This window comes from Caballeronia sp. LZ033 (assembly GCF_031451265.1).
Classification (GTDB): domain Bacteria; phylum Pseudomonadota; class Gammaproteobacteria; order Burkholderiales; family Burkholderiaceae; genus Caballeronia.
Genome location: NZ_JARUXQ010000002.1, coordinates 637,375 through 693,533, shown reverse-complemented (window position 1 = coordinate 693,533; position 56,159 = coordinate 637,375). Strand labels below are relative to the sequence as shown.

General features: G+C 64.1%; 57 protein-coding genes (1 of these 57 running past the window's edge). 42 read left to right on the top strand and 15 right to left on the bottom strand.

The genetic code is table 11. From position 1 onward, the window contains the following. The first annotated feature begins 100 nt into the window (after positions 1-100). Complete coding sequence (locus QCE62_RS18670) at positions 101-592, top strand: Lrp/AsnC family transcriptional regulator (protein ID WP_309921510.1); 492 nt, start codon at positions 101-103, stop codon at positions 590-592. Between the two features lie 27 nt (positions 593-619). Then, entirely contained in the window at positions 620-1,360 is a 741-nt protein-coding gene (locus QCE62_RS18665; protein WP_309921508.1) for a dienelactone hydrolase family protein, read from the top strand. Between the two features lie 7 nt (positions 1,361-1,367). On the opposite strand, the gene QCE62_RS18660 is transcribed toward QCE62_RS18665, so the two are convergent. Further along, the gene (locus tag QCE62_RS18660) at positions 1,368-2,849 is read right to left on the bottom strand and encodes an HD domain-containing phosphohydrolase (protein ID WP_309921505.1); all 1,482 of its coding nucleotides are present in this window, start codon (positions 2,847-2,849) and stop codon (positions 1,368-1,370) included. Positions 2,850-2,988: 139 nt separating this feature from the next. On the opposite strand from QCE62_RS18660, the gene QCE62_RS18655 reads away from it, so the two are divergent. The 4 genes from QCE62_RS18655 (at position 2,989) to QCE62_RS18640 (ending at position 5,307) form a co-directional block, all read left to right on the top strand. Beyond that, positions 2,989-3,576, top strand: a complete 588-nt coding sequence (locus QCE62_RS18655; protein WP_309921501.1) for a DUF308 domain-containing protein — start codon at positions 2,989-2,991, stop codon at positions 3,574-3,576. A 34-nt stretch (positions 3,577-3,610) separates the two neighbouring features. Continuing rightward, on the top strand, positions 3,611-4,393 hold the full coding sequence (locus QCE62_RS18650) for an N-acyl homoserine lactonase family protein (RefSeq protein WP_309921498.1): 783 nt from the start codon (positions 3,611-3,613) through the stop codon (positions 4,391-4,393). 152 nt (positions 4,394-4,545) lie between these two features. Then, positions 4,546-4,863, top strand: coding sequence for a hypothetical protein (locus QCE62_RS18645; RefSeq protein ID WP_309921494.1), 318 nt, complete (start codon positions 4,546-4,548; stop codon positions 4,861-4,863). Between the two features lie 63 nt (positions 4,864-4,926). Beyond that, positions 4,927-5,307 carry a hypothetical protein gene (locus tag QCE62_RS18640; protein ID WP_309813942.1) on the top strand — a complete coding sequence of 127 codons (381 nt, stop codon included), beginning with the start codon at positions 4,927-4,929 and terminating at the stop codon, positions 5,305-5,307. Positions 5,308-5,340: 33 nt separating this feature from the next. On the opposite strand, the gene QCE62_RS18635 is transcribed toward QCE62_RS18640, so the two are convergent. Both QCE62_RS18635 and QCE62_RS18630 read right to left on the bottom strand, forming a co-directional pair. Next, positions 5,341-5,733, bottom strand: coding sequence for a hypothetical protein (locus QCE62_RS18635; protein ID WP_309921491.1), 393 nt, complete (start codon positions 5,731-5,733; stop codon positions 5,341-5,343). Positions 5,734-5,819: 86 nt separating this feature from the next. Beyond that, positions 5,820-6,704 (bottom strand): LysR family transcriptional regulator, encoded by an 885-nt coding sequence (locus tag QCE62_RS18630; RefSeq protein ID WP_309921488.1) that lies wholly within the window; start codon positions 6,702-6,704, stop codon positions 5,820-5,822. Positions 6,705-6,827: 123 nt separating this feature from the next. On the opposite strand from QCE62_RS18630, the gene argC reads away from it, so the two are divergent. The 5 genes from argC (at position 6,828) to QCE62_RS18605 (ending at position 10,432) form a co-directional block, all read left to right on the top strand. After that, positions 6,828-7,757: an N-acetyl-gamma-glutamyl-phosphate reductase gene (gene argC, locus QCE62_RS18625; protein ID WP_309921485.1), complete on the top strand. Its 930-nt coding sequence runs from the start codon at positions 6,828-6,830 to the stop codon at positions 7,755-7,757. A gap of 288 nt (positions 7,758-8,045) precedes the next feature. Next, entirely contained in the window at positions 8,046-8,606 is a 561-nt protein-coding gene (locus tag QCE62_RS18620; protein WP_309921483.1) for a hypothetical protein, read from the top strand. A gap of 34 nt (positions 8,607-8,640) precedes the next feature. Next, positions 8,641-9,183 (top strand): hypothetical protein, encoded by a 543-nt coding sequence (locus QCE62_RS18615; RefSeq protein WP_309921480.1) that lies wholly within the window; start codon positions 8,641-8,643, stop codon positions 9,181-9,183. Positions 9,184-9,242: 59 nt separating this feature from the next. Continuing rightward, positions 9,243-9,800, top strand: coding sequence for a hypothetical protein (locus QCE62_RS18610; protein ID WP_309921477.1), 558 nt, complete (start codon positions 9,243-9,245; stop codon positions 9,798-9,800). Positions 9,801-9,868: 68 nt separating this feature from the next. Then, positions 9,869-10,432 carry a hypothetical protein gene (locus QCE62_RS18605; protein ID WP_309921474.1) on the top strand — a complete coding sequence of 188 codons (564 nt, stop codon included), beginning with the start codon at positions 9,869-9,871 and terminating at the stop codon, positions 10,430-10,432. Here QCE62_RS18605 and QCE62_RS18600 read toward each other — a convergent pair. Then, the gene (locus QCE62_RS18600) at positions 10,419-10,703 is read right to left on the bottom strand and encodes a hypothetical protein (RefSeq protein WP_309921471.1); all 285 of its coding nucleotides are present in this window, start codon (positions 10,701-10,703) and stop codon (positions 10,419-10,421) included. The two genes, QCE62_RS18605 and QCE62_RS18600, sit on opposite strands and share 14 nt — an antisense overlap. Positions 10,704-10,724: 21 nt before the next feature. Here QCE62_RS18600 and QCE62_RS18595 point away from each other — a divergent pair, with 21 nt between their 5' ends. From QCE62_RS18595 to QCE62_RS18585, 3 genes are read left to right on the top strand one after another with little or no spacing between them, the layout of a single operon-like run. Further along, positions 10,725-12,305 (top strand): CHASE2 domain-containing protein, encoded by a 1,581-nt coding sequence (locus QCE62_RS18595; protein WP_309921469.1) that lies wholly within the window; start codon positions 10,725-10,727, stop codon positions 12,303-12,305. Between the two features lie 5 nt (positions 12,306-12,310). After that, a complete protein-coding gene (locus QCE62_RS18590; protein WP_309921467.1) occupies positions 12,311-12,691 on the top strand; it encodes a hypothetical protein in 381 nt (126 codons plus the stop codon). Then, a complete protein-coding gene (locus QCE62_RS18585) occupies positions 12,691-14,412 on the top strand; it encodes a M48 family metalloprotease (RefSeq protein ID WP_309921464.1) in 1,722 nt (573 codons plus the stop codon). The genes QCE62_RS18590 and QCE62_RS18585 overlap by 1 nt, the downstream gene beginning before the upstream one ends. A gap of 31 nt (positions 14,413-14,443) precedes the next feature. On the opposite strand, the gene QCE62_RS18580 is transcribed toward QCE62_RS18585, so the two are convergent. From QCE62_RS18580 to QCE62_RS18565, 4 genes are all read right to left on the bottom strand, one after another. Next, complete coding sequence (locus tag QCE62_RS18580; protein WP_309921461.1) at positions 14,444-15,373, bottom strand: ornithine cyclodeaminase; 930 nt, start codon at positions 15,371-15,373, stop codon at positions 14,444-14,446. 2 nt (positions 15,374-15,375) lie between these two features. Continuing rightward, positions 15,376-16,443, bottom strand: a complete 1,068-nt coding sequence (locus QCE62_RS18575; protein WP_309921459.1) for a proline racemase family protein — start codon at positions 16,441-16,443, stop codon at positions 15,376-15,378. A 99-nt stretch (positions 16,444-16,542) separates the two neighbouring features. Then, positions 16,543-17,535, bottom strand: coding sequence for a LysR substrate-binding domain-containing protein (locus tag QCE62_RS18570; protein WP_309921456.1), 993 nt, complete (start codon positions 17,533-17,535; stop codon positions 16,543-16,545). A gap of 14 nt (positions 17,536-17,549) precedes the next feature. Beyond that, positions 17,550-19,586, bottom strand: a complete 2,037-nt coding sequence (locus QCE62_RS18565; protein WP_309921453.1) for an NADH:flavin oxidoreductase — start codon at positions 19,584-19,586, stop codon at positions 17,550-17,552. Positions 19,587-19,726: 140 nt separating this feature from the next. Here QCE62_RS18565 and QCE62_RS18560 point away from each other — a divergent pair, with 140 nt between their 5' ends. The 3 genes from QCE62_RS18560 (at position 19,727) to QCE62_RS18550 (ending at position 22,338) form a co-directional block, all read left to right on the top strand. Then, positions 19,727-20,347 (top strand): TetR/AcrR family transcriptional regulator, encoded by a 621-nt coding sequence (locus tag QCE62_RS18560; protein ID WP_309814004.1) that lies wholly within the window; start codon positions 19,727-19,729, stop codon positions 20,345-20,347. Between the two features lie 196 nt (positions 20,348-20,543). Then, positions 20,544-21,419 carry a glycine betaine ABC transporter substrate-binding protein gene (locus QCE62_RS18555; RefSeq protein ID WP_309921450.1) on the top strand — a complete coding sequence of 292 codons (876 nt, stop codon included), beginning with the start codon at positions 20,544-20,546 and terminating at the stop codon, positions 21,417-21,419. Between the two features lie 22 nt (positions 21,420-21,441). Continuing rightward, positions 21,442-22,338, top strand: coding sequence for a DMT family transporter (locus tag QCE62_RS18550; protein WP_309921446.1), 897 nt, complete (start codon positions 21,442-21,444; stop codon positions 22,336-22,338). On the opposite strand, the gene QCE62_RS18545 is transcribed toward QCE62_RS18550, so the two are convergent. The 3 genes from QCE62_RS18545 to QCE62_RS18535 form a co-directional block, all read right to left on the bottom strand. Continuing rightward, complete coding sequence (locus tag QCE62_RS18545; protein WP_309921443.1) at positions 22,320-23,549, bottom strand: alpha-hydroxy acid oxidase; 1,230 nt, start codon at positions 23,547-23,549, stop codon at positions 22,320-22,322. The two genes, QCE62_RS18550 and QCE62_RS18545, sit on opposite strands and share 19 nt — an antisense overlap. Positions 23,550-23,639: 90 nt before the next feature. Then, the gene (locus QCE62_RS18540) at positions 23,640-25,004 is read right to left on the bottom strand and encodes an MFS transporter (protein WP_309921441.1); all 1,365 of its coding nucleotides are present in this window, start codon (positions 25,002-25,004) and stop codon (positions 23,640-23,642) included. A gap of 66 nt (positions 25,005-25,070) precedes the next feature. After that, the gene (locus QCE62_RS18535) at positions 25,071-25,721 is read right to left on the bottom strand and encodes a 4-carboxy-4-hydroxy-2-oxoadipate aldolase/oxaloacetate decarboxylase (protein ID WP_309921438.1); all 651 of its coding nucleotides are present in this window, start codon (positions 25,719-25,721) and stop codon (positions 25,071-25,073) included. Positions 25,722-25,820: 99 nt separating this feature from the next. Here QCE62_RS18535 and QCE62_RS18530 point away from each other — a divergent pair, with 99 nt between their 5' ends. Further along, on the top strand, positions 25,821-26,717 hold the full coding sequence (locus tag QCE62_RS18530) for a LysR family transcriptional regulator (protein WP_309921436.1): 897 nt from the start codon (positions 25,821-25,823) through the stop codon (positions 26,715-26,717). 106 nt (positions 26,718-26,823) lie between these two features. Then, a complete protein-coding gene (locus QCE62_RS18525; RefSeq protein ID WP_309921433.1) occupies positions 26,824-27,951 on the top strand; it encodes an aminotransferase class V-fold PLP-dependent enzyme in 1,128 nt (375 codons plus the stop codon). 40 nt (positions 27,952-27,991) lie between these two features. Here QCE62_RS18525 and QCE62_RS18520 read toward each other — a convergent pair whose 3' ends face one another. Beyond that, the gene (locus QCE62_RS18520; RefSeq protein WP_309921431.1) at positions 27,992-28,708 is read right to left on the bottom strand and encodes a GntR family transcriptional regulator; all 717 of its coding nucleotides are present in this window, start codon (positions 28,706-28,708) and stop codon (positions 27,992-27,994) included. 449 nt (positions 28,709-29,157) lie between these two features. Here QCE62_RS18520 and QCE62_RS18515 point away from each other — a divergent pair, with 449 nt between their 5' ends. Genes QCE62_RS18515 through QCE62_RS18495 form a run of 5 tightly spaced genes read left to right on the top strand, consistent with a single transcriptional unit; the run spans position 29,158 to position 35,054 of the window. After that, positions 29,158-30,525, top strand: a complete 1,368-nt coding sequence (locus tag QCE62_RS18515) for a homoserine dehydrogenase (protein ID WP_309921428.1) — start codon at positions 29,158-29,160, stop codon at positions 30,523-30,525. 39 nt (positions 30,526-30,564) lie between these two features. Then, positions 30,565-31,866 (top strand): MFS transporter, encoded by a 1,302-nt coding sequence (locus QCE62_RS18510; protein ID WP_309921425.1) that lies wholly within the window; start codon positions 30,565-30,567, stop codon positions 31,864-31,866. Continuing rightward, entirely contained in the window at positions 31,863-32,768 is a 906-nt protein-coding gene (locus tag QCE62_RS18505) for an amidohydrolase family protein (RefSeq protein WP_309921421.1), read from the top strand. The genes QCE62_RS18510 and QCE62_RS18505 overlap by 4 nt, the downstream gene beginning before the upstream one ends. A gap of 19 nt (positions 32,769-32,787) precedes the next feature. Next, positions 32,788-33,717 (top strand): amidohydrolase family protein, encoded by a 930-nt coding sequence (locus tag QCE62_RS18500; RefSeq protein WP_309921419.1) that lies wholly within the window; start codon positions 32,788-32,790, stop codon positions 33,715-33,717. 38 nt (positions 33,718-33,755) lie between these two features. Beyond that, positions 33,756-35,054 carry an MFS transporter gene (locus tag QCE62_RS18495; protein ID WP_309921416.1) on the top strand — a complete coding sequence of 433 codons (1,299 nt, stop codon included), beginning with the start codon at positions 33,756-33,758 and terminating at the stop codon, positions 35,052-35,054. A gap of 39 nt (positions 35,055-35,093) precedes the next feature. On the opposite strand, the gene QCE62_RS18490 is transcribed toward QCE62_RS18495, so the two are convergent. After that, positions 35,094-35,774: a GntR family transcriptional regulator gene (locus QCE62_RS18490; protein ID WP_309921413.1), complete on the bottom strand. Its 681-nt coding sequence runs from the start codon at positions 35,772-35,774 to the stop codon at positions 35,094-35,096. Positions 35,775-35,981: 207 nt separating this feature from the next. Between QCE62_RS18490 and QCE62_RS18485 the strand changes: the two genes are divergently transcribed. From QCE62_RS18485 to QCE62_RS18420, 14 genes are all read left to right on the top strand, one after another. Further along, a complete protein-coding gene (locus QCE62_RS18485; protein WP_309921410.1) occupies positions 35,982-36,734 on the top strand; it encodes an ABC transporter substrate-binding protein in 753 nt (250 codons plus the stop codon). 90 nt (positions 36,735-36,824) lie between these two features. Further along, on the top strand, positions 36,825-37,484 hold the full coding sequence (locus tag QCE62_RS18480; RefSeq protein WP_309814048.1) for an amino acid ABC transporter permease: 660 nt from the start codon (positions 36,825-36,827) through the stop codon (positions 37,482-37,484). Then, complete coding sequence (locus QCE62_RS18475; RefSeq protein ID WP_309921407.1) at positions 37,481-38,212, top strand: amino acid ABC transporter ATP-binding protein; 732 nt, start codon at positions 37,481-37,483, stop codon at positions 38,210-38,212. The genes QCE62_RS18480 and QCE62_RS18475 overlap by 4 nt, the downstream gene beginning before the upstream one ends. Further along, on the top strand, positions 38,205-39,545 hold the full coding sequence (locus QCE62_RS18470) for an FAD-binding oxidoreductase (protein WP_309921404.1): 1,341 nt from the start codon (positions 38,205-38,207) through the stop codon (positions 39,543-39,545). The genes QCE62_RS18475 and QCE62_RS18470 overlap by 8 nt, the downstream gene beginning before the upstream one ends. 58 nt (positions 39,546-39,603) lie before the next feature. Then, entirely contained in the window at positions 39,604-39,957 is a 354-nt protein-coding gene (locus tag QCE62_RS18465) for a cupin domain-containing protein (RefSeq protein ID WP_309921401.1), read from the top strand. Positions 39,958-40,122: 165 nt separating this feature from the next. Further along, on the top strand, positions 40,123-41,469 hold the full coding sequence (locus QCE62_RS18460) for an LLM class flavin-dependent oxidoreductase (protein WP_309921398.1): 1,347 nt from the start codon (positions 40,123-40,125) through the stop codon (positions 41,467-41,469). Next, positions 41,466-42,008 carry a flavin reductase family protein gene (locus tag QCE62_RS18455; protein WP_309921395.1) on the top strand — a complete coding sequence of 181 codons (543 nt, stop codon included), beginning with the start codon at positions 41,466-41,468 and terminating at the stop codon, positions 42,006-42,008. Before QCE62_RS18460 ends, QCE62_RS18455 begins: the two co-directional genes overlap by 4 nt. Before the next feature lie 73 nt (positions 42,009-42,081). After that, the gene (locus QCE62_RS18450; RefSeq protein WP_309814068.1) at positions 42,082-43,377 is read left to right on the top strand and encodes an MFS transporter; all 1,296 of its coding nucleotides are present in this window, start codon (positions 42,082-42,084) and stop codon (positions 43,375-43,377) included. 41 nt (positions 43,378-43,418) lie between these two features. Next, positions 43,419-44,684 carry an FAD-binding oxidoreductase gene (locus QCE62_RS18445; protein ID WP_309921392.1) on the top strand — a complete coding sequence of 422 codons (1,266 nt, stop codon included), beginning with the start codon at positions 43,419-43,421 and terminating at the stop codon, positions 44,682-44,684. A gap of 42 nt (positions 44,685-44,726) precedes the next feature. Next, positions 44,727-45,644: a LysR substrate-binding domain-containing protein gene (locus QCE62_RS18440; RefSeq protein WP_309814076.1), complete on the top strand. Its 918-nt coding sequence runs from the start codon at positions 44,727-44,729 to the stop codon at positions 45,642-45,644. Between the two features lie 52 nt (positions 45,645-45,696). After that, entirely contained in the window at positions 45,697-46,635 is a 939-nt protein-coding gene (locus QCE62_RS18435) for a glyoxylate/hydroxypyruvate reductase A (RefSeq protein WP_309921389.1), read from the top strand. A gap of 296 nt (positions 46,636-46,931) precedes the next feature. Continuing rightward, positions 46,932-49,724 (top strand): molybdopterin cofactor-binding domain-containing protein, encoded by a 2,793-nt coding sequence (locus QCE62_RS18430; RefSeq protein WP_309921387.1) that lies wholly within the window; start codon positions 46,932-46,934, stop codon positions 49,722-49,724. Next, complete coding sequence (locus QCE62_RS18425) at positions 49,721-50,248, top strand: 2Fe-2S iron-sulfur cluster-binding protein (protein WP_309921385.1); 528 nt, start codon at positions 49,721-49,723, stop codon at positions 50,246-50,248. Before QCE62_RS18430 ends, QCE62_RS18425 begins: the two co-directional genes overlap by 4 nt. Further along, the gene (locus tag QCE62_RS18420; RefSeq protein WP_309921383.1) at positions 50,245-51,210 is read left to right on the top strand and encodes a hypothetical protein; all 966 of its coding nucleotides are present in this window, start codon (positions 50,245-50,247) and stop codon (positions 51,208-51,210) included. Before QCE62_RS18425 ends, QCE62_RS18420 begins: the two co-directional genes overlap by 4 nt. An 18-nt stretch (positions 51,211-51,228) precedes the next feature. Here QCE62_RS18420 and QCE62_RS18415 read toward each other — a convergent pair whose 3' ends face one another. Next, positions 51,229-52,386, bottom strand: coding sequence for an epoxide hydrolase (locus tag QCE62_RS18415; protein ID WP_309921379.1), 1,158 nt, complete (start codon positions 52,384-52,386; stop codon positions 51,229-51,231). 194 nt (positions 52,387-52,580) lie between these two features. Here QCE62_RS18415 and QCE62_RS18410 point away from each other — a divergent pair, with 194 nt between their 5' ends. Further along, the gene (locus QCE62_RS18410; protein WP_309921376.1) at positions 52,581-53,390 is read left to right on the top strand and encodes a class II aldolase/adducin family protein; all 810 of its coding nucleotides are present in this window, start codon (positions 52,581-52,583) and stop codon (positions 53,388-53,390) included. A gap of 98 nt (positions 53,391-53,488) precedes the next feature. Then, entirely contained in the window at positions 53,489-54,793 is a 1,305-nt protein-coding gene (locus QCE62_RS18405) for an MFS transporter (RefSeq protein WP_309921372.1), read from the top strand. Positions 54,794-54,813: 20 nt separating this feature from the next. Here QCE62_RS18405 and QCE62_RS18400 read toward each other — a convergent pair whose 3' ends face one another. Continuing rightward, the gene (locus tag QCE62_RS18400; RefSeq protein WP_309905350.1) at positions 54,814-55,725 is read right to left on the bottom strand and encodes a LysR family transcriptional regulator; all 912 of its coding nucleotides are present in this window, start codon (positions 55,723-55,725) and stop codon (positions 54,814-54,816) included. A gap of 129 nt (positions 55,726-55,854) precedes the next feature. On the opposite strand from QCE62_RS18400, the gene QCE62_RS18395 reads away from it, so the two are divergent. After that, positions 55,855-56,076: a ParD-like family protein gene (locus QCE62_RS18395; protein WP_309921370.1), complete on the top strand. Its 222-nt coding sequence runs from the start codon at positions 55,855-55,857 to the stop codon at positions 56,074-56,076. Then, positions 56,073-56,159: the start of a type I methionyl aminopeptidase gene (gene map, locus QCE62_RS18390; RefSeq protein WP_309921367.1), read on the top strand. The gene runs 681 nt beyond the window's last position; 87 of the gene's 768 nt are visible here — the first part of the coding sequence; the start codon lies at positions 56,073-56,075; the stop codon falls past the right edge of the window. Before QCE62_RS18395 ends, map begins: the two co-directional genes overlap by 4 nt.

The window sequence follows — 56,159 nt, the reverse complement described above, 5'->3', positions numbered from 1 at the left end:
TGAGACTGCCTTAAGTCTAGTCACGCGTGGACGCACTCATTTTGCTTTTGGATGCGCGAAAGCCTACACTATTAGAACGTTTGTCTACGGATCGGGCCCAATGAGCACAAACCGTTCAAGACCTGTCATGGATCCGGTCGACCGGTCCATGCTGCGCCTCCTTCAGAATGACGGCACGCTTTCCAATGCCGCGCTTGGCGAACAGCTTTCCTTGAGCGTCACGCCATGCTGGCGGCGACGCAAGCACCTCGAAGACCAGGGGGTGATCACAGGCTATCAGGCCAATCTCAATCGACGCGCCATTGGCCTGGACCTGCTGGCCTTCGTGCATATCCGCATCGACATCCATTCCGACAAGACCGCCGATAACTTCGAGGCCGTCATGCGCGGCCGGCCGGAAGTGCTGTCTTGCCACAAGATCACCGGCGACGCGGACTACATTCTTCAGGTGGTGACACCCGATCTCGACGCATACGGCGACTTCATCGAGCGTGTGTTGCGCAAGCAGGCGGGCATTGCCTCCATTCAGTCGAGCGTCGCGCTGCGTGAAGTCAAGTCGTCGTGGAAATACCCGATACCCGACGAGTCGTGACGGCTCGTTCATCGCAGGAGAAACAGCTTGCCCACGGAACAAGTCATCATCCCGACCGCTGACGGAATGTGCCCCGCGTATGTCATGTCGCCGGACGGCGTCGGACCCTGGCCTGCCGCGATCTTCTACGGCGATGCCGGCGGCATCCGGCCGGCCATGCTGGACATGGCCACGAAGCTCGCGGACGCGGGCCATGTCGTCTTGCTGCCGGACCTTTACTATCGGTTTGGTCCTTATGAGCCGCTTGTGCCCAAGGAAGTTTTCAAGGGCGACGTGAAGGCCATCCTCGGCCCGCTCATGGCGACGACAGGAATCGACAAGGCCTCCAGCGATACCAGCGGCTTCCTGGCCTGGCTCGACACGCGCAAGGACATTGCGCACGGCAAGCTGGGCGCAGTGGGTTTCTGCATGGGCGGCGGCATGGCCATCGCTGCGGCGGCCACGTTCCCCGAGCGCTTCGCGGCGGTCGCCAGCTTTCACGGCGGCAATCTGGCAACCGACGCGCCAACGAGCCCGCACTTGCTCGCAAGCAGTCTGGACGCGCAGGTGTACATCGCGAGTGCCGACAACGACGACAGCTACCCACCGGCGATGGCTGCCCGTCTAGAAGAGTCGTTGATCCATGCAGGCGTCCACTACCGCGCCGAAACCTACCCTGGCGCCTTGCACGGCTGGATGGTCCCAGACTTTCCCGTGTATGACCCGAACGCGGCTGAGCGAGGCTGGCACGCGCTGCTCGACTTGTTCAAGCAGACGCTCCGAGCTTGAACCGGCGTCAAAGCCAGCCCATCGCCGATGCCTTCAGCGTCGCGGCCGCACGGGTCGAACATTCGAGCTTGCGAAAGATATTCTCGATATGCGTTCGCACCGTGCTCGGACTCAACGCGAGCTCGCGCGCGGCTTCCTTGTTGCTCGCGCCGCGCGAGATGGATCGCAGGACTTCGATCTCCCGTACCGAGAGCAGCACGCGCGTGTGCGCTTCGTTGACGGGCCGTCTGATGGGGCTGTCGGCATCGGCGAGGAGCGCATCGACTGCTTCGCCATCCAGACGGCCGCCGGCCACGTCTTCGAGCAACTGCCGCGCGGCCTCGTCGGACGATAACGCGGGACGCCAGGGACGCGGCAAGCGCAGTGCAACCCAGGCCACCGACGCCGCCAGAACGCGTGCTTCCATGCTGATCGCACGGTCGCGCACGCCGCGAAAATAGCCGGAGCCATCGAGCCTCTCATAGGCATACGATGCGAGCTCGGCCGCTTCGCCGATCGCGCCAGCCAGGCGTCCCGCACGCGACGTCCAGTACGGCACCAGACGCACCTTCTCCCAGGCGCTTTCAGTGAGGCGCTCGCGCTGATTCCATACGGCATTGGGCACCGATGCCCGGCCAATGCCATGGATCAATCCGGCGTGATACACGCGCGCATGCACCTCCGTGTCCGGCGTAAGGCGCACACACGCCGCTGCCGCAGTCGCCGCAACCGTGCGCGAGAAGCCGGTCATCCACGGCAGTTTCAGATCGATGACATCCGCGACCAAGGCCGGCGACGTGCTGTGCTGCATGTGCCGGGTCAGCAGCGCGGCATCGACCTCGGCGGATGACAGTTCGTTCAGTTGCTTCAGCCATGGCCGAGCATGCGTGATCGCGTGCTTCACGAGATCGGCGGGATAGCGCATGTCCGAACGCTGCGCCAGTCGGGCCAGCGCGCCTTCCACGCCGAACACGCGGCTATAGATCTCGAGATCGCCGGCCAGCGCGACGATGAAGACCGCTGCGGGCACGGCGTCGCCCGCGAGATGCGCAGGCAGGCCGCGGCCATCCCACGTCTCGAAGACATGGCGCAACGCGGTCTCCGTGGATGCACTCAATCCGAGCATGCGCGCCACTTCGCCCGCGACCTCGCAGTGAATCACGGCGAGCGGCGTCAGGGCCGCGCCCGCGTCACCGAGCGCTTCGAGCGGCTCCGCCCAGTCCGGATGCTCTTCGAGCATGGCCTGGCGAAACGCCACGTCGTCACCGAAAACCTGCGCGAAGCCTGCCGCGTTCGCCGTACAGCCCGACCAGCGCAGCAAGGCTGCTTCACGAACCGCGTCGCGATCCGCCGCAGACAGTCCGGCCGCATCGGCGAGACGCGCGGCGAGCCATGCCGTGCGGGGCGAATGGTCGGTGGGCTGTCCCATGCTCAGGTCGCCGATGAAGGCGAGCGCCTTCACGCAATCGAACACGAGCAAGGGGAGACGGCTGGCTTCCGGAGGGGTCATGGATGTCAGCGAAGAGAGGGGCATCGGAAAGGCCCCACTATACGCGACAACGGTTTCAGGCCGCCTCGGTCATTTGACCGATGTCCGCGCGACGCCATAACTGAGAATCTCTCGATCATCATCTTCAAGGGAGTTTCACATGGCAGAGCATCGAGTCACACAGGGACTGCAAGCCGCGGCTGAGCAATGGCTCAAACACTATTACTTCACTCGCGCGGCGGTTTCGATCATATGGGTGGCACTGGCCTTCGCGGTCGGCATGCATTCCACCGTCGGCGCGGCCATCCTGCTGGTCCTCTATCCCGCGTGGGATGCACTCGCCAACTATCTCGACCTTTCGCGCAGCGGCGGCAAGACGGATAACCGCACGCAGGCCATCAACGTAGCGATCAGCGCGGCCACCACCGCCGCCGTGATCATTGCATTGAAGACCGATCCGGCCTGGGTGCTCGGCGTCTTCGGCGTCTGGGCCATCCTGTCCGGTCTGCTGCAACTGGGTACAGCGCTGCGTCGCTGGAAGCAATCGGGTGCGCAATGGGCGATGATCCTGAGCGGCGCGCAATCCGCAGTCGCCGGGTGCTTGTTCCTCACGCTCGCGCCCACACCCCTTCTTGCGGCCATTGCGAGAATCGCCGGCTATGCGGGCGTGGGAGCGGCGTACTTCCTCATCTCGGCGGTATGGCTCTCGGTCGGGCAGTTTCGACGCAGCCGGGCAAGGGTCTCGTGAGCGAGCGGTCCAACTCCATACCGGAAGCATCGCCATGCATGAGCACGCCACCGTCGAGAAGATCTGCATTCTGGATGGCGGGATAGCGCGCGTCGAAGACGGCTCGATCTATTCGCCGGGCGTGAATGTCGACGTGCCCATGACGCTGAGTTGCAATGCCTACCTCATCCGCCACAGGAACAAGTGGCTGATGTGGGATACGGGCACGCCGGACCGCATCTACGCCGAGCCCGGCGGCGTGATCATGGCGCATGGCATCCGCGGCATCGTGACCCGGACAATCGCCTCGCAGTTCGACGCGATAGGCGTCTCTCCCGACGACGTCGACATCATTCTGTTCTCGCATGCGCACTATGATCACGTGGGCAATGCGAAGCTGTTCAGGAATGCCCGATGGATCGTCCAGCGCGCGGAACACGATGCCATGTTCGGACCGCATCCCGAAGCATGGGGCTATCTTCCGGAGCTATACGATACGATGCGCCAGAACGACATCGAGATCGTGGAAGGCGATTGCGATGTGTTCGACGACGGCGCCATCCGCCTGCTTCATACGCCCGGACACACGCCGGGCCATGGCTCCTTGCTGATACGTCTTCCGCAAACCGGCCCGGTCATCCTGAGCGGCGACGTCGCGCATAGCTGTTGCAACCTGAAGCATCGCAGGGTTCCGCAATTCAATGCCGCGCTACACGCCTCGCTCGAGTCGATGAGAAGAATCGAGGAAATCGCTGCGAAGGAAGGCGCCCGCATCTGGATCAATCACGATATTGCGCAGAGCGCCACGCTGCCCCACGCACCCGCGTGGATCGTTTGATCGCGCGTCCATTCGCTTCAAGATATGACAGCATTTTTTCAACCCTCCTTGAGCAGGGTGCGATTTACCACGCTAAAAGCTTGCAGCGCATGAAAGACCTGTTTATATTACGTAACACTCTGTAAGCACTTACCAAGAAAAGGAAGTTAAACATGTTCAAGAGAGTTATGTTTTATGGCGCGACTGCTTCTGCAATGTGTCTTGTTCTTTCAGCCTGCGGGGGCACACAGCTGAACATGACGGAGATGCAGACCACTACAGCAAAGACGTTGGGTCTTGCGTCCTCTGACGAGATCACGGTCACCAATGTGCAATACGTGAAGAAAAACGCTATTGGCGGCAGCAAGATCAGCTACGACGCCACCACGGCGCGCGGCCGCAAGTTCACCTGCACGGCTTTTGTGATTCCGGGGCTGACGCCTCTGGACAAGGCAACGTACACGGACGGCGAATGCCATCCGAGAACGTAACGCGATGGTTGCGATCGTTGTGATCGTTGCGATTGTCCCGAGTCTATTTTCAGCGCCGCTAACATGAAAAAAATCTTTCTGATCGCCCTGCTTTTCTCTCTGGCTGCGTGCTCCACGGGTGGCGCAATGGGAGTGGGCAACGAGAAATTCGATCCGGTCTGGATCAAGCAGCATGTCGTGATCGGTAAATCGACCCAGCAGGATATCTATTCGCTGTATGGAGAACCCGAAAGCAAGCAGACCAGCGCGAATAACTCGGATACATGGATTTACTCCAAGAACCGCTCAGGGAATAACCTGCTTTCGATGGCCTCGGGAATGATCCCGGGCATGTCGACCGTGAATCAGGCCACCACAGTTGCCGACGTCCACACGAAAGAAGGCTATGGCAATACGCTCTGGTTCTGGTTCAAGAACGGAACCGTGACGAACTGGCATAACTGATCTTCGCTCGCCGCTTGCGCGCAAGTCTCGGGATCAACGATAAAGCCGGGACTTCACGCCATTGCCAGCGCGGCTCCAGATATCTGCATTGGTCAGGCTCGTCTGAATCAATTCAATCGGCATTCCGCCGTTGTCGATGACGGCGACGCGGAAATCGTCGATCGGTTCGTAGGGCCCAAGAATGACCACATGCCCTTCGATCGCCGCCTCGAGGTTGTCCACCTTGTACGCAATGTGCGGCTGACTGCGCATGGGCTCGGCCAGCGTGCAGTCTGGGCCGAAGCGGTGCCATTGAATCGGCAGCGGGCCGGTGAGATCGTCCGACGTGTACATGTCGATGCTGGCCGCGTAGCGCTCGCCGGGCCGGTGTTCGCCGGTGGGAATGCCGATGTGATGCAGTTCGTAGGTCACGCCTTCACGTCGCATGATTTTTTCCTTCTTTTCGCCGATGAGTGCAGTAAGCCAAGCTTACGCAGCGAGAATTAGCCAGAAATTACCGCCGTCGTGCGCCCTCATACCGACCGTAGATCCCACACGACATCCAGCACGTGCTGAGTGGCGCGCTCGACGTGCCCCGCACGGTGCGCCACGCCGAGCCGGCGCCACATTGCCGGCCGCAGCGGCCGCATGACGATGCGCTTCTCCGGCAACGGCGTCGCAGCCTCATGGGGCAGCAGCGCCGCGCCATAGCCCGCCGCCACCAGACTCTTGATTGCATCGTTGTAATTCAGTTGAATGCGCGGCGCAGGATGATGGCCCGCCGCCGCGAACCATTCCGCCGTCAGGCGCGAGAGGCGCGTGGTCGTGTCATTGAGGATCAAGGGCTGAGCGGCCAGCCAGGCCGGCGTGACACGCGCGGGGCACGGCCAGTGCGCCGGCACGAAGGCCATCACCGGATCGCGGCGCCAGGGCTTGATGACGAGTCCCGCCACCGGCGGCTGAGGCAAAGCGACGAGCCCCACATCCAGCGTTCCGTCCGCCAGCCGGGACAACGTCTCATGCGACGTCAGCACGGCAAGCTGGATATCGATGGCGGGATGATGCTGACGCAATGTCTCGAGTGCTTGCGGCAGCAAGTACGCAATCACGCCCGTGGATGCCCCGAGCCGCACGCGCCCTTCGAGCCCCTGCACCTGGCGCTGGATATCGTCCAGCGCCTGCTCGGCATCGGCCAGCAACCGGCGCGCACGCTCCACCAGCACTTCTCCTATCGCCGACGGCCTGACCTGTCCACGCTTGCGTGACAGAAGCGGCGCGCCGACGCGGTCTTCGAGTTCGGCGATATGGAGGCTGACGGTGGGAGGCGCCAGGTTCAGGGCGCGCGCTGCATCGGCGAACGAACCGCGCTCGCTGATCGCAACCAATGTGCGCAAGCGGTCCAGACTGATCTCTCGCATGGCGGCATCCTGATTCAGGAAAAATGAATGATTGGGTCATGAAATTCAACTTTTCCTATTCTAGCGAATCGGTGAACATGAGCGCTCGTTCAACCCCACACCTTGACTTCGAGTCTTCCGCATATGAGCGCACCCATTGTCTTCATCGATGGAGACCAGGGCACCACCGGACTGCAAATCCACGAACGGTTGCGTAACCGGACCGATATCACGCTGTCCACGCTTCCCGCCACGGAACGCAAGGATGCGCGACGTCGCGCGGAAGCGATCAATGCCTGCGACATCGCCATTCTCTGTCTGCCCGATGCCGCCGCGCGCGATGCGGTGGAAGCGATCGTCAATCCTGCGGTGAGGGTCATCGATGCCAGTTCGGCCCATCGCACACAGGCGGGCTGGACCTACGGCTTTCCGGAAATGGCGCCAGGCCAGGCCGCGCGTATCGCTGAGGCGCATCGCGTCAGCAATCCCGGCTGCTATCCGACCGGTGCTATCGGCTTGCTGCGGCCCTTGTTGCAGGCCGGGCTCATTCCGGACAGCTATCCGGTCAGCATCCATGCGGTGTCCGGCTATTCCGGACGCGGTCGCGCGGGCGTCGAGGAACATGAGGGCCGGGGTGCCGTCAACGCACCCTCGTTCCAGCTCTATGGCCTGGGACTCGCGCACAAGCACACGCCGGAAATCCAGCAGCACGCGGGGCTCGCGCAGCGGCCGCTTTTTATCCCAGCCTATGGTTCCTATCGCCAGGGCATTGTCTTGACCGTGCCGCTCGAATTGCGACTGCTCGCACCCGGTGTGGACGGCGCCACGCTGCACGAATGCCTCACGCGTCATTACGAGGACGCAGCGCACGTACACGTCCTGCCGGCCGATGAAGCCGCAGCGCAAACGCATCTGGACCCTCAAGCACTGAACGGTACGAACGACATGCAATTGAGCGTGCTGTTCAATGCGGAACACGGGCAAGTGCTGTTGTCCGCCGTGTTCGACAATCTCGGCAAAGGCGCATCAGGCGCTGCGGTTCAGAACCTGGACCTGATGCTGGCGCGTGACTGAAAGCACTAGCTTCAAGGCCACTTTCGACATGTCGAGTCGAGGGTCAGAAAGATGCTTCGACTCGCCGTCAGACTTCGAGATGTATGCGCAAAGCATGCCGATGTTACCCACCCTCCCACGTCGTGAAATCTGCTTCGGAAGATATTCCACAGTATTAAATGTTCAATTGAAATTTCGAAAGGCTTTCTCTATCCTCGGCGCTGGCGATAAACAGAAGCGATAACCAGGACACGTCGAAGGCATGCAAAGGCACGCAAGCGCGGCCCCGACGACTCGAGGAGACAGCTCATGCGTTGGGTCAGCGTTGCCACCACTCTGATGCTTGCCATCACGGCCGCCCATGCCGACGAATCCAGCGTGCCTGCCACGCTGGCGCAAGGCGCGCAGAAGCCGGCTCTCAAGGTCTATGACGCCCATCACAAGGCTATCGGACTGCTGGCTTCGTACAACGGAGCGGACGGCGTCTATATCGCGATCAACGGCGCCACGACCTTCGTGCGCATCGGCCGCCCGTTGGATGCGGCCGGCAGCGGCACCGCCACCGGCGCGCCGGCGAATGCTTTCGCCTGGTCGACGCTCAACACGGCCTACTTCGAAAGCGCGGATTGCAGCGGACAGCCCGTGATCAACTACGACTCGAACTGGCCACGCTCGTCGGTCGCCGTCCGTCAGGGCGCCGATGTCGTGGTCTATGTCGGCAGCGATACGAACACCACGCCCATCCCCGCTGCTTCCATCCTGAACGGCACCTCCTGCGTCGTACAGAAATCGACCATGCAGAGCGTCAGGCCGGAGTCGAGCTTCGACGTGTCGCAGCGCTATCCTGAGCCGCTGACGATCGACTACTGAGTCACTCCCGCATAACGACATCGAGGAGCCACCGATGCGCAGCATTACCTTGCCCGCCCTGCTGCTTGCAAGCGCGACGGCCGCGCATGCGCAAGTCGCAACGCCTGCCTTGAACCCGCCCGGACAGACAAAAGTACTGAAAGTATTCGATGCGCAAGGCAAGCCGGTTGGCCCGGTCGAAAGCTATGAACGCACGCAAGGCGTCTATATGAGATTCGGACGCACGCCCGTGTTCATGCCGCTGCGTCACAAGAAGATCTCCGCCACCCAGTACTCGGAGTCGCAGTTCGAATGGGCCGATGACACCGCCGCCGCTTTTCCGTCTGCGAATTGCAGCGGTGCGCCGCTCATCATGATGGGATCGTCGCCGCGCCCCGTTGACCTCGTGCGAACCGGCGCGGACGTGACCGCGTATATCGCGGGTCCGGGTTATGGCAGTCCGCTCACCGCGAACTCTTATATCTCGTATGACGGCGCGTGCGTGACGGCCACCCGCTCGGTGCCTTCGTACTGGACGCCGCAGACATCCTTCTCGCTCACGCAGCACTATCCCGAGCCGCTGACGGTTCGTTACTGAGCCGGATCACCGTGATTCATGCTTCGAGGAGACTGACCATGAACAAGGCGTTTATCGCGATGTTCACCGTGCTCGCCGCGAGCCTCGCTCACGCGCAGATATCGGCAGAGGCCGTTGCGCCGAATACACCGGATACACCGGATATGCCGCCCAATGTGCTCGATGCATCCGGCCACCTCGTCGGCACACTTTCGCACTTCCAGTACAACTATGGGCCGCTGATCACGCGGGGCAACACGCGCTTCGTCGTCCCCTTGCAGCGCAAGACGACGACCGACGATCCCAGCGATATCAAGGCGCCTTCATCGGCATCGCTGTTCCTTTACCACACTGTTGACTCGCTGCTTTACTACACATCCGCTGATTGCAGCGGCGACCCCGTCGTGATCCCTTCCGAAGGTCCGACGCCCGCCCTGGTGGTGCGCGAAGGCGCGACCGTCACCGCCTATGTCGCGAGCAACACGGCTTCGCAGTCGTTCAGCATCGCATCGCAACGGAGCACGCAGACCGAAGCCTGCACGCCGCTGTCCACTCCGTCGCAACGCACGGGATGGCCCATGGGCAGCAAGATCGTGTTGACCCGCGAGCATCCGGAACCATTGACGGTCAGTTACTGACATACCGGCGCGCCTTTCAAGGCGCTTATTTTTTATATTGTGACGCACCTCCAACTTACCAGTCGAACATGCGCACACGTCATCTGTCTTCCCTGACTCTCGCCGGCATTGCCATTCTTATAAGCGGATGTGCCGCCACGCTGCAAACCCAGGACACCGCAGCGCCGACCGCGAAGACCACGCAACCGGGCGTCGTGGTGCCGGCAGCGTCCGCGCATACCATCGTGCTGCGCATGAACGGATCGTCGGTTGCCACGTCCGCATCCGACTGGCCGCGTGTCCAGACGGAATGGCGCGAAGCCTTGGAAGGCGCGTCCAAGGACGCCAGTTCGACCTTCTTCGACGAAACCGTCAAGCGCATGGCGCGTCAGGGCGCGGGCACGGTGGTCGATGTCTACGTGGAAGACTTCCACTTCGTCGCGCCCGGTGCGCGCTACACGCTGGGCATCATGACGGGTAACGCATTCATGCAGGCCCGCGTCACCTTCCGCGACCTGCAAAGCGGTCGCGTGTTCGGCGAACGCAACTACAACACCACGTCGTCCGCGTGGCAGGGCATCTTTGCGCCGACGTCCGACAAGCAGGCGCGCGCCATCGCCGCCGATATCGTCAAGCAGATCAATCCGCGCTAGGCAGGGGCAACGCACCTCGGCGGTGAATTCTCATGCAAGTCGATAGGCGCGGCTTCGGCCGCGCATCTCCAAGCTGACAACCCGTAATCATCAGCGCAAAGCTATCGATTTTCATCGGTAAGCAATACTCGTCGCCTTGCGAAAACATCGAACGCGACTTGAAAAATCCTTTCTCATCATAGTTTCGATTTCCTAAACTCAACCTGTCGCGTTTCGTAACGCTAAAGGTTGAGCGATGGCGGCGCACGATCAAAAAGAACATCGAGGTCATCGCGGGCCGCCTCCGGTCGTCATGTTCTTCGTTCGCCTGTGTGCGACGCTCGCGATCGGATGTCTGGCTGCGCTCATTCTGCCAAGCCGCTTCACGGAAGAACTCGGGGCACAGAAGATCGCGAAGCTGGCGGCGCCCATCGAGGGCTATCACTATCCGGTCGCGCAACGCGACGACATCACGATACTGTTGATCGACGAGCCGTCGCTTGAGGTCGAACACCAGTCGTGGCCGGCCACGTTCGACTACTACGTGAAGCTTCTCGAATACGTCGATACGCCCGCGAATGCCCCTCTGCGAAGATCCTGGCATCCCAAGGCCGTGTTCTTCGACATCGTCTTCGAACACGAACAGGACAAGGCGCGTCTGCTGGCGTTCGAGACAGCGCTCGACGCCATCGACGCAGCCAGTCAGGCGCGTCGCAAGGCGCACGGGCAATCCGGCAGCGGGCGGCCCGTGGTCTTCCTGGCCGCGCGCCTGCAAGAGCACAAGGACCTTCACATCAACGAAGACCTCGACGCTTATCCCGGCGCGACCGAAGTCGCGATCGAATATGCGCCGAGTGAAGTGGATCGCATCGCGTGGACCTACCGGCTCTTCCTCGACGAGCACGGCGTCGCCCCGCCACGGGACCATGCGGATATCAGGCACGCCTCCACGCAGGCCCGTGCCTCGGATGCGGCGCTTCCGCCCGAGCGGCGCAGCGCGGCGCTGTCCATCTACGAAGACGCCTATGGCCTGGCCAGGCCCACGCCCTACAGGTACGTTTCGCCGACGATGATGCTGACGTGGGGCCTCGACACCGCGGAGTACGGCCTGCGCTGGAAGGTGGAGGAAGACGACGAAGAGGATCGTAAAGACGCGTGGTGGAGCGCCGACGGCGAACACAGCAACGACCCCATGTATTGCACGTCGGATGAAAACGACAACGTTCTGCTGAAGCGCGCCGAGGCACGCTCCATCATGCGCAGCCTGAGCCGGCCGCTCTGCGTGTTCCATCGCACCATTCATGCAAGCCAGCTTCGCGACATGACATCGGGCGAACTGAAAGCGGCCTTCGACGACAAGGTGGTCATGATCGGCACGTCACTCAGATATTCAAACGACATCGTAGTGTCGCCGCTGCATGACCGCATTCCCGGCGTGTTCCTGCATGCCATGGCGCTGGACAACCTGCTTGCCTCGAACCATCGCTATCAGGAGTATTGGGAGCCGCCGCAATCACCATTCAACGAGCATTGGCCTGCCTTCGCGGCGCTGTGTGTCATCGGACTGGCGCCTGTGGCGCTGGTGCGCGGCTTGAAGGAAGTCGCGCGGAACGCTTATCGGCAGTGGAGACAGCCCCGCCCCGGAGGCAGGCCGAAGCCCCTCGGCGGACTGTGGTGGCGAAGAAAAGCGTTGGACGCCACTTTCAAGTGCCTTCTCTTCGTCATCAGTGGCCTGTTGCTCGTCTACTGTGCGATCAAGCTGCTGGTGTGGGGACAGACATGGATGCATGTTCCGTTTCTCGCCGTTTCGCATCTCGTTGCGTGCGCGATGACGGTCGAGTGGTTCGATTGGGGCAGTGATTTCGTCAACTGGATCCTGGACGTCAGGGAGTGAGTTTCATGAACACACGTGCTTCCGGAACAAGACGCGCCGTGCTGGCCTGCAGCACCTTACTCACGATGGCCACACTGATGCCACTCCCCTCCTCCGCCGCCGATTCGGGTGCCATCGTCGAGCCGATGAAAGCCGGCGCGCTAGTCAAGCTCTACGAGACGCCGGACTCGAAGGACAGCACCGTCACCGCACCGCCCGACAGCTTGCCGCTGCGGGTGGAGGGCAGCGAGAGCAACGGCTTCTATCCGGTGAACGTGCGCGGCAAGCGCTACTGGGTCGACGGCATGGAGGTCAAGATGAAACGCACCAATCATGCGCAATGCAATGCTGGCGCATCGGTCCATGCAGCCGGGCAGCTCGGCGCCGCCACCAACCGGTGCGAATGATGAGCGCCCCGAAGATGAGCGCGCTGAACCGGCGCGGTTTCTGCCTTGCCTGTTCCAGCCTGCTGCTGGGCGCGTGCGCGGACGCGAAGCTGCCGATCGATCTCGGCAATCTCACCGGGACCAATCGGAATGCGGGCGGCATGGATAGCGTCGGCGTGCTGCCCCCGCCGCCGCAGCGCGACTGGCCCGACCCGAAGGTGGAACTCAATCGGGCGCGCGCAGACGGCTATGGTCTCGTGCCCATGCCCGACATGGAAAGCTATCTCAACGGCCTGCTCGCCACCATCAGGAAAACCGCCGGTACGCCGGGCTATCCGGGGTCCGTGCACATCATCGCGGACACGGCGCTGAACGCCAATTCGGACGCGGCGGGGCACATCTTCGTCTCGGTCGGATGGTTGCAGTCCGCCGAAACCGAGGACGAGATCTTTGCGATCCTCTCGCACGAGTTCGGGCATATCTATCTGAACCATCACGCGATCTTCGACGTGCGCAGCGCAGGCCAGCGTTCCGTCGAGGTCGTCTCGCTCGCCTGGTCCGTCGCCAACAAGCCGCCGGCAGCCAACACGTGGACCGGCATCGACAACGTCGGCGTGATCGATACGCTGGGTACGCGCGTGATGTTTCCCGCGTGGCAGCGCAGCGTCGAGGAGCAGGCAGACCGCTTCGGCGCGACCATCAGCCTGCGCTGCAATTACTCGTATATCGACGGTTTCAAGGCGTTCTTCGAGCGCGTGATCACCTACGACCAGCAAGCGAAGGAGCGGCGCCAGAAGCTGCGGGACCAGCAAGCGCAGGTGGCGCGCGCCAAAGCGGGCAAGGAAGCCGCAGCCACAGCCCACGCCCAGCCGCTCGTGCCGGTGTCGGTCGCCGGCTCGAATGCGGCGCGGCTGAATCAGCTGGGCAGCCTGTCGGCCCTGAGTGAAGCCGTCTCGTCCTATACCTCGATGCGCACGGACGCAGAAGTTGGCCTCACCCAAAACGTGTTCGATCTGCAGCAGATGATCGAGAATCAGATCGACGAACAGATGGACAGCCTTCACGACGATCACGGCGATCCCGCCGCGCGCGAGGAAAGCCTGACGAAGCTGGTCCGAGCCGCGATGAGCGGCAAGCGTCCAGAACCGCGCAAGGAGCCATGGGAGGCGGCGCGCAAGCGCGGCACGACGCCGACGATCCTCGCCCACTATGCGGCGACGACCGAGGTCGTGAACCTCCAGGCAGCGGGCCAGTATGGTCAGGCGCTGGATCAGGCGCAGCGTGCGGCATCGGGCGTCACGTCGAACGACGCCTATCCTCTGTACCTGTTGACGAACCTGATGGCGCTTTCGCACAGCGGTTCGGCCGATGCGCAGACGCAGGCACTGCGGCGCAACCAGAATTCGCGCGACCCGTCGTGGTTGATCCAGGCGAGCCTGGCGCAACACGTGACGGCGAAGGATCCGCGCGCCGGCGAGTCCTTCCTGCTGCAGCAATTCGATAACTTCGACAGGGCGCCGCCCGCGTGGCCTTCCGTCATTACGTGGTATCGCGAGCACGGCAACATCCAGCATGCGAACGAGCTGGCGCAGACATGCAGCCTGAAGCATCCCGAGATGAAGGCGGCCTGTCTCGCCGCTGCGAAGACGCCGACTCAGCAGGCCAAGGCCGAAGGCGGCAACGAACTCGACAAGGCGCGCAACAAGGTCGTCGACTGGGCGAAGAGCATCCTGCCGAAATGAGAATGGGCAACCCCGCCCTTGACCATGCTTATCACGATCTCGATCGCTCCACGACATACTGACTGACGAGCAGATCGAGATACGCGCCGCCAGCGTTTTTATAGACCGTGCGGTCGGCTGCTTCGCGATGAAAAGCCGTGTCCTGGCACAGCTCGAACAGGTCGGCCTCGATCTGCTGCGCCTGAATGACCTGCGCCTGCATCGGAATCAGGATGTCACCTGAAACGCTCGCATTCTCGCGATCGTCGACGAAGATGCGTGCGCCTCTGAGTGCGTCGCAATCGGCCTCCTGCATGTCCGGGCGATAGCCGCCCACCAGATCCACGTGCGTGCCCGGACGAACCCGCTCTCCCCGAATCACGGGTGTGGCTGCGCCGGTGGCCGCCGTCACGATATCGGCGCGGGCGACGGCTGCATCCAGATCCTCGACCACGCGCACGCGGACGTCTCTACTCTCAAGTATCGCGCGCATCTCATCCAGCTTCGACAACGTGCGATTCCACAGCAGCACCTCGCGCAGCGACGGCCGAATGTGCAGATAAGCCTCCGCCAACGCCAGCGCAACCGGCCCCGCGCCCAGCACGAGCAGCACCTCGCTGTCTTCCCGGCTCAGCTTCGTGGCGGCCAGCGCGGAATCGGCGGCGGTCTTCCAGCGCGTGATCTCCGGACCGTCCAGCATCGCGACGAGGCTTCTGCTGTGCTCGTCCACCACCAGAAAGGCGGACTGCTCGGTCGGCCGCGCTGGACTCGCGAACTGATTGCCCGGACAGAGCGACGCAACCTTGAACCCGGCGCCCTTGCCCGGCAGAATCACGCCCCGGCTGAACAGGCCAAACCCGGCATCGCCGACGAAATAGCTGCCCCCGATCGGCCGCGCACCCGCATGTCCCGCGCGCAATGCGTCGAGCACGCCCGTCCAGTCCAGCACCGACCTGATCTGCTGCGCCGTCACGATCTGCATCTTCAATGCTCCTGTTGGTGCGGCCAGATATCGCCGACGATATAGCCCTCGGGGAATGGATCGTCGTGATCCAGCACGATGGTGTTGATGCCATGAATCCAGCTGGTCCCTGACAGCGTGGGAATGACCGCATCGTTCCCGCCGATGCGCGCCTGCTCGACCAGCCGTCCCGTGAACACGGTGCCCAGGATGCCCTGATGCCGGAAGTCCTGGTGCAACGGCAACTCGCCCTTCGCGTGCAGCACGGCCATCTTCGCGCACGTGCCGGTGCCGCAGGGACAACGGTCGATCGCGCCGGTCCAGGTCGAGGGATCGTCCCAGGAGAGCGGACCCGTCGGCATGGTGACGGCGTTCTTCCAGTCCGCGCGTGGATCATCCGACGGACCCGAAAGCTGCGAGATGGTGATGCCCACGCCCGGATAGTCGGGATGTGCGACCGGCAATTGCTCGATGGCCGCCTGCCGGATCAACGCCGACACCCGCGTGATCTCCTTGCCATGTTCCGGCTTGAGTTCGAGCCCCGCGAATTGCCGCACATCGGCGATGACATAGAACATGCCGCCCCAGCCGACATCCACGCGCACCTTGCCCAGATGCGGCACGTCGATGACGGCATCCAGATGCGCGGCGAACGCCGGCACGTTCCTGAACGTCACCCGCCTGACCTTGCCGTGCTCGCATTCGGCGACGACCCGGATGAGTCCCGCGGGCGCTTCCAGCGTGAGTTCGGTGACCGGCTCGCGCATCGGCAGCATGCCCATCTCCAGCAGCACCGTAACAACGGAGATGGTGTTGCCGCCCGACATCATCGGATACTCGACCTGTTCGAGGATGATGAAGCCCGCGTCCGCCTCCGGATGACACGGCGGCACGACGATATTGCAGCAATGCGCCGGATAGCCGCGCGGCTCGCGCAGCAGCAGCTTGCGCAAGCCATCGTCGTTCGCGGCCAGCCAATGCATCTTGGCCCGGACGGTGTCGCCGGGAATGTGTGGGAGTCCGCCTGTGACGACGCGCATCGGTATGCCCGAATGCGTCTCCACCGCGTGCAGGGTTCGCTTGAAGCCCATCGATGTTGTCCTCGTTCAGGCCGCACGACAGGCGCGGCGCATGAGGCAATCTATGAGAGTTCGCGGCTCAACCCAAACGACGTTTTCTCCGGCCTTGCTTCAACTTTTGGTTGAAGCGGCATCCTTCGCATTTGCCAGGAGCGCAAGTTGCGGCCTGAGCCACTCGCAGAACTTTCTGCATACGGCGGCATCGGCCTTGTCGCGGCGCACGGAAAGATAATGGCCGCGATTCTTCATCACCGTCTTGTGCGGCAGCGGGCGCACGAGGTCACCGCTCGCGACCAGATGTCCGACAAGATGATGCCAGCCGAGCACGATGCCCTGATGCGCCAGCGCCATCTGCACCAGCGCGGGGTAATCGTTGCTGGTGAAAAGCTGGCGCGGAATGTCGGCGCGCCAGACCGTATCGACGTCGTGCAGCGCCAGCCAGACCTTCCAGTCGATATGCTCGGAAATCTGCGACCGGCCATAAGCGCTGATGTCCAGCAGCGCCATGCCCAGCAGCGCTTCCGGCGTATCGATCGGGCCATGGCGCTGCAAGTACTGCGGCGTGCAGACGGGATACACCTCGTCGTCGAACAGGTGCTCGGTATCGTAGCCGTCGCGCATGCTCGCCAGCTTCGCGATGTAGACGTCCGGCTGCACGCCCGCTTCCATCGCGATGAAGTTCTGCGTGGCCAGCACCGTGAGTTCGATATCCGGATGCGCCTGGATGAACTCCGGCAGCCGCCGATGCAGCCACAGCGCGGAAAACGCCGGCGAACAGCACACGATGAGCGTCTGCCGCGCGGAGATCTTCCTGCGCAGGCGCTCGGCAGCCTGATGAATGTTGATGAGGGAAAGCTGGGCGGCATCCTTGAACATCTCGCCATCGGACGTGAGCGTGACGGCCCTGCCCGTTCGCACGAAGAGCGTGGTGCCCAGGTAGTCTTCCAGTTCCCTCACCTGCTTGCTGATGGCCGCGGGCGTCACGCACAGCACATCCGCAGCCGCCGTGAAGCTCCTGCATTTCGCGGCCGCAAGAAAGGCCTTGATGGCTCTCAGCGAGAGCGCACCGGACAGGCTGTCGCTGACATCGAACCTCGCCGTCATCGCCGTGGGCCCATTCAGATGTCCTTCATCAGCCGAAGCGCGTCGTAGATCGCCGCATGCGTGTTACGCGCGGAGACTGCATCGCCAATGCGGAAAAGCTGGAAGCGTCCGTCAGGGTTGCGCTCGACAACCTGCGCCTTGCCGTCGATCAGATCCTCGTAATCGACCGCGCCGAGATTGCGCGACAGCGGCTTCAGCTCGAAGTACAGCTCGTCCATTGGAATGGTGCCGTGATTGACGACGATCTGGTCATGACGCTGTTCCTTCGTCACGCCGCCGTAATCGCTGCCGATGGTGGCCACCAGTTCCTTGCCTTCCCGGCGCACGGCCTCCAGCCGGAAGGTCACGGTGAAGGTCGTGGCAAGCTTCTGCAACGCGCGCATGTATGGCACCAGGTTCATGCTCATCACTTCAGGCGAGAAGGTGCGGTCGGGCGTCATCACCTCGACCTTGCCGCCCGCCTGCGCAATGGTTTCCGCTGCCTGGAGCGCGGCATGATCGCCGGCATCGTCGAAGACGAGGACATTGGCGCCCGGCTTCACATCGCCCGAAATGATGTCCCACGACGACACGACATGCTCGTTGCCCGCGCTGCACACGTCGGTATGCGGCATGCCGCCCGTCGCGACGATCACCACATCCGGGCTGTACGACAGCACCGTTTCCGTATCCGCCCACGTATTGAATGCAAAACGCACGCCGAGCTTCTCGCACTGCGCCATGCGCCAGTCGACGATGCCCATCATCTCCTTGCGGCGTGGGTTCTGGGCAGTCAGGCGAATCTGCCCGCCCGGATCGTTCATGGCTTCGAGCACGGTCACATCGTGTCCACGCTCGCCCGCCACGCGCGCCGCTTCGAGTCCCGCCGGCCCCGCGCCCACGATCACGATCTTGCGCTTCGTCTGCGCCGGCGCAATCCGGTGCGGCATCTCCAGCTCGCGTCCGGTCGCGGCATTATGAATGCATAACGCCATGCCGCCCTGATAGATGCGATCCAGACAGTAATTCGCCCCGACGCAAGGCCGGATATCGTCTTCCCGCTTCTCGATGATCTTGCGCACAATATGCGGATCCGTCATGTGCGCACGCGTCATGCCGACCATGTCGATCCTGCCCGACTCGATGGCAAAGCGCGCCGTCGCCACGTCCTGGATGCGCGCGCCGTGAAACGTGGGAAAGTCCGTCGCCTGGCGGATGTCGCCCGCGAAGTCCAGTTGCGGCGCGCTGCGCATGCCCATGATCGGGATGACATCGGTGAGGCCGGCATCGGTATCGATATGACCGCGCACGATGTTGAGAAAATCGACCAGCCCGCTGTTCTTCAGCCGTTTCGAAATCTCGATGCCCTCTTCCTTCGTGATGCCACCCGCCATCATTTCGTCGGCGGTATAACGAATGCCAAGCAGAAAACGTTCGCCGACGCGTTCACGCATCGCGCGCATCACGTCGAAGGTGAAGCGCAGGCGATGATCGAGCGACCCGCCATACGGACCTTCCAGCGTGTTCGTCAGCGGCGACCAGAACTGGTCCATCAGATGCCCGTACGACTCGATCTCCAGGCCATCGAGACCGGCCGCTTTCATGCGTTCGGCGGCATCGGCGAAATCCTTCACGATGCGCTCGATATCCCACTCTTCCAGCTTCTTCGGAAACGCGCGATGCGAAGGCTCACGCTGATGCGACGGCGACACCGCCGGCAGCCAGTCGCCCTTGTCCCAGCGCGTGCGCCGGCCCAGATGCGTGAGCTGGATCATCACCTTCGCGCCGTGCTCGTGGCATTCGTCGACGAGATCCTTCATCCACGGCACCACTTCATCCCGGTACGCGAGGATGTTGTTGAACACCGGCGGACTGTCCTTCGACACCGCCGCGGAACCGGCCGTCATCGTCAGCGCGATGCCCGCCCGGGCCCGCTCGACGTGATACGCGCGATACCGCTCCTTCGGCATGCCGTCCTCGGCATACGCGGGTTCGTGCGACGTCGTCATGATGCGATTGCGAAACGTGAGATGTTTGAGCGTGTACGGCTGGAGCAGCGGGTCCGTGGACATGAGCGCCTCATGGGGACGATTGGGGGAATCGAAAGACGTGTCGTGCGCTCAGATTAGGTCGCATGTACACAGGTGTCAAGTGAAACGACAGTGGTGTACATTACGTGTATCGCACGCAAGCAAGAAAGAAAGGGAATGCCATGGATCAGACCGTCGATACCGTGCGCGGCTCGGCCGACATGTGGCTAGATTGCGCCTACGAAAGCCTGCTGGAAGGCGGGGTGGAAGCGGTGCGCATCCTGCCGCTGGCCAAGAAGCTGAATCTCGCGCGCACGAGCTTCTACTGGTTCTTCCGCGACCGCGACGAATTGCTGAACGCGCTGGTCGCGCGCTGGGAAGAAAAGAACACGGGCAACTGGGTCACGCGCAACGAGGCCTATGCGGACAGCATCTGCGAGGCGATGCTGAATATCTTCGACTGCTGGTTCGACGACTCCTTGTTCGACACCCGCTTCGAAGCGGCCATCCGCAACTGGGCGCAGCAGTCGCCCGAGATCACGCGCCTCATTCAGAAAGACGATGCACTGCGCATCGATGTCCTGACCGCGACCTTCGTGCGCTTCGGCTACGACGCCGATGTCGCCGACGTGCGCGCCCGCACCACCTATCTCACGCAAGTGGGCTATGCCGCGATGCGGGCGGAGGAATCGTTCGAGACGCGCATGAAACGCATCCCCGCCTTCGTCGAAGTATTCACCGGCGTCCGTCCGCAAGAACACGAGATGCAGCGCTTCTATGCGCGCAGAAACTTCGAGGGCTGAAGCTTCATCCGGCGCGTTTCGCATAACCTGAAGTAATGGCGTCACAACTTCAAATCACGTTGACAGCCCTTTAATGCACTCGAATACTCAAGCCCCATCGCGTTGGCAAGCGCTTTCAGAGCACTAATCAGGGTATTCCATCAATCAGCAGATCGATCCAGTTTCTTCGTCGCGGCAAGAACTCCGGGAGCTTCACATGAAGAAGTCCACGCTCGTACGTTTCGTTCTCCAGGCTGGCATCGCGGTGTCCACCGCCGCGTTCGCAATGACGGCCAGCGCCGCCGATCCGCTCAAGATCTCACTGGCCAACTGGGCCGATACCCAGGCGGTGACCTATACCGCCAAGTACGTGCTCGAAACCAAGCTGAATCAGCCGGTGACGCTGATCGTCGCCGATCTGGGCATCCAGTTCCAGGGCGTGGCGCGCGGCGACGTCGACCTGATGCTGGGCGCGTGGCTCCCCGTGACGCACGCGGCCTATTACGCGCGCTTCAAGGACGAGATGGACGATCTCGGCGTGATCTACACGGGTGCGAAGATTGGCTGGGCCGTGCCCGACTATGTGCCCGAGAGCGAAGTGGCCTCCATCGCCGACCTGAACAAGCCGGAAGTCAAGACCAAGCTCAACAGCACGATCCAGGGCATCGAACCGGGTGCGGGCGAGATGGTGGCGTCGGAGAAGGCGCTCAAGGAATACGATCTCGCGGGCTATAACCTGATCCGCGCAAGCGAGGCCGGCATGCTCACGGCCATCTCGCGTGCGTATCCGGCGAAGAACTGGATCGTCGCGACGGTGTGGAGCCCGCACTGGTTATGGCAGAAGTACAAGATGCGTTATCTGAAGGATCCCAAGGGCGTGCTGGGCGGCGATGAGCAGATTCGCGGCTTCGGTTCGAAACAGTTCGCGACGAAGTTTCCGCGCGCCAATACCTTCATCAAGCATTACAAGCTGACGCTCGCCGAGGTCGAGCAGATCGAACTCGACGGCAATGCCTCGAACGACTGGAATGCCGCAGCGAAGAAGTTCGTCGACGCGCATCCGGAGAAGCTCAAGGAATGGCTCCAGCAATGACGGCTTCAGTGAAGCAGCCATCATGAGAATGGCGCGGATTGCGTTGGTTTTGCTGGGTCTGTTCTGGGGTTCCAACTTCATCTATATGAAGTGGGCCGCGTCATCCATCACGCCGATGCAGATTGCCTTCGTGCGCGTGCTGTTCGGCTTTCTGCCGCTGGCGTTCGTCGCGTGGCGCACGAAGGTCATCGAGCGGCGTCAGTTGCGTCATCTGCATCACTACTGCGTGATGGGCGTGCTCGCCACGGCGTTCTACTATGTCGCGATCACGCGGGGTACGGCGCTGCTTCCCTCCGGCATGGCCGCCGTGCTCGGGAATGCCGCCACGCTGTTCACCGCGATCTTCTCCGCGCTGTTCCTGAGAAGCGAGAAGCTCAACAGCACGATGACCTTCGGCGTGCTGCTGGGCTTCCTCGGCATTACGCTGATCGCGCGGCCTTGGGAAGGCGCCGGTGGAACCATCGACTTGACAGGCGTGCTGTGGCTTCTGACGAGCTCGATGGTGCTAGGGCTCTCCTACGTCTATGTGCGCGTCTTCCTGACGCCGCTGGGCTTGCCGCCGCTCGCACTCGCGACCTGGCAGATGGGCATCGCCGTGCTCGTGCTCGCGGCCGTCACGGACTTCAACGGCATCAGCCACTTGCTCAACGATCCGTTTGCCGCCGTGGCGCTTGTGATAGGAGGCGGCGTGCTGGGGACCGGTGTGTCGTTCTTCCTGTACTACTACCTGCTGGAGCGCTTCGGCGCCGTTGCTTCGTCCGCCGCAACCTATCTCGCGCCGGCGGTTGCGCTGGTGATCGGCTGGGCGGTCGGAGAGCGGTTCGGCTGGCTGGAGTTGACGGCGTTCGTGCTCGTCATCCTCAGCGTGGTGACCCTCCATCTCGGCCGACAACGAACCGTTCAGCGCGCTACCGCCTGATCAGTCGGATGCCGCCCGGGCACGGACACGGGCACCGTGAACGACTTCTGCATCAGGAACGAGGCATCCAGCTGATCGAGCGACGTGATGCCGAGCATGCCCATGTCGCGCGACACTTCATCGGCGAGCAAGCGGATGCCATGCTGCACGCCCGCCTCGCCCGCAATCGCCGACGCATACGCGAAGGGCCGCCCCACGAACGCCAGCTTCGCGCCGAGCGCGAGGCACTTCAGCACATCGGTGCCGCGCCGCACGCCGCTGTCGATCATCACCGGCACGTCCCGGCACACGTCCACGATGCCGGGCAGCACGCGCAACGGCGCCACGCTGCCGTCGAGTTGCCGTCCGCCATGATTGGACACGATGATGCCGTCCGCGCCGGTCTGGCAGGCCCTCGCGGCCTCATGCCGGTTGAGGATGCCCTTCACCACCAGCGGCCCCTTCCACATCTGCCGGATCATCGCGAGGTGATCCCACGTGAAGTGGCCGCGATCGGAGAAATCGCGCAACACGCTCGGCGAAAGAATGGGCGCGCCGCGCGTGGCGTAGTTGTTCTCGAAGTGCGGCATGCCGTGCTTCAGCACTGTCTTGAGGAAGGTGCCCAGCAGCCAAGCAGGATGCGTCACGCCGTCCCACGCGAGACGCACTGTCGGCCGCAAGGGCGTCGAGAAACCGGTGCGGATGTTGTTCTCGCGATTGGCCGCGACCGGCGTATCCACCGTGATGACGAGCGTCCCGAAGCCCGCCGCGCGCACACGGTCGATCAGTTGCGTGATCTGCGCGGTCTGTCCCGGCAGATAGGCCTGGAACCAGGTTCCTTGCGCCACGCTTGCGACGTCTTCCAGACGGATCAGCGACGAACCGCTCATGATCATCGGCACGTTGGCCTGCTGCGCCGCGCGCGCGAGCACGATATCGCCCCGGTACGCGGACAGCGCGGCCAGGCCGAACGGCGCAAGGCCGAATGGCGATGCATAGCGGACGCCGAAGAGTTCGACCTGCGATGAGCGCTTCGATACATCGACGAGCACGTTCGGCACGAAGTCATAGTCCTGAAAGCTCAGGCGGTTCTGTGCGAGCGATGCGTTGGTCTCCGCCGCCCCGGCGATATAGCCGAACACCGGCCGCGGCAGGAAGCGCTGGGCGGCGGGCTCGAAGTCATCGAGGCTGAGGATGGGCTTGAGTCTTCGGGATGGTTTGTGTGCTTGCATGCCGTGAGCGGTCAACACGATGATGATTGCCGATGTCCGGCACATGTTAGGCGCGGCATCGCAATCAGTCCAATCAATGGGTGATGCCTTTCATCGAGATTGACGCACAGGCTCGACCTCGAGCGGTTCCGAGATCGTCAGCAGGATGATGAAGGTCAGCGCCGAAATGGCCGACATGAAGCCGAACACGTAGTTCCAGCCGAAGTGATCGAGCAGCAGCCCTGCGATGAACGGCGTCGCCGCGCCGCCGAGTTGTCCGCCCATGTTGACGATGGCGTTCGCCAGCGGAAACTTCTCCCGCGATACGAACGAAGTCGGATACACCATGTACGCCGAAAAGCCGATGCTCAACGTCACGCCCGTCATGAAGATCAGGAAGCCGTACACGACGGGCGATGCCGGCGACTTGATGAGCGCAACCATCATGACGGCGGTCGCGATGGCGGAGAACATCATGCCGGGCTTGCGCCGCTTGCCGAGCGCGCGGTCCGAGAGCAGCCCGCCCGCGATGTTGCCGAACACCGCGCCCACCCACGGCGCGGCGGCCACGAAGCCCATCCCCGCGACGCTGAAGTGCTTCACGTTGAGCAGATAGGTGGGGATCCACGCGAGCAGCACGCTCGAAATGCCGAGCTGGCAGCAGTAGCCCAACGCACAGCCATAGATGTTCCATGAGGTGGCCACGGCGCGGCTCGTCTCCAGCGGCTTCTCGCTGCGCACGCGTGTCAGGCGGTCGAGCAAGGGCATCGCGCGGGTGCGTTCGATCTGCGTCGCGGAAGGCGTGCCGGGACTGGCCGTATCGATCAAATCGCGCTCGGCCTGATTGACTGCGCGGCTGTCGGACGGACGGTCGGCCACCATCAGCCACCACACCAGCGAGAACAGCACGCCCGGCACCGCGAACACGATGAAGATCGCCTGCCAGCCCCACAGCGAAATGACCGCCGCGCCGATGATCGGCGTGATCACCGGACCGAACTTCACCGCCGAAAGAAACAGGCCGGATGCCGTGCCCTTCTCCTTCGCCGGGAACCAGCGATTGATGGTCGCGGCAATGCCCAGCGGCAACGGGCCTTCCGCGAAGCCGAGCGCGAGCCGGCACATCTTGAGCGCGAACAGCGAGCCCACGACGCCGGTGAGCGCAGTGGCTACTGATGTGAGGATCATCGAGATGGGCAGCGTGCGGCGCACGCCGAAACGCGACACGATCCACGCCGAAGGCAACTGCGCGCACGCATAGGCGATGAGGAACACGCTGACGAGCGCGCCGGCTTCCGCGTTGCTCATCGCGAACTCGCGCCGCAGGAACGGCAAGGCGATGCCGAGGTTCGCGCGATCGGCGGCGGCTACCGTGTAGATCAGGAAGAACAGCGTGGCGACGACCCAGCGATAGCGTGTCGGACGCGCCGTGGCGGCGACGGTGTTCATCGCGGGCATTCCGGTTGATTCTTTCATGTTGTCTCGCTCCATCCTGGCGGCTTTTATGCGGTTCTTGTCGAGTTCTTTCTCAAACAGGCGCGATCATTGAAGGCCGAGCCGCTCCAGCGTGTCCTGCAATCCCAGCAGTTCGACGGTGCTCGCGCCCTCGCGAATCCGTTGCCGGAACACGCTCTCCTTTTCCTCGCGCGCACGGCTGACCTGCACCACGCGTTCGACGTCATGCTTCGGCACGATGACCACGCCATCGATGTCGCCCACGACGATATCGCCCGGCTGGATCGCTACATCGCCGATGCACACCGGCACGTTCACGCGGCCCGGCTGGTTCTTGCCCGTGCCCTTGATGCTCAAGCCACGGCTGAACACCGGAAATCCCATGTCGATGATGCTGCGCGCATCGCGCACCGCGCCATGGATCACGAGTCCCGCGAGGCCCTTGTGCAGCGCGAGTTCGGTGAACACGTCGCCCCATGGGCCGGCTTCGAGAAAGCCCTTGGCGTCGACGACGAGCACGTCGCCGGGTTTCACCTTCAGCATCGCGTAGTGCAGCATCAGGTTGTCGCCGGGACGGGTATCGACGGTCACTGCCGGGCCGGCCATGCACATCGACGGATGAATGGGCTTGATGCCGCTGTCGAGCGCGCCATGCGCGCCCTGGGCTTCGTAGACGGTAGCGCTGCCGAGTGCGCGCAGCGCCGCGATGAGATCGGCGGATGTCTCTTGACTGCTCATGTCGCTTGATTGGAAGTTCGGAAGTTTGATCGCAGCGACAGTTTTAGATAAAGTTTCTCCGCTATCAAACATCGATTTCTGAGCTTAGGCTCAATAAAAATGAATCTACGTCAGGTCCGGTACTTCTGCGCGGTGGTCGAAGCCGGCAGCGCGACCAGCGCGGCGGACGCGCTCCACGTCGCGCCGACGGCCATCAGCATGCAGCTTGCGCAACTCGAAGCGCATCTCGGCGGCGAACTGTTCGACCGCTCGCGCCGCCCAATGGAACTCACGTCGCTCGGCAAATACTTCTATCCGCGTGCGAAGGAATTGCTGTCCCACGCCGGCAGGCTCGACGACGAAGCGCGCGGCATTGCTTCGGGGCAGCGCGGCTGGCTGGGTATCGGTTTCGTGCGCTCGGTGTCTTATTCGGTGCTGCCGGCCGCGGTGCGGCGCTTTCGCCAGAGCTGCCCGGACGTGCATCTGGATCTGGTCGAGGCGCTGTCCGAATACCAGCCCGAACGCTTGCGTCAGGGGCGGATCGATGTCGGCATCTCGCGCTTCATCGGGCCGCTGGAACCGGGTCTGGATCTCGACTGCGCCGTGGTGCTCGACGAACCGTTCGTCGCGGCAGTGCCGGCCGGCGATCCGCTGGCGAAACAGCGCTCGGTGACGGCGGCGGAACTGTCCCGCCTGCCGTTCATCCACTATCCCAAGGATGAGCGCAGTCCGTTCGGCCAGCAGTTGCTGACCGCGCTCAAGCGCGCGGGCGGGGCTCCGCGCGTGGCCCACGAAGCCATCGAGATTCATACGGCGCTCGCGCTGGTGGGCGCGGGACTGGGCGCGACACTCGTCGGCCGCTCGACCTCGAAGAACAACCGGCGCGACGTCCGCTTCATTCCCGTCGCCGATCTCGACTTGCGGACCAAGCTCGTCATGCTCACGCGCGCGGGCGAGGACAACCGGCTGGTCGAAACCTTTCGCGAGGCGCTGTCGAAGTCGAGCGGACGACGCTGAATGGCGCTGAACAACACGCGGAGCGACACGGAGCGCGCGACGCGTCATCGGGCGGCTTTCGTTAGAATCGTTCTTCACCCCTTTTCCCCAAGTGCAGGAGGCGAGCGTGCCAGCGTTACTCCCTGATGTCGACCGCGAGGGGCTCCTCGAATATTCGGTCGTCTACACCGACCGGTCGATCAACCACATGTCGCAGCTGTTCCAGGGCGTCATGCGCGATCTCTCCGCCGGTCTGAAGAAAGTCTATAACGCGCATGCCGTCGCGATCGTGCCCGGCAGCGGCACGTTTGGCATGGAAGCCGTGGCCCGACAGTTCGCCACGAACCAGAAGTGTCTCGTCATCCGCAACGGCTGGTTCAGCTTCCGCTGGACGCAGATCTTCGACATGGGCGGCATCCCGTCCGAATCCGTGGTGCTGAAGGCGCGTCCGGTCGAAGCGGGACGTCAGGCCGCGTATGCACCGGCGCCCATCGAAGAAGTCGTCGCGGCGATCCGCGAACACAAGCCGGATCTGGTCTTCGCGCCGCATGTGGAAACCGCCGCCGGGATCATCTTGCCCGAAGACTATCTGCGCGCCGTGGCGGACGCCGTGCACGAAGTGGGCGGCATGTTCGTGCTGGACTGCATCGCCTCGGGCACGGTCTGGGTGGACATGCAGGCAAGCGGCGTCGACGTGCTTATCAGCGCGCCGCAGAAAGGCTGGAGCGCGTCGCCGTGCTGCGGGCTGGTCATGCTGAGCGCGCTGGCTCGCGAGCGTATCGACGGGACCACCAGTACGAGTTTCGCCTGCGATCTGCGCAAGTGGCTGCAGATCATGGAAGCCTACGAGAACAATGGCTTCGCGTACCACGCCACGATGCCCACCGACAGCCTCGCGATCCTGCGCGACGTCATCAAGGAAACCGAAGCCTACGGCTTCGACAAGGTGAAGGCCGAGCAGCTGGACCTGGGCCAGCGCATCCGGGCCGTGCTGGCCGACAAGGGCTTCAGGAGCGTGGCGGCGAAGGGTTTTGAAGCGCCGGGCGTCGTGGTCTGCTACACGGACGACGACGGCATCCGTTCCGGCAAGAAGTTCGCCGATGCGGGCGTGCAGATCGCGGCGGGCGTGCCGCTCCAGTGCGACGAGCCGGCGGATTTCAAGACCTTCCGCATCGGCCTGTTCGGCCTCGACAAACTGCATGATGTGGCGGGCGCCGTGGCCCGCTTCGAGAGGGCGCTGAACGAAGTCGTCTGACACACGAAAGCACGAAAGCACGAAAGCACGAAAGAGCCGGTTACTGCGCCTCGTGTTCCGCGGCGGAGGCCGGCTCCGTATCGTGCGGCGACAGTTGCTCCCACGTGCTGTGCACATGCCGGCGCAGGAACTCGCCGAGCTTCGCGCCATCGCGGGCCGTCAGCAGGCGAATGATGACCTCATGTTCGTCAATGGCGGTATGCCACGTCTCCGACGTCACGCTGCCCTGGAACCGGTAGCGGTACAACTGCCGGTTCAGGCGCTCGTGGACCTCCCTGAGCGTCGCGTTCTTCGCCGCCGCGATGATGCTCGTATGGATCGCCTGATTGAGCCGGAAGTAGTTCATCCGGTCGCGCCGCTCGTACGCCGCATGCATTTCATGATGCAGCGCGCGTATTTCGGCGATCTCCTCGCCGCTCGCCATCCGGCAGGCCGCCTCCCCGCCGAACGCCTCGATCACCCCCAGCACGTCCAGCTTCTCGGCGATTTGCGCCGCTCCAAGATCCGCCACGACCGCGCCGCGTTTCGGCAGCACGACCACTAATCCATCGCTCGCCAGCTCCTTCAGCGCCTCGCGCAGCGGCGTGCGCGATACGTCGAGCCGCTCGGCCAGCGTGCGCTCGCGCAGGCGCTCGCCGGGCTTGAGTTCGTCGGTGGCGATGAGCGTGCGCAGCCGCTGCGCGATCTGCATCGACAGCAGTTCGTCGGGCGCTTCGCCGTTCTCTAAAGCTTCGGTGTCGTCTTCGGAATCCATCATGGGGGCGATCCTTCTTGGCCGAAATGCATCGTCGGCGCTTTCGGTATGCCACTTTACCAGCGCGGGATGAGCGACGACAGCCGCGCAAGCCTTTTGCTCTCCATGGTGTTATCCCGCACTTGACCGGATCATGACCTCCGGATAAATTTTGGTATACCAAACCAGCCGTTTCATCATGCAAAAGCAGATGAAGCGTTGTCGCGAACAAGAATGAAACAGGGATGAAGCCACGCCCGGAGACCTCCGAAAGCCTTATCTGATATAGCTTTCCGCCCGATTTCCGGGCGCTGCGACAGATTGTCTCCATCAGGTCGCCACGCCCTCTCATTGGTATACCGCGCCAGATCGCAAGGCAGACCGCTCAACCTGAAAACGACCGCCGCTTCCAGGCCGTCATCCGCCGGAATGTGCGGCACAGCACACTCCCGCTCGCCCAAGGACGAACACACATGAATTACGAACATCTCTTCCAGTCGCTCGGCAGCCGCACGATCCGCATGGCGCTCGTCGGGCCGAAGGGCGGCTTCGGCCGCTCGCTGCTGGTGCAATGCCGCGTGCTGCCGGGCATCGAGATCGCCGCGCTGTGCGACCTGGACGTGGACGGCACGCTCGCCGCTCTCGCCTCGCTCGGCTTCGACGCCAGCGCGGTCGCCGTCTGCAACGATGCCGCCGATGTCCGCACCGCGCGCGCGGCAAGCCGCATTGCGCTCGTCGCCGATTACCGGCTGCTCGACGGCGTGGAACTCGACATCGTCGTCGAGGCGACCGGCCATCCCGAAGTGAGCGTGCGGATCGCGGAGAACGCGCTGCGGCGCGGCGTGCACGTCGCGATGGCGACCAAGGAAACCGATTCGGTCGTCGGACCGTATCTGAATCAACTGGCGCTGGAGAGCAAGGTCGTCTACACGACGCCCGACGGCGACCAGCCGAGCAACCTGATCGGCCTCGTCACGTGGGCGCGGGTGCTTGGCTTCGACGTGGTGGCGGCGGGCAAGTCGAGCGAATACGACTACATCTACGATCCGGCCGCGCACAGCGTCGACTATCTGGAGCAGCGTCACACGGTGTCGCTGGATGCGTGCTGGGCGCTCGGCGACGACATCTCCGCGACGCTCGCCGCACGCAGCCAGGCGCTTGCAATGCTGCCGCAGAGCGCGACGCCCGACTATTGCGAGCTGAACGTGGTCGCGAATTCCACCGGCCTGCTGCCCGCCGCCGACGCGCTGAACTATCCGCTCGCGCGCATCAACGAACTGGCGGACATCTTCGTGCCGAAGGAAGACGGCGGCATCCTGGAGCGCACCGGCGTGGTCGATGTCTTCAACTGCCTGCGCCGTCCGGACGATGTCAGCTTTGGCGGCGGCGTGTTCGTCGTCGTGCGCTGCAAGGACGACGAAACCTGGCAATTGCTGAAGCAAAAGGGCCACGTGGTCGGCAAGAGCGGACGCTACGCGTGCATCTACCTGCCCTATCACCTGATGGGCCTGGAAACCCCGATGAGCCTGTTCTCCGCCGTGCTGCTCGGCCAGCCGACGGGCAGCGCCGCGCAACGGCCGCACGCGCGCATGGTGGCGCGCGCGGAACGCGACTTCAAGGCGGGCGAGACGCTGACGATGGGCGGCCATCACCACACCATCGAAGGCGCGACGCCCCTGCTCGTCGATACGGCCAAGGCCGGCGGCGCCGCGCCGTTCTATCTGGCGGCCAACAAGCGCCTGCTCGCCGATGTCGCGAAGGGCGAACAGGTGCCGCTCGCCGCGCTGGATCTCGACGGCTCGGCGCTGTACGCGGCATGGCAGCGCAACCCGGCGCACTGAGCGTTGATGCACTCGAATCACCAATAAGAGAGAAGAGACATGCAAACCGAAAGTCCCGTCGCGGCTTCGTCCGGATCGATCCGCTCGCTCGCGTCCACCACGCGCTGGCGCATGGTGCTGCTGCTGTTCGTGCTCTACACGATCAACTGCGTCGACCGGATGTCGCTGTCCATCGCGATGCCGACCATCGTGCACGAGTTCCATCTCGCCGCGACCATGCAGGGGCTGATCCTGTCGGCGTTCTTCTGGACCTACAGCACGTTCCAGATTCCCGCCGGCTGGGCCGCCGACCGCTTCGGCGGACGCCGCATGATCGGCATTGCGGCGGTGCTGTGGGGCGGCTTTCAGTGTCTCGCGGCCTTCGCGGTGAATGGCGTGACGCTGCTGCTGTCGCGCATCGGCCTCGGCGTGTTCGAAGCGCCCTACATGCCCGCCGCGACCAAACTCACGGCCGCGTGGCTGCCGCCCGCGGAACGCGCGCGTGGCGTCACGCTGATCGACAGCGGCGCGCCGCTCGGTTCGGCCATCGGCGGGCTGGCGATCAGCGCGCTGCTCGCGTTCACGGGCTCGTGGCGCACGGCCTTCCTGATCGTCGGCGGGCTGACCATCGTGTTCGGTCTGGTGGTGTATCGGCTGCTGCGCGAGACGCCGGAGCAGCATCCCGGACTCGATGAAAGCGAAGCCGCCTATATCCGCGCGCAAAAACTCGCCGCCGGCGAAGCGCCCCGCGCGAAGAAGGAACCGCTGTCGCGCGCCACGATTGCGGCGATGGTGGTCGGCCGGATCGGCTGGGCGATGGTGTTCTTCGGCCTCGTGACCTGGGGCCCGAACTATCTCTCCGCCGGACGCGGTCTCGATATCCGCAGCATGGGCTTCGCCACCTTCCTGATCTTCCTGGCAGGCGCCATCGGCGAAGTGCTGTCGGGCGTGACCGCCGACTGGCTGCAGAAGCGCTTCTCGCGCAAGGTGGCGTTCCGGATCCTGTTCGGCCTGTCGGGCGGCATGTCGCTCGTCTGCCTGCTTGCGCTGCCCTTCGTGTCGGATATCCGTTATGCGGTCGCGCTGCTGTCGCTCGGCGTGTTCTTTCATCTGTGGGGCGGCCTCTACTGGCTGATTCCCGCGATGCTCGCGCCGCGCGAACAGGTCGGCCTCGTCGGCGGCGTGATGAACTTCGCGGGCACGGGCGGCGCCATCGTGGTGCCGATCGTCGTCGGCGTGCTCGTCGATGCCACCGGCGGCTTCAACGCCGTCATCCTGTTCTTCGCCGCCGCGGCGTTCGCGTATCTGGTCGGCTCTTTGCTGATCGACTTCGGCGGCGGCAAAGCCGGAGAGCGCGCATGACGACGCTCTACGACGGCCCGATCATCGACGCCCATCAGCACTTCTGGGATCTCGAAGCGAATCACTATCCGTGGCTCGCGGGCGACACGCTGGTGCCGCACCGCTACGGCGACTACTCGGCGATCAAGCGCACCTATCTGCCGGCCGACTATCTGCGCGATGCCGCCGGTCACGACGTGGTCGGCAGCGTGTATGTCGAAGCGGAGTGGGACCCGGCCGATCCGCTCGGCGAGACGCGCTATGTGTCGCAACTGGCGGCATCGAGCGGACGGCCCAATGCGATCGCCGCGCAGGCGTGGCTCGATCGCGACGACACCGAAACCTTGCTCGCCGCACAGTCCGCCTTCGAGCGCGTGCGCAGCATGCGCCACAAGCCGGGCGCGCCGGATGACGCGGGCCGCACGCTGATGTCCGACGCACGCTGGCGGCGCGGCTATGCGCAACTCGCGCAACACGGATTGCATTTTGAATTACAGGCGCCGTGGACCCAGATGCACGAGGCCGCGCGCCTCGCCCGCGACTTTCCTGAAACGCTGCTGATCGTGAATCACTCTGGCGTGCCGGGCGACCGCGCGCCGGACACGCTGCGCGGCTGGGGCGACGCGATGGCCGCGCTCGCCGCGCTGCCGAATGTCTCCGTGAAGGTGTCGGGCTTGTGCGAGCGCGGCCAGCCGTGGAGCGTGGCGGCGAACCAGCCGGTCATCGATACGCTGCATGCGCTGTTCGGCGCGGAGCGGCTGATGTTCGGCAGCAACTTTCCGGTCGACGGCATGTTCATTTCGCTCGACGGCCTGCTGGACGGTTTCATGCAACTCGTGCGCGCGTGGCCGCAGACGCAGCAGCGGGCGTTTTTCCATGACACGGCCGAGCGTGTGTATCGCCCGCTCGGACTGGCTTCCTGATCACTCAAAGGACTTCCGCATGACCACCCGGACCGACAACGCGCTCGGCTTCACATTGCCGATCTTCGACGCGCATCACCATTTCTGGGATCTGTCGGACGGCACGTTTCCGTGGCTCACCGACGAATACGACGACAGCTTCTTCCTCGGCGACTACCGCCAGATGTGCAGCGACTTCCTGCCCGAGCAATATCACCGCGCGACGGCGGGCTTCGACGTGATCGGCACGGTGCACGTGGAAGCGGAACGTTCGCGCAAGGAACAGGTGCGCGAAACCGAATGGCTCACGCAACTGAACGCCAAGACCGGGCTGCCGAGCGCGATCGTCGGTCATGTGTTCTTTGTGCAGCCGGATTGCGATGCGATTCTCGCGGGCCATGCCAAAAGCCCGCTGATGCGCGGCGTGCGCTCGAAGCCGGAGATCTCGGCGGGCCCGGGCGATTCGGTGCAGGGCCGTCCCGGCACGATGCAGGACGACGCCTGGCTGCGCGGCCTCGCCCTGCTCGGCAAGTACGGCTTCTCGTGGGATTTGCGCGTGCCGTACTGGCATCTGGAGGAAGCCGCGGCGGTGGCGCGGGCCTTCCCCGATACGCCGATCGTCACGAATCACCTGGGCCTGCCGCTCGACCGCTCGGAGGAAGGCATCGCGATCTGGCGCACGGGGATGGAAGCGCTCGCGGCCTGCCCGAACGTGTTCCTGAAGGTGTCGGAACTCGGCCTGCCGAACGGCACGTGGGACAGCGCGAGCAACCGCCGCGTGATCCGCGAAGCCGTGGAGCTGTTCGGCTATGACCGCTCGATGTTCGCGAGCAACCTGCCGGTGGGCAATCTGTCGGCGACGATGACGGAGATCGTCGCCGATGTGCTCGCGGCCGTTCCGCGAGCCGACGAAACGCAACTGCGCCAGCTGTTCGCCGGCACGGCGAAACGCTTTTACCGCATCGACTGACCCTGATTCGTTCCGAAAAAAACATTACGAGACAAGCAATGCAGACCATCGACGAAAACGCGCTGTTCCGGAAAATATCGATACGGATCCTTCCGGTTTTGATGCTCGGGTTTTTCTTTTCTTATCTGAACCGCGTGAACGTGGGCTTCGCCAAGCTGCAAATGGCGAGCGACCTGAGCTTCAGCGACGCCGTCTATGGCTTCGGCGCGGGCATCTTCTTCGTCGGCTATTTTTTGCTTGAAGTGCCGAGCAACGTGATCCTGCACAAGGTGGGCGCGCGGCGCTGGATCTCGCGCATCATGGTGACGTGGGGACTGCTGTCGTGCGCGTCGATCTTCGTGCGCACGCCCACGCAGTTCTACATCATGCGTTTCCTGCTCGGTCTCGCCGAAGCGGGCTTCATTCCGGGCGCGATCTACTACATGAGCCAGTGGTACCCGTCCGCGCGACGCGGCCGCGCCTGGGGCGTGTTCTATATCGCGCTGGCTTCGTCGGGGGTGATCGGCGGGCTGGTGTCGGGGTCGATTCTCGGCTTCATGTCGGGACTTGGCGGCCTGCGCGGCTGGCAATGGCTGATCCTCGTCGAAGGCCTGCCCACCGTGCTGCTCGGCATTTATATCTTCTTCCGCATGAGCGAGGACATTGGCCGGGTGAAGTGGCTGTCGGAGCCGGAGAAGGCGCACCTGACTGGCCTGCTCGCCACGGAGAACCGCGACAAGCTCGGCCACGGTTTCACGGCGCTGCTCGGCAACGGGCGCATCTGGGCGCTAGTCGTGATCTACTTCGTCTACAACATGGGCCTCTACGCCATCAGCTTCTGGATGCCGACGCTGGTGCAGAAGATGGGCGTGAAGGATGCGTTCACCATCGGCGTGATGACGGCGATTCCGGGCGTGTGCGCCATCGTCAGCATGCTGGCCTTCGGCTACAGCGCGGACCGGCACAATGAACGCAAATGGCATCTCATCGTGGCGTTCGCGATGGCGGCGGTCGGCTTCTCGCTGTGCGTGCTGTGGCAGACGCAGCCGGTCCTCGGCCTCGTTGCGCTGTGTATCGCCAACATGGGCGTGCTGTCGATTCCCGCGCTGTTCTGGAGCCTGCCGACCGCGTTCCTGACCGGCGTCACGGCGGCGGCGGGCATTGCGATGATCAACTCGATCGGCAATCTCGCGGGCTTCGTCTCGCCGTACATGATCGGTTATCTGAAGGACCTCACCGGACGCACCGATACCGCGTTGTTCGTCGTGGCGGGCGGGCTCGTGCTGGGCGCGCTGCTGGTGGCGGCGATCGTCCGCTCGCGTTCGCATGCGCCGCAGGTGAGCGTGGAAGCGCGTTGAGGCATGGACTCACTGCCGCACACCGCGCGGCAGTCGCGTTCAATCCTTGCGCCGCCGCGTCCCGAAGTGCAGATCGACCACGCTGCGAATGTGATACGTCATCTCCGCGATGCCGATGGTGGCATCGCGACGTTCCAGCGCGCTCAGCACGCGCGAGTGTTCGTCGATGGAATACTTGAGCCAGTTGGGCACGTCGTATTCGCGGCCGCGCGTCAGGCGGATCTTTTCGTGGATGGCCGTCAACTGCTGCAACAGCAACCCGTTGCCCGCGCCTTCCGCGAGCGTCAGATGAAAGGCCGAGTCGTATACCGAGAAGCGTTGCCGGTCATTTGCCGCCAACGCCTCCACCTGCCCGGCGATGGTTTCCCGCAGCCGGTCGAGGATGGAATCGTCGGCGCGCTCGACGCATAGCCGCACCGCCGTGGTTTCGAGACTCTCGCGGACCTCGTACAGGTCACGGACGTCACTGGGCGTCAGGTCCTTCACCTGATAAAAGCGCCCCTTGCGCTCGACGAAGCCTTCGTCGAGCAATTGCCGCAACGCCTCGCGCACCGGCGTGCGGCTCACGCCGTAGTGCGAGGCCAGCTCCACTTCCTGTAGCGGCGCGCCCGCCAGCAGGCGCATCTCCAGGATCCCGGCCTTGATGCTGCCGTACACGCTGCCACGCAACGGCCCGTTGGCCGCGCCTTCGGCAATCACGTCGTCGTCCGACATCTTCATCCTCTCTGTCGCTCGGGCCGCCAGCCGGCATTGCCCATCGGTTCAGCATACCGAAAATCTGTCCAAACGGAAAAATACCGACGAAAAACCCGAAATTTAAGCTTGTTATGCTTTTTTGACGTGTTTAATGTATACCGAAAGCCGCATGAAATCTGATTGCGGCAAGCGACATCACGGTAACGACCACTTCAAAAGGGGAGCTTCGCAATGAGGAACTGGCTTGGATTTTTCGCGGGTATCGCGATGGTAGCGGGAGTCACCCTGAGCGGCACGGCAGGCGCCGAGACGCTGAAAGTGGGCTCCACGCCCACGGGCGTACCGTTCACGTACCTCGATACGAAGACCGACACCATCACCGGCGTCATGGTGGACATCATGAGCCTGGTCGGCAAGGAAGCGGGCGATAACGTCACCACCGTGCCGCTGGCGTGGTCGGCGCTGATTCCGTCGCTCACCACCGGCAAGATCGATGCTGTCGCCGCCGCGATGTTCATCACGCCGGACCGCCAGAAAGTGGTCGATTTCACCGACCCCGTCTACCAGTACGGCGAAGGCCTGATCGTGCCGAAGTCCGACACGAAGAACTACGTGAGCTTCGCGGACCTGAAGGGCAAGGTGGTGGGCGCGCAGATCGGCACGCCGTTCCTGAAGGCGATGCAGGACTCCGGCCTGTTCGCCGAAGTGAAGGTCTATGAAACGCTCCAGGATCTGCTGCGCGACACCAACACCGGCCGCGTGGATGCCGCCGTCGCCGACTATCCGATCCTCGCCTACCAGGTCTCGCACGGCGGCTTCAACAACACGCGTCTCGTCACCAGCTACAAGCCCGTGATGCCGGGGCAGATCGGCATTGCGGTGCAGAAGGGTCATCCGGAGCGCGTCGCGAAGCTCAACGCCGCCATTGCCAAGGTCAAGGCCGACGGCCGGATCGACGCCGTCGTGAAGAAGTGGGGTCTCTGATCTCCATCTGGCCGGGGCCTGTCCGGCCCCGGCGCCGCAGATGTTCGAGCAACCCTGCTCTGGCCGGCAACGGCCAGGAGAACCTGATTCATGCAAGACTTTTTCCAGCATTCGGCCGAGTACCTGCCGATCCTTCTACGCGGCGTCAAGCTGACGATCGTCGTCACGATCGGCTCGCTGCTGCTCTCGACCGTGCTCGGCATGGTATGGGCGCTGATGCGGGTGTCGGGCGTGCGTTCGCTCGACCTGATCGCACGCGGCGTCATCAACTTCATTCGCGGCGTGCCGATCATCGTGCAGCTGTTCGTGATCTATTTCGTGCTGCCGGACTTCGGCATCTCGATCACGGCCTTGCAGGCGGCGATCATCGGTCTGGGCGTCGCGTATTCGGCGTACCAGGCGGAGAACTTCCGCGCCGGTATCCAGGCCATCGACAAGGGGCAGATCGAGGCGGCGCATTCCATCGGCATGCGCGGCGCGATGACCATGCGCCGCGTGATCCTGCCGCAGGCCTTCCGGATCGCGCTGCCGCCCTACGGCAACACCATGATCATGATGCTCAAGGACAGCTCGCAGGCATCGACCATCACGGTGGCCGAGCTCGCGCTGCAAGGCAAGCTGATTGCATCGTCCACCTTCCAGAACACGACGGTGTTCACGCTGGTCGCGGCGCTCTATCTGGTGATGTGCATTCCGCTGTTCCTGCTCGTGGGCCAGCTTGAAAAGAGACTCGGGAGCGGACGCAAATGATCGAACTGCACGACATTCACAAGAGCTACGGTTCGCTCGAAGTCATCAAGGGCGTGTCGGCCACGGTGTCGAAGGGTGAAGTGGTGTGCCTCATCGGTCCTTCGGGGTCGGGCAAGTCCACCATCCTGCGCTGCATCAACGGGCTGGAGAACTATCAGTCGGGCACCATCACCGTCGAAGGGCGCAAGGTGGACGCGGCGCACCGCTCGATCGCCGAACTGCGCGCGAGCGTGTCGATGGTGTTCCAGCGCTTCAACCTGTTTCCGCACCGGACAGTGCTCGAGAACGTGATCGAAGGTCCTATCTTCGTCAGGCGCGAGCCGCGCAAGGAAGCCATGGAACGCGGCCGCAGCCTGCTGGCGCGCGTCGGCCTGTCGGCCAAGGAACACGCGTATCCGGCCCAACTGTCGGGCGGCCAGCAGCAGCGCGTGGCAATCGCCCGGGCGCTCGCCATGCAGCCGAAGGCCATTCTCTTCGACGAACCGACCTCCGCGCTCGACCCGGAACTCGTCGGCGAAGTCCTCGCGGTGATGCGCAGCCTCGCCGACGAGCAGATGACGATGATCGTCGTCACGCATGAAATGGGCTTCGCGCGCGATGTCGCGGACCGCGTGCTGTTTCTGGACCGCGGCACGATCGTCGAACAAGGCGCGGCCAAGGAGGTGCTCGGCAATCCGCGGCATCCGCGAACCCAGGACTTTCTGAAGCGAGTCATCGAGCATGTCTGATTCCACGCTGACGCCCGCCGCGCAATTCCGCGCCACCGCGCCCGGCGAACTCTTACCGCTGGCCCCGTCGCTGTGGGCTCACACGGCTGTTCCCGCCGTCTCCACGCCCGCGCTCGGCGCGAGCTGCACGGCGGATGTCGTGATCGTCGGCGCGGGCTATGCGGGCCTGTCGACGGCCTGCCATCTCGCGAAGAACGGCGTGAATGTCGTCGTGCTGGAAGCGCGCGAACCGGGCTGGGGCGGCTCGGGCCGCAACGGCGGGCAGATCATTCCGGGCCTCAAGTACGATCCGGACGAACTCGAAGCGCGCTTCGGCGCTGAAGCGGGCCGCGCGGTGGCGGCCTTCGCCGGCTCCACGACCGAGCACGTCTTCAGGATGATCGACACCGAAAAGCTCGCGGTGCCGCACGTGCGCCACGGCTGGGTGCAGGGCGCGCACAACGACGCCGCGCTGCATACGGTCGAGTCGCGCATGCGTCAATGGGAGCGGCGCGGCCTGAAAGGCGCGCAACTGCTGGACGCCGCGCAAGTGCGCAACCTGCTCGGCACGCAGGCATACAAGGGCGGCTGGCTCGACCCGCGCGCGGGCGGCCTGCAGCCGCTGACGTATGCGCGTGAACTCGCCCGTGTGGCCATGGCCTCGGGCGCGCGCATCTTCGGCCAGACGCCCGTGACGGGCTGGCAGCGGGAAGGCAATGCGTGGAAGGTGAACACGGCATTGGGGCCGCATGTGACGGCCAGGACGGTCATCGTGTGCACGAATGCCTACACGCGCGAACTGTCCTCGAAGCTGTCGAGCACGGTGATCACGCCGAACTCGTATCAACTCTCCACGGCGCCGCTGACCGCGCAACAGGCCGAGAGCGTCATGCCGGGCGGACAGGTGTCCTCGGACACACGCAACCTGCTGCTGTATTTCCGCAAGGACCATACGGGCCGCCTGCTGATGGGCGGACGCGGGCCGTTCCGCCAGCCTGCGTCGAACAACGACTGGGCGCATCTCGAACGCGCCGTCGTGAAGATGTTCCCGCAGCTCGCGGGCATTGCATTCGATCATCGCTGGTGCGGCCATGTCTCGGTCACGCGCGATTTCCTGCCGCATGTGCATGAACCGGAGCCGGGCTTGCTCATCAACATCGGCTGCATGGGTCGCGGCGTCGCGCTGGAAACCGCGATGGGCGATGCGCTCGCCCGCTACACCCTCACCCGCGACGTGCGCGCCCTGCCCTTCCCGCTGACGCGCATTTCGCCGATCCCGTTCCACGGCTTGCAGCGGCTCTATCTGGCGGCGGTGGTGAGCTGGTATCGCATGCGCGACGCCGGATTGCTCTGATCGCGGTTATCGCTCCCGGTTATCGCTCTTTCTGACACGACCTTATTAAACCCAGCCCATGTCCCTGCTCGTCTCACTCGACACCGCGCCCGATTTCGCCCCGCAACCCGGCGCGCCGCTGCCCGAACGCCTGATCTCGGGCAACCCGCAGAACCAGACCTGGCTGCTCGACGAAGCCTTCGACGGCAAGATCCAGACCGGCATCTGGGAATCGACGCCGGGTGCGAACCGCTCGATCCGCGGTGAGATGTTCGAGTTCTGCCACATCCTGTCGGGCGTCGTGGAAATCACCGAGGACGGCGGCTCGCCCGTCCGCTTCGGCCCCGGCGACAGCTTCCTGATCAAGCCCGGTTTCACCGGCGTGTGGCGCAACATCGAGACGGTACGGAAGATTTTCGTCATCTACGAGTAGTTCCAGAGGCCCGCTGCACCGCACTGACGCCGCCCTATTCGGTTTCCGGATAGCCGACCAATTTTGACAGCGTTGAGTCGCCCGATTTCGCGACTCACCATGCTTACATGACGCCGCTTCACACCGGAGCGGCGAGATGAACGGCAGCACATGGAGGTGTCGGAAATGACGAAGGACGGCAAACTCAGACTCGGTCTCTCGATGCGGTATCTCGGCTATCACGTGGCCGCGTGGCGGCATCCGTCGGTGCCCGCCGATGGCGCGCTCAGCTTCGAGCATTTCCTGAACACGGCGCGCAAGGCGGAAGCCGCGCACTTCGACATGATCTTCTTCGCGGATGGCCTCGGCATCCGCGCCAACGACAATCCCAAGGGCTCGCTCGCCCGCGACATGCGCAACGCGGAACTCGAACCGCTGACGCTGCTGGCGGCGCTCGCGGCCACGACGCGCAACATCGGCCTGGTGGCGACGGCATCGACCACCTACAACGAGCCGTTCCACATCGCGCGCAAATATGCATCGATCGATCACATCAGCGGCGGGCGCGCGGGCTGGAACGTGGTGACGTCGTGGTCGGACGAAGAGGCGCAGAACTTCAGCCGCACCGAGAACCTCGCCTACGCGGACCGCTACGAACGCGCCGACGAATTCGTCGACGTCGTGCGCTCGCTGTGGAACAGCTGGGAAGACGATGCCTTCGTGCGCGACAAGGACTCCGGCCTGTTCTACGACGAAGCGAAGCTGCACACCCCGAACCACAAGGGCAAGCACTTCCAGGTGCGCGGCCCGCTGAACTCGGCGCGCACGCCGCAGGGACAGCCGGTCATCGTGCAGGCGGGCGCGTCCGAAGCGGGCCGCCGGCTCGCGGCGCGCTGTGCGGAAGTGGTGTACAGCAACTCGCACGATCTCAGCAGCGCGCAGGCCTATTACGCCGACCTCAAGGGCCGGCTCGCCGCTCATGGCCGGCAGCCGGATGACCTGCTCATCATGCCGGGCATCGCGCCCTTCGTCGCGGCGACGCGCGAGGAAGCGCGCGACAAGTACGAGGAACTCCAGGCGCTGATCCATCCGCTGAGCGGGCTGGCGGCGCTGTACGGCCAATTGGGCGATCTGTCGGCCTATCCGCTGGATGGCCCGGTGCCCGATCTGAATACGGCGAACACGAAGAACATCGGCAGCATCGCGCAGAACCTGGTCGAGGTCGCGCATGCCGAGAACCTGTCGATCCGCCAACTCGGCCAGCGCGTGGCGTCGACGTTCGGCGTGCGTCTGCTGATCGGCACGGCGGCGGATGTCGCCGACGAAATGGAACACTGGTTCCGCAACGACGCCGCCGACGGCTTCAACATCTGCCCGCCGATTCTGCCCACCGGCATGGACGACATGAGCGACTTTCTCGTGCCCGAACTGCGTCGGCGCGGGCTGTTCCGCTCGCGCTACGAAGGCACGACCTTGCGCGCGAACCTCGGCCTCGCGCCGAGCGTCTTCCAGCGCATCGGAGGCGCGTCATGATGCCGACCGCAACCGCAACCGATACCGAACACAGCTTCCAGGACGCCATGGCGCTGTTCGCGGCGGGCGTCACGGCCGTCACCACCTTGCGCGACGGCAAGCCCGCGGGATTGATCGCGACCTCGGTGTGCAGCCTGTCGTCGGATCCGCCTTCGCTCGTCGTGTGCGTGAACAAGAACGCCTCCGCGCACGATGCCATCGTCGCGCACGGCACGTTCGCGGTGAACCTGCTGTCGGTGGAACAAAGCGACATCGTCGACCGCTTTCGCGCGGCAAAAGGCGATGCGCGCTTCGAGCCCGGCCAGTGGACGACGCTCGAAACCGGCGCGCCTGTGCTCGCCGATGCCGCCGTCGTGCTCGATTGCCGGCTCGACAAGTGTCACGACGGCTACACGCATTCGATTTTCGTCGGCGTGATCGAGCGGATTTCGTCGCGCCGCGATGCCGATTCCGCTTGTCTGCTCTGGCATGGCCGGAGCTTCGCGCGCAGCACGCCACTGGGTGCGGCGCAAAGGGTTTCAAAGGCAGTTGAGGTCTGAACCAGCACTATCGCTATTGAACGTTGGCACCACGGCATCCGGCGGCCGCTCCGCCTGCTCAAGACTGCAAAGGATGAATATGTTGAACAAGGCCAGCACCCTCGACGCCCCGGTCGTGGACCAACCCGCTCCAAACCGCGTGCGGGATGTCATCGCCGCGAACTTCGGCACGTTCTTTGAATGGTTCGACCTGCTGGTGTACGCGATGTTCGCGATCACCGTGTCGAAGCTGTTCTTCCCGACCGGCGACGGCCAATCCGCGCTGCTGCTCAGTCTGCTCACCTTCGGCAGTTCCTTCGTCATCCGTCCGGTGGGCGCGATCGTGCTCGGCGTCATCGCGGACCGGCGCGGGCGGCGCTTCGCGCTCAGTCTGGCCGCCCTGCTGATGCTGCTCGGGACGGCGTCCATCGCCGTGGTGCCGACCTATGACAGCATCGGCGTGCTCGCGCCGGTGATTCTCGTCGCCGGACGCCTGCTGCAAGGCTTTTCGGCGGGCGGGGAATTCGGCGCCGCGAACTCGTTCCTGACCGAACAGGACAAGCGCCGCATGGCCTTCTTCGGCAGCCTGCAGTTTTCGGCGTCGGGTCTCGCGGTGCTGACGTCGTCGCTGTTCGCGTACTGCATCAACCACTTCCTGACGGCCGAGCAGGTCAATTCGTGGGGCTGGCGCCTGCCCTTCGTGTTCGGCTGCCTGATCGGGCCGGTCGGGCTGTATATCCGCCGCAAGGTGAGCGAGACCGCCGACTTCGAACAGGTGAAGAAGACCGAGCATTCGCCGCTGCGTGAAACCGCGCGCTCGCACAAATCCGCCGTGCTGATTGGCGCGATCGTCGCGGGCGCGGGCGGGCTGGCGAGCTTCATCAACATCTACATGCCGACCTTCGCCATCAACAATCTCGGCGTCAGCAAGGACGCGGCGTTTTCGTCGTCGATCGCGAGCGGCCTGGTGTGCGTGCTGCTGCCGCTGGTCGGCGGCATGGCGGCGGACCGCTTCGGCACGGTAAAGGTGATGCGCGCCGCGCTCCTCACCGGCATGGTGCTGATCCTGCCGCTCTTTTACATGCTGACGCGCGCGCCGGGCCCGGTCACGCTCGTCGCGTTCCAGTGCATTCTTTCGCTGGTGTTCTACAGCTTCTACTACTCGCCGGTCGGATCGCTCCTGTCGCAGCTGTTTCCGGCGAGCTGCCGCACGACCGGCGTGTCGCTCGCCTATGTGATCGCGATGACGCTGTTCGGCGGCCTCACGCCGCTGGTGACGAGCCTGCTGGTCAAGACCACCGGCAGCATCATGTCGCCCGCGTGGTATCTGATCGCCGTCTCGGCGCTCGCGCTCTGCGGTCTGGCCGCGAGCCGGAAGCGCCTCGCCTGACGGCCGGGCCGCATCGACTGACTCATTTCGGAGCAAGCGAGTTGAAACCGGATCTGCCCAAGCAAGTGTCCGTCGCCATTGTCGGCGGCGGGATCATCGGCGTGAGTTGCGCGCTGGCGCTGGCCCGCAAGGGCGTCGACGTCGCGGTGTTCGAAAAGGGCACGGTGGCGGGCGAGCAGTCGTCGCGCAACTGGGGATGGATTCGCAGCGTGGGCCGCGACGTGCGTGAGTTGCCCTTGTCGATGCTTGCGAACGAACTCTGGCAAGAGATCCAGTCGCAGGTCGACGTCGGCTATCGCACCACCGGCCTCGCCTATCTCGCCGCCTCCGATGCCGACATGGCCGCTCACGAGAAGTGGCTCGCCGCCGCGCAGACGAAGGGCGCACACGCGCGGCTCATGGACCGCGCCGCGCTGGCGAAACTGATCCCGCCTTCGCAGCGGCCGTGGGCGGGCGCGCTGTACAGCGATGCCGACGGCGTCGCCGAGCCGCTCGCCGCCACGCGCGGCATCGCCGACCTGGCGCGGGCGCACGGCGCGCGCATCATCGAACACTGCGCGGTGCGCGGGCTCGACGTGGCCGCCGGACGCGTCGCGGGCATCGTGACCGAGCACGGGCGCGTGCAATGCGCGGACGTCGTGCTGGCGGGCGGCGCGTGGTCGCGGCTGTTCTGCGGCAATCACACCATCGACTTTCCGCAGCTCAAGGTGCATGCCTCGGTGATGCAGACCGCGCCCATCGATGCCGGTCTCGATGTCACCATCAACGGCGGCGACTTCACCTGCCGCAAGCGCAGCGACGGCGGCTACACGGTGTCGAAGCTCGGCGCATCAGTCGCGGATCTCACGCCCGACAGCATCCGTCTCAGCACGAAGTTCATGCGCGCGTGGCTCAGCGAGCGCAAGTATCTGAAGCTGCGCCTGGGCCGGCGCTTCTTCGAGGAGATGATGATTCCGCGCCGCTTCGGCCTCGACCGTCCGTCGCCGTTCGAAGCGTGCAGGACGCTCGACCCGGCCGCCAACCTGCCGATGCTGCACGACGCGCTCGCGCGGCTCAAGGCCGCGTTCCCGAGCTTCGCAAACGCCACCATCCAGCGTGCGTGGGCCGGCATGATCGACGTGACGCCGGACGCCATACCGGTCATCTCGAAGGTCAAGGCGCTGCCCGGCTTTCACCTCGGCTCGGGCTTCTCGGGACACGGCTTCGGCATCGGGCCGGCCGCCGGACAGGTGCTGGCGGATCTGGTGACGGGCGACCGACCGCGCGTCGATCCGCGTGACTTTGCTCTCGAACGGTTTTCCTCCTAGGATGGGGGCTTCCGTTTGCAGGGCGGTTGCGCCGTCGTCATCATGAACATCCGGCAACTTGAAGCATTCCAGGCCACGATGAAGGTCGGCACGATGATTGGCGCCGCCGAACTGCTCGGGCTGTCGCAGCCGTCCGTCAGCAGGCTCATCAGCGACTTCGAACGCGCACTGGGCGTCACGCTGTTCGACCGCGCCAACGGCAGGCTCGTGCCGACGCCGGAAGCCCGCATGATCCGCGAACAGGTCGAGGCGACCATCCGCTCGCACGAACGCATCGCCGAACTCGCCGCCGACGTGCGCAAGCTGCGCGTCGGAAGCATTGCGATTGCCTGCATGCCCGCGCTCGGCATCACCTTCATGCCCACGGTGATCGCGCGCTTTCGCGAGGCGCATCCGGAAGTGGACGTGTCGCTCGATGTGCAGATGTCCTCGAAGATCGAAGACTGGATCGCGGCGCAGCAGATCGATTTCGGGCTCGCCGAACTGCCCGCCGTCGCGGACGATCTGACCGTCGACGAGTTCTGCAACGTGCCCTACTACGCGGTGATGAAGAAGCAGCACGAACTGTCGGCGAAGGACGTACTCGCGCCGCAGGACTTCGAAGGACGCACCTTCATCTCGATGACTGGCCACTACCAGCCGCGCGGCCACGTGGACCGTTTCTTCGACAGTCACGACGTGAGCCGGATCACGCGCATCGATACGTCGCTGTCGCATGCCACGTGCGAGATGGCGGCGCTGGATCTGGGCATCGGCTTCGTCGATCCGTTCAGCGTGCATGGCTATCTGGATCGCGTCGATGCCCGGCCGGTGGATCCCTGTATCCGCTTTCGCGTCGGGCTGATGTATCCGACGCATCGTCCGCTGTCGAAGCTCGGGCGCACGTTCGTCGCGTTCATGAAGGAGTTCCGCGACGAATGGCTCGCCGACGTGGCCGCCCGATGCCGTCCGGCCGCCTGACGCGGTACCTTGTTTTCACGATTGCAGCGCACTATCGAGGAGAGGCGTTTTCATGTTGTTACTGGTCAATTCGGGCGGACCCGGCGCGGTCGGCGAGTGGCGGGATCATTTTGCGAAGTGGCTGCCCGAACTCGAGGTGCGCGGCTGGAACGATCCCGAAGTCGACGATGCGAAGGTGGACTTCGTCCTCGTCTGGGAACCGACGCCGGGACGTCTGGCACGCATGTCCGCGCTGAAGATCGTGTTCAGCGCGGCGGCGGGCGTCGATCACATCATGGCCGACCGATCCGTGCCCGCGCATCTGCCCATCGTGCGGATGGTCACGCCCGAGACCACCGAACGCATGTCGGACTACGTGATGGCCGCGTGCTTCGGCATCACGCGGGATTTTGCCGCGCTTAACGATGCGCAGCGCCGGCGTAGCTGGAACGACGAGCTGATCGGCAGGCGCTCGGGCGAGACGAACGTGGCCGTGCTCGGTCTCGGCGAACTCGGCGCGGCCTGTGCGCAACGGCTCGCGCTGAACGGCTTTCAGGTCCGGGGCTGGTCGCGTTCGCCGGGAAACTTGCAGGGTGTGACGTGCTACAGCGGCAATGAAGCACTCGATGCCCTGCTCGACAACGCGCACATCGTGATCAATCTGCTGCCCGACACGCCGCAGACGCGCGGCATGATCGACGCGGCCTTGCTCGCAAGACTGCCGGTGGGCGCGTCCATCGTGAACGCGGGCCGTGGTCCGCAAGTCGTGCTCGACGACGTGCTCGCCGCGCTCGACGAAGGCCGCCTGCGCAGCGCGTGGCTCGATGTCTTCGAGCAAGAGCCGCTCGATCCGGACAGCCGCCTCTGGTCTCATCCGGGCGTGGTCGTCACGCCGCATGTGGCTTCGCTGCCTTCTCGCGGCGCACGGGCGGAGCAGGTCGCGCGGGCGCTGCGCGAGCATCTCGAAGGCAAGCCCTTGCAGCATGTGTATGACCGGGTGCTGGGATATTGAGTCTGCCGAGGTCCGAAAGCAGCTGAACTGAACGACTGGACACTTCTTTTGCAGCGCTCCTTCGCCACAAGAGCGAACAACGAGCGGAAAAGCGCTGCATTTTGACCTTGTTTAGAGACAGGTCATCGCCTAGTTTCATATCTAACCGACGTCCATCCCGATACCGCGCGCATCGTTCTCTTTCCTTCACCTGCGCATTGCTTGCCTGAGCAGTAGAGGCTGAAGTCGCCGCTGCACGAACGGCTCTCGTGCAGGGCCATCCTTGCGGTTGCGAAGAACCCTGTGTCGAGGGCAGCATGGACGGTCGATTTCCGGTTACACGGCGGGTGTTCCTCAAGGCTGTCGGCGGCGGCGCCGCGACGGTCACGGTCAGCGGAATCGCGTCGCTGCTGGACGGTTGCGCGACGCACGCCGTCGATGACGCGTCGCCACGAACCGCCGACAACGCTTGGCCGACGCATGCCGGCAACCCCGACTGGGCGCCGGAACCCGGCAAGGCGCGCTGGCGGATCGAGGGCGTGAGCAAGGTCACGGGCGCGAAGGTCTATGCGCGCGACTTCAAGGCCGCCGACTTCGATGGCTGGCCCAAGGAAGAAAACTGGCTGTACGCGCTGCGCTGCGATCGCGTCGATCAGGTCATCGACGATTTCGACCTGAGCATGCTGCCCGGCGCGTTGAAGCCGCTCGTGGTCATCACCAGCGAGACGCTTGCAGAACACAAGATCCCTTCTTCCGCCGACAGCAGCGGCATCGGTCACGCAGCCGCCGAGTTGTTCGCGCGACGATCCGCGCCGGCAGGATGCTATGGACAGCCGGTCGCATTGCTGATCTTCGAGAACTTCGACATCTATCGCCGGGCGAAGAAAATCCTCGACTTCAATCCCGCCGTCATCCGCTACGGCGCAATGAAATCCGATGCCGTCACGCCGTATCCCACGCTGAGTCCGGATGCCTTCAAGAACAGCAAGATCTACGTCCGGAACGACGCAAACGGCGTCTGGAACACCAACATGCAGCCCGACGACAACGGCAATCCGACGCAGGCGTTCAAGGAGGTCGCGCGTGACGAACGCGAGGTCATCCTTGACCTGGCCCGGGCGCAGGTCCGGAAGGGAAATTGGCTGCAATTCGGCACCACGGACGGACACATCTTCCAGACCCCCGCGATGGACCCGGTGTTCATGGAGCCGGAATCAGGCCTCGCGTGGTTCGACCCGGACACGCGCGTCATGAAGATGGTGCTGGGCACGCAATCGCCGCGTGACGATGGCTTCAGCGTCAGTGATCTGCTGAAGCCCAGCGACCTCCCGCTCGATCACGTCGATATCATTGCCTGCTATCCCGGCGGCGGCTTCGGCGGGCGCGACAAGTCGCCGTTTCCCGCCTACCTTGGGCTGGCCGCGCGCTTCGCCAGGGCGCCGTTGCGCTGGCAGCTGTCGCGTTACGAACAGTTTCAAGTGGGCTTGAAGCGCACCGAGTCGAGATTCGAGGAAACCATCTGGCTCGATCACGGCGGGAAGATCCAGGCGCTCAGCAGCCGCTTCCTGCTCAACTCCGGTGGCAGGCAAAACTTGACGGGCGCGGTCGGCGACCTCGCGGCAATGAGCGCGATGAGCTGCTATGACATTCCGCGCGCCAGCGCCGAAGGCGCCACCTTCTTCTCGCCGGAAATCTATGGCGGCTCGCAGCGTGGCTTCGGCGGTCCGCAGGCCTTCATGGCCATCGAGACCCTGCTCGACGAAGCGGCTCACGCGCTCGGCAAATCGCCCTTCGAGATTCGCCGCATGAACCTGCTTGGCACGCCGGGAAGCCGGACCATCACGGGCGGAAAAATCCTCTTCGATCTCCAGTTGAACCAGCATCTGAGGCAGCTGGAAACGCATCCGCTCTGGACCGGACGCGCGCGGATACGCAGCGAGCGCGCGAAGGACGGGTTGCGCTATGGCGTCGGCTTCGCGATGTCCAATCAGGCCTATGGCACGGCAAAGGATGGCGTGTTCGCGCTGGTGGAGATCAGCCAGACGACGGGCGTGCGCGTGGTGACGCACTACACCGACATGGGCAACGGCGCGGCCACCACGCTGGCGCTCGCGCCGGCCCGGCATCTCGGCCGCAATGCGCAGCAGATCAGGATGAGCGACGCGGCCGTATTCATTGCCATCAAGGATTACGACGCCAGCCAATCCGGCCTCTGGAACAAGTTCCGCAACGCCAAGGGGCTCGGCGGGCCGTTCGGTTCGTCGAGCGCGTGCCTCGGCGCGTTCCATCACGTCCAGGCGGTCGATCGCGCGGCGTTGACGTTGATGCTCCAGAGCGTCCTGCCGGCCGCGCGCGCGATCTGGCGCGACGACAAGGTCCCGTTCGGCGATCTGAAGTGGATCGAAGGGAATCTCACCGCTCCGGGACGTGAGCCGCTGACCTGGTCCAGGCTGCTCGACGCCATCAACCGCCAGGGCCTGCATACCGTTGCCGCCGCCCACCTCACCTACGCGGGCGACTTCTGGAAGAGCAACTATGTCTTCACGTCGGGCGTGACGATGATGGACTGCGATTTCATCGCCACGGGGCCGAGCGTCAGCGAACTGCGCCCCGTGACGCACGGTGTCCTGCGCGAGCCGAAGGAGATCATCGTCGGCTATGGACGAACCAACTATGCGCCGGCGGCGGCGCTCGTGTCCGTTGCGGTGGATGCGCAAACGGGCCGCGTCAAGGTCGAGCAGGTCGTGAGCACGCTGAGCGCCGGGCGGCTGTTGTGTCCGGAGATCGTCAGCGGACAGTCGCATGGCGCAGTGGCGATGGCGCTCAGCAACGTGCTGACCGAAGCCTGCCCTCCCGGACCGAAGGGTCCGGGCAACGGCAGATGGAATCTGGACCAGTACCGGATCATGAGCATGCAGGAGGCGCCCAGGCAGGAACTCCATACGCTCGATCCGCCCGACGACGGTCAGCAACACGCGGCGCGCGGCATCGGCGAAGCGGTCATGTGTCCGATCGCGCCCGCGCTGCTCAACGCGCTCGCGATGGCGACGGGACATCGCTTCAGGCAGACGCCGGTGACGCCGGCCGTGATCCGCGAGGCCCTCAAGTGAACGGCGCCGTCATCAGGCTGCACGTCAACGGCCAGCCACGCACCGTCAGCGCCGACGATGCCGACATGAGCCTCGCCGATTATCTGCACGAGCGCCTCGACCTGACGGGCACGAAGGTCTGCTGCGGGATCGGCGTGTGCCGCGCGTGCACGGTCGGCATTCGCAACCGGCCGGATGCGCTGCTGGAGAAGACGCTTGCGTGCGTCACCACCGTCAGCACGCTGGCGAATCAGCACGTCTATACGGTCGAGAGCCTGGCACAGGGCAACCGGCTCGCGCCGCTTCAGCAGAGTTTTCTGGAGGCGTTCGCGTTCCAGTGCGGCTACTGCACGCCCGGCTTCCTGATGGCCGCGACCGCCATGCTGGAGCATCTCGGCCAGTACGGCGCGTCCGTCGAACGGATCGACGACGCGATCGATACATGGGTCGGCGGCAACCTGTGCCGCTGCACCGGCTACGTCAGGTACAAGGAAGCGATCCGACGGGTCGCGCAGGCGAAGGTCAAGGGTGGAGCGGGATCATGAGGCTCGCGCTCGTCATTGCTGCGGTGGCGGTGGTGGCTATGGCGCTTGCCGCTGAAGCCGCTCCGCCGCAGCAGCAGGGCATCCTCGATTATGGCGCGCAGTGCTCGCGGGAAATCGGCGAGATTCCGCCATTCGATTGCGCCAGCGGCACCGAGATACCCGTGACCGTCGACGGCAGGCGGATCGGGCTGGACGAACGCCCCACCCGTTGCGACCGCCCGTCGCTGCTTTATCCTCGGGATGACAAGGTGCAGCAGTGCCTGCCCGGCGCGAGGATTCTCGATCTGTCGCGCGGGGCGACGCAGATTTCCGCCTATTGCCGCAAGAACGATCCCAGCAATACCGTTGCGGCCCGTTTCGACGAGGTCGTGATCGTGCTGCATCACACGGGGAACGGCAAGACGTGCTGGTTTGCGTCGAAGGATCCGCCCGATCCGAAGATGGGCTGGGACACGTCGCGCGTGCCGCCGCCCGACGAGAAGACGCCGCCCGCGGCGAAGCTGGCGGCGGTCGAGTTCTGGCAGACGCCGGGCATCCTGGCCGGCAAGAATCCCAACTGCATTCAATGCCACGATGCCGGGCCGTTCATCATGAGCCCGTTCATCGCGCAGGTGTGGGACAAGGTGCCGACCGATCCGTGGGGCAAGTATTCGAGCATCGGACCGGCTTTCCAGATGGAGCGTCTGAAGACGATGAGCACGCCGGGCAATACGTGTGTCGGCTGCCACCGGATCGGCACGAAGCAGACTTGCGAGGTCTTTCTCGGGCTCTCGGCAGGCGGGCACGCACCGGGTAACGGTCCGCTCGCCGATCGCTTTCCGCTGAGCCACTGGATGCCCACGGATACCAATTTGAGCGAAGCGCAGTGGAAAGCCGCGCATCACGATTCCATCGACGCGCTGCAAGCCTGCTGCCGTGACCGGACCACGCCCGGCTGCACCTTCACGCCGATGCCGAGATGACTGGGCGCAAGCGCCTGCTCAGGTCGCGCGCAACGGCCTGAAGAATGCGCGGATCTCTTCCGCGAGCAAGGCCGGCTGTTCGAGCGCGGCGAAGTGTCCGCCGCGCGGCATGGCGTTCCAGCGCTGCACATCGAAGACGCGTTCGAGCCACGAACGCGGCGGCATCGGCAACTCGCGCGGAAACAGCGCGACGCCGAGCGGTGTCGCCACGCGTTCCGCGGGATCGAAGCTCAGCGGCTGACGGCGGTTCTCCTTGTAGATGCGATACGACGCATCGAGCATGTGGCCGAACCAGTAGAGGGACACGTCGGTCAGCACGTCGTCGAGCGTGAATGCACGTTCGATGTCGCCGTCGCAATCGCTCCAGGTGCGGAACTTCTCGACGATCCACGCGGCGAGGCCGACGGGTGAGTCGGTCATCGCATAGGCGAGCGTGAGGGGCTTCGTGCTCTGCAAGGCGGCATACGCGCCTTCGGCTGAGGCCCATGCGGCTATGGTGTCGAGATAGGCCTGTTCGTCTGCATTTGGAGGAGGCAGGTCCGGGGCAAGCGCCGGACGGTAACTGGCGGGGATGTAGTTGACATGGGCACCGACGACATCGTCCGGGAAACGGCGCGCCAGCCACAAGGAGACCGCTGCGCCGATGTCGCCGCCTTGCGTGCCGAAGCGTTGGTAGCCGAGGCCGTGCATCAGCCCGCGCCACAGTCCGGCGATGTGGCGCGCACTGCAGCCGGGGCTGGCCGGTGGCGCTGAAAAACCGAAACCCGGCAGGGATGGCACGACGACGTGGAACGCATCGGCCGCCTCTCCGCCGTGCGCGGCGGGATCGGTGAGCAGCGGAATGATCCGCTCCATTTCGATGAAGGAACCGGGCCAGCCATGCGTCAGGATCAGCGGCATGGGCGCGGGGCCTTGGCCAGACCGATGGATGAAGTGGATGTCCTGGCCGTCGATGGTCGCCTGGAACTGCGGCAGACGGTTCAGGCGGGCTTCCTGGGCGCGCCAGTCGAAATGGTTGAGCCAGTGGTTTGAAAGGCGTTGCAGGTAGGCGAGGCTCGTGCCGTCTTCCCAGTCGTCCGCATCGAGCGAGGATGGCCAACGGGTCTGGCGCAGGCGCTGTTTGAGGTCGTCGAGCCGGGCCTCGGGGATGGCGATGGTGAAGGGGCGCGAGTTCATGGCGCGGTGCGGGCGTGGGCTGGAGAGCAGGTCAGCTTAGCGGGTTTCGGGGCGTCGCGTCCGGGGGGCGCACCGCCCCGCCTCAGGGTTTTCCACTCCCACGCCACTGCATAAAACCTATTCCCCCCGCCCCCTGAATCCCTCGAAACTCCGCTCCTATACTGGCTCCTCACCCCACACGAGGAGACGTATCGATGCTGATGGACGCCAAGGATTCGATCTACAGTCCCACGCAAAACGGCCTGATCTTCCCGCAGGAACCCAGCTTCGCCAGTTCCGCCGAAGAACGCCGTTATCGCAAGGAACATCTCGCCGCCGCGTGCCGGATCTTCGCCCGGCACGGCTTCAGCTTCGGCTTCGGCGGCCATCTGACGGTGCGCGATCCCGAACACCCCGACCTCTTCTGGACCAATCCGATGTGCGTGCCGTGGTCGCGCACGAAGACCTCGCAGCTCGTCCTCGTCGATCACTCGGGCACCGTGATCGAAGGCCAATACGCGGTGAATCGCGCGGGCTACGTGCTGCATTCCGCGATCCACGCCGATAACCCCGACATCATCGGCTCATGCCATGCACACACCGTCCACGGCGATGCGTGGGCCGCGATGGGCAAGCCGCTCGACTACGTGACCCAGGATGCCTGCATGTTCTACGGCAGCCATGCCGTGGTCCGCGACGGCGCGGGCAAGGTGCCGGTGGCGGACGAATCGGGCAATCCGATCGCGCGCGCCTTCCACGATCACAAGGCCATCATTCACCAGAACCACGGCCTGCTGACGGCGAGCCGCCACAGCATCGACGATGCCGTGTGGACCTTCATCGCGCTCGATCACTGCTGCAGGATGCAGTTGCTGATGGACGCGACCGAATCGCGTCCGGTCGAGATCGACCCGAAGTTCGCGGAGTATTCGCATCAGCATCTGGGCAATTCGTTCATCAGCTGGCTGCACTTCCAGACCATGCTCTACGAGATCAACGAACAGGAGCCCGATTACCTCGACTGAAGCACCGGCGTTCCCCCAGTACATCGGCGGCATGAGCGATCCTGCACGTCGCGCATGCCGCACGAAAGCGCTCGAGAATACTTATATCGGAGACATGCATGGAAGCGCTCTATGGTGAAGACACCGTCCGGCAGACAGACACGAGCCGCACGTATTACCGCGCCTACTGGCGGCTCCTGCCGCTGCTGCTGATCTGTTATCTGGTCGCCTATCTGGACCGCGTCAACGTCGGTTTCGCGAAGCTGCAGATGCTCGACGCGCTGCACTTCGACGACGCCATCTACGGCCTCGGCTCAGGCATCTTCTTCGCAGGCTATTTCTTCTTCGAGGTGCCCAGCAATCTCGTCATGCGCAAGGTGGGCGCGCGCAAGTGGATCGCGCGCATCATGCTGACCTGGGGCGTGATCTCGGCGGCGATGATCTTCGTCAAGACGCCCACCATGTTCTACGTCGCGCGCTTTCTGCTCGGCGCCGCCGAAGCCGGCTTCGCGCCCGCCATCATGTATCTGCTCACGCTCTGGTTCCCCGCGCGCTATCGCGGCCGCGCGATGTCCATCTACGTGATGGGCGCACCGCTCGCGTTCGTCGTCGGCGGGCCGATCTCGGGCTATATCCTGCACGCGTTCACCGGAAACGAGCATCTCGCGGCATGGCAATGGCTGTTCCTGATCGAAGCCATTCCGGCTGTCGCGCTGGCCTTCATCGTGCTCGCCTTCCTCGACGACGATCCCGCGCACTCACGCTGGATCAGCGAAGAAGAACGCCAGAACGTGCTCGCCGAACTGCGCGCGGAAAACGCCGGCAAGGTCGATCATTCGAGCGTGCGCGCGTTCCTCGCCAATCGCAAGCTGTGGGAGTTCTGCGGCATCTACTTCTGCCTCATCATGGGCCTCTACGCGCTGGGCTTCTGGATGCCCTCGCTCATCAAGCGCAGCGGCGTGATCGATCCCTTCGCCATCGGGCTCTATTCGGCCGTACCCAACATCTTTGCGGCCATCGCGCTGTATGTGTCGAACCGCAGCGCCGACCGCACCGGCGGACGCCGCGTGCACTTCGCGCTGTTCATGCTGATCGGCGCGGCAGGACTCGCGGCCAGCATGTGGTTCTCGGCAGGACCGCTCGTGACGACAGCCTGTCTCTCCGTCGCCGCCGCGGGCGTCTACTCGTGCATCGCACTGTTCTGGGCCTTGCCGACGAGTCTCTTCGTCGGGGCATCGGTGGCCGCCGCGCTCGCGTTCATCAATTCGGTAGGGAACATCGCCGGCTTCGTGTCGCCGTATCTCGTCGGCATGCTCAACGTGATGGCCGGGCACGCGGAGGTCGGCATGTACGTGATCTCCGCGTTTCTCGTGCTCGGCGGAGCGATGACCATGCGCCTGCCGAAGACGCTCGACGACCGCTGACCGCTGACGTCACCTTGCGCTCAGGCGGCCCACGGCGGCCGCCTGAGCCGCTCCGCCACATGGTCGATGAACGCCCGCACCCGTGGATGCAGCGACGCATCGCGCGGATACAGCGCATAGATGGCGGTCTCGTCGCTGGGCTGGAAGTCAGTGAGGAGCGGCACGAGCATCTTGCTGCGGATCGACGGCAGCACCATGTGCTCCGCCATGCGCGTGATGCCGACGCCCGCCAGGCACATGTTCACCGAACTCACGCCGCTGCTCGTCTGGAAGTTGCCGTTGATGAGCATGGAAGTGCGCTCGCCGTCGATCATGAACGGCCAGTGGTTCAGATGATCCATCGGCGGTTCCCACATCAGGCAGTTGTGCCGGGCGAGATCGGCGGGCACCGAAGGCACGCCGTGCCGCGCAATGTACAAGGGCGACGCGGTGACCACGCGTTGCAGATGACACAGCTTGCGGCTCACGAGGTTCGAGTCCTGCAGGCTGCCCATGCGTATCGCGACATCGAAGCCTTCGCCGATGATGTCCGCCAGCGTGTCCGATAAAGAGAGCCGCACGCGCAGCCCCGGATAGCGTTCGAGAAAACCGGGAATGAGCGGCACGATCTGATCCATGCCGAACGAGGTCGCCACCGTCACGCGAATGCCGCCGGTCATGTCCTGACTGGCGCGCGCAAGCTGCGCCTCGGCGGTATCGATGTCATCGAGCACGCGCCGGCACAGCGCGAGGTACTGGTGCCCTTCCTGCGTCACCTGAAGACTGCGCGTGGAGCGCCGCAACAGCGCGACGCCGAGGCGCTTCTCCAGCGCCGACACGGCGCGGCTGACATACGGCTGCTGGAGATCAAGCAGGAGCGCCGCGGCGGTGAAGCCGCCGCTTTCCGCGACGGCCTTGAAGATCTTCATTTCGACGAGACGTTCGTCCTTCATGTTCGCTATGCACGCTCGAGCGGATCAAAGCGAGCATCTTAGCCAGCGGCCGCATGCCGTCCTACCGGGACTTGCACTGCCCTCTGCTTCGATATACGATTCGTATATGTTTCATATAAGGAGAAAAGTATGGGCATCGTCAATATCGACGACGATCTGCACGACCAGATCCGCAAGGCCAGCGCCGTGTCGTGCCGGTCCATCAATGCGCAAGCGGCTTTCTGGATCAAGGCCGGCATGTTGTGCGAGATGAATCCGGGCATGACGCTCAACGAGATCGTCGCGCGGGAATTGCGCGCGGCGGGCGTGGTCGCCGAGTCCGCCGGGCTTGCCGGAGTCGCGCCAGCGTGACCAGGCGTCCCGAGGAAATCGCCTTGCTCGCCGAGTCGGGCAGGCTGCTGGCGCTGGTATTCGGTCACCTGGACCGCCTGGAT

Coding starts and splice junctions, on each gene's coding strand:
- QCE62_RS18670 (WP_309921510.1), top strand. CDS start 101: ATGAGCACAAACCGTTCAAGACCTGTCATGGATCCGGTCGACCGGTCC.
- QCE62_RS18660 (WP_309921505.1), bottom strand. CDS start 2,849: ATGACCCCTCCGGAAGCCAGCCGTCTCCCCTTGCTCGTGTTCGATTGC.
- QCE62_RS18655 (WP_309921501.1), top strand. CDS start 2,989: ATGGCAGAGCATCGAGTCACACAGGGACTGCAAGCCGCGGCTGAGCAA.
- QCE62_RS18650 (WP_309921498.1), top strand. CDS start 3,611: ATGCATGAGCACGCCACCGTCGAGAAGATCTGCATTCTGGATGGCGGG.
- QCE62_RS18645 (WP_309921494.1), top strand. CDS start 4,546: ATGTTCAAGAGAGTTATGTTTTATGGCGCGACTGCTTCTGCAATGTGT.
- QCE62_RS18640 (WP_309813942.1), top strand. CDS start 4,927: ATGAAAAAAATCTTTCTGATCGCCCTGCTTTTCTCTCTGGCTGCGTGC.
- QCE62_RS18635 (WP_309921491.1), bottom strand. CDS start 5,733: ATGCGACGTGAAGGCGTGACCTACGAACTGCATCACATCGGCATTCCC.
- QCE62_RS18630 (WP_309921488.1), bottom strand. CDS start 6,704: ATGCGAGAGATCAGTCTGGACCGCTTGCGCACATTGGTTGCGATCAGC.
- argC (WP_309921485.1), top strand. CDS start 6,828: ATGAGCGCACCCATTGTCTTCATCGATGGAGACCAGGGCACCACCGGA.
- QCE62_RS18620 (WP_309921483.1), top strand. CDS start 8,046: ATGCGTTGGGTCAGCGTTGCCACCACTCTGATGCTTGCCATCACGGCC.
- QCE62_RS18615 (WP_309921480.1), top strand. CDS start 8,641: ATGCGCAGCATTACCTTGCCCGCCCTGCTGCTTGCAAGCGCGACGGCC.
- QCE62_RS18610 (WP_309921477.1), top strand. CDS start 9,243: ATGTTCACCGTGCTCGCCGCGAGCCTCGCTCACGCGCAGATATCGGCA.
- QCE62_RS18605 (WP_309921474.1), top strand. CDS start 9,869: ATGCGCACACGTCATCTGTCTTCCCTGACTCTCGCCGGCATTGCCATT.
- QCE62_RS18600 (WP_309921471.1), bottom strand. CDS start 10,703: ATGACCTCGATGTTCTTTTTGATCGTGCGCCGCCATCGCTCAACCTTT.
- QCE62_RS18595 (WP_309921469.1), top strand. CDS start 10,725: ATGTTCTTCGTTCGCCTGTGTGCGACGCTCGCGATCGGATGTCTGGCT.
- QCE62_RS18590 (WP_309921467.1), top strand. CDS start 12,311: ATGAACACACGTGCTTCCGGAACAAGACGCGCCGTGCTGGCCTGCAGC.
- QCE62_RS18585 (WP_309921464.1), top strand. CDS start 12,691: ATGAGCGCCCCGAAGATGAGCGCGCTGAACCGGCGCGGTTTCTGCCTT.
- QCE62_RS18580 (WP_309921461.1), bottom strand. CDS start 15,373: ATGCAGATCGTGACGGCGCAGCAGATCAGGTCGGTGCTGGACTGGACG.
- QCE62_RS18575 (WP_309921459.1), bottom strand. CDS start 16,443: ATGGGCTTCAAGCGAACCCTGCACGCGGTGGAGACGCATTCGGGCATA.
- QCE62_RS18570 (WP_309921456.1), bottom strand. CDS start 17,535: ATGACGGCGAGGTTCGATGTCAGCGACAGCCTGTCCGGTGCGCTCTCG.
- QCE62_RS18565 (WP_309921453.1), bottom strand. CDS start 19,586: ATGTCCACGGACCCGCTGCTCCAGCCGTACACGCTCAAACATCTCACG.
- QCE62_RS18560 (WP_309814004.1), top strand. CDS start 19,727: ATGGATCAGACCGTCGATACCGTGCGCGGCTCGGCCGACATGTGGCTA.
- QCE62_RS18555 (WP_309921450.1), top strand. CDS start 20,544: ATGAAGAAGTCCACGCTCGTACGTTTCGTTCTCCAGGCTGGCATCGCG.
- QCE62_RS18550 (WP_309921446.1), top strand. CDS start 21,442: ATGAGAATGGCGCGGATTGCGTTGGTTTTGCTGGGTCTGTTCTGGGGT.
- QCE62_RS18545 (WP_309921443.1), bottom strand. CDS start 23,549: ATGCAAGCACACAAACCATCCCGAAGACTCAAGCCCATCCTCAGCCTC.
- QCE62_RS18540 (WP_309921441.1), bottom strand. CDS start 25,004: ATGAAAGAATCAACCGGAATGCCCGCGATGAACACCGTCGCCGCCACG.
- QCE62_RS18535 (WP_309921438.1), bottom strand. CDS start 25,721: ATGAGCAGTCAAGAGACATCCGCCGATCTCATCGCGGCGCTGCGCGCA.
- QCE62_RS18530 (WP_309921436.1), top strand. CDS start 25,821: ATGAATCTACGTCAGGTCCGGTACTTCTGCGCGGTGGTCGAAGCCGGC.
- QCE62_RS18520 (WP_309921431.1), bottom strand. CDS start 28,708: ATGATGGATTCCGAAGACGACACCGAAGCTTTAGAGAACGGCGAAGCG.
- QCE62_RS18515 (WP_309921428.1), top strand. CDS start 29,158: ATGAATTACGAACATCTCTTCCAGTCGCTCGGCAGCCGCACGATCCGC.
- QCE62_RS18510 (WP_309921425.1), top strand. CDS start 30,565: ATGCAAACCGAAAGTCCCGTCGCGGCTTCGTCCGGATCGATCCGCTCG.
- QCE62_RS18505 (WP_309921421.1), top strand. CDS start 31,863: ATGACGACGCTCTACGACGGCCCGATCATCGACGCCCATCAGCACTTC.
- QCE62_RS18500 (WP_309921419.1), top strand. CDS start 32,788: ATGACCACCCGGACCGACAACGCGCTCGGCTTCACATTGCCGATCTTC.
- QCE62_RS18495 (WP_309921416.1), top strand. CDS start 33,756: ATGCAGACCATCGACGAAAACGCGCTGTTCCGGAAAATATCGATACGG.
- QCE62_RS18490 (WP_309921413.1), bottom strand. CDS start 35,774: ATGAAGATGTCGGACGACGACGTGATTGCCGAAGGCGCGGCCAACGGG.
- QCE62_RS18485 (WP_309921410.1), top strand. CDS start 35,982: ATGAGGAACTGGCTTGGATTTTTCGCGGGTATCGCGATGGTAGCGGGA.
- QCE62_RS18480 (WP_309814048.1), top strand. CDS start 36,825: ATGCAAGACTTTTTCCAGCATTCGGCCGAGTACCTGCCGATCCTTCTA.
- QCE62_RS18475 (WP_309921407.1), top strand. CDS start 37,481: ATGATCGAACTGCACGACATTCACAAGAGCTACGGTTCGCTCGAAGTC.
- QCE62_RS18470 (WP_309921404.1), top strand. CDS start 38,205: ATGTCTGATTCCACGCTGACGCCCGCCGCGCAATTCCGCGCCACCGCG.
- QCE62_RS18465 (WP_309921401.1), top strand. CDS start 39,604: ATGTCCCTGCTCGTCTCACTCGACACCGCGCCCGATTTCGCCCCGCAA.
- QCE62_RS18460 (WP_309921398.1), top strand. CDS start 40,123: ATGACGAAGGACGGCAAACTCAGACTCGGTCTCTCGATGCGGTATCTC.
- QCE62_RS18455 (WP_309921395.1), top strand. CDS start 41,466: ATGATGCCGACCGCAACCGCAACCGATACCGAACACAGCTTCCAGGAC.
- QCE62_RS18450 (WP_309814068.1), top strand. CDS start 42,082: ATGAATATGTTGAACAAGGCCAGCACCCTCGACGCCCCGGTCGTGGAC.
- QCE62_RS18440 (WP_309814076.1), top strand. CDS start 44,727: ATGAACATCCGGCAACTTGAAGCATTCCAGGCCACGATGAAGGTCGGC.
- QCE62_RS18435 (WP_309921389.1), top strand. CDS start 45,697: ATGTTGTTACTGGTCAATTCGGGCGGACCCGGCGCGGTCGGCGAGTGG.
- QCE62_RS18430 (WP_309921387.1), top strand. CDS start 46,932: ATGGACGGTCGATTTCCGGTTACACGGCGGGTGTTCCTCAAGGCTGTC.
- QCE62_RS18420 (WP_309921383.1), top strand. CDS start 50,245: ATGAGGCTCGCGCTCGTCATTGCTGCGGTGGCGGTGGTGGCTATGGCG.
- QCE62_RS18415 (WP_309921379.1), bottom strand. CDS start 52,386: ATGAACTCGCGCCCCTTCACCATCGCCATCCCCGAGGCCCGGCTCGAC.
- QCE62_RS18410 (WP_309921376.1), top strand. CDS start 52,581: ATGCTGATGGACGCCAAGGATTCGATCTACAGTCCCACGCAAAACGGC.
- QCE62_RS18405 (WP_309921372.1), top strand. CDS start 53,489: ATGGAAGCGCTCTATGGTGAAGACACCGTCCGGCAGACAGACACGAGC.
- QCE62_RS18400 (WP_309905350.1), bottom strand. CDS start 55,725: ATGAAGGACGAACGTCTCGTCGAAATGAAGATCTTCAAGGCCGTCGCG.
- QCE62_RS18395 (WP_309921370.1), top strand. CDS start 55,855: ATGGGCATCGTCAATATCGACGACGATCTGCACGACCAGATCCGCAAG.